56 protein-coding genes and 3 pseudogenes (1 of these 59 running past the window's edge) are annotated in these 57,671 nt (G+C 40.7%); 39 read left to right on the top strand and 20 right to left on the bottom strand.

Annotation, left to right across the window (positions count from 1 at the left end; all coding sequences use genetic code 11):
- Positions 1 to 1,032: the beginning of a ribonuclease E gene (gene rne / locus ACLPIE_RS19265; RefSeq protein ID WP_430263333.1), read on the bottom strand. 2,268 nt of this gene lie to the left of the window's left edge; the window shows 1,032 of its 3,300 coding nt (coding positions 1–1,032); its start codon is at positions 1,030 to 1,032; the stop codon falls past the left edge of the window.
- 541 nt (positions 1,033 to 1,573) lie between these two features.
- On the opposite strand from rne, the gene rluC reads away from it, so the two are divergent.
- Complete coding sequence (rluC, locus tag ACLPIE_RS19260) at positions 1,574 to 2,533, top strand: 23S rRNA pseudouridine(955/2504/2580) synthase RluC (protein WP_430263332.1); 960 nt, start codon at positions 1,574 to 1,576, stop codon at positions 2,531 to 2,533.
- A gap of 51 nt (positions 2,534 to 2,584) precedes the next feature.
- Here rluC and ACLPIE_RS19255 read toward each other — a convergent pair whose 3' ends face one another.
- The gene (locus ACLPIE_RS19255; RefSeq protein ID WP_430263331.1) at positions 2,585 to 3,169 is read right to left on the bottom strand and encodes a Maf family protein; all 585 of its coding nucleotides are present in this window, start codon (positions 3,167 to 3,169) and stop codon (positions 2,585 to 2,587) included.
- Positions 3,170 to 3,312: 143 nt separating this feature from the next.
- On the opposite strand from ACLPIE_RS19255, the gene yceD reads away from it, so the two are divergent.
- The 22 genes from yceD (at position 3,313) to umoD (ending at position 24,601) form a co-directional block, all read left to right on the top strand.
- On the top strand, positions 3,313 to 3,837 hold the full coding sequence (gene yceD / locus ACLPIE_RS19250) for a 23S rRNA accumulation protein YceD (RefSeq protein ID WP_430263330.1): 525 nt from the start codon (positions 3,313 to 3,315) through the stop codon (positions 3,835 to 3,837).
- A 12-nt stretch (positions 3,838 to 3,849) separates the two neighbouring features.
- Complete coding sequence (rpmF, locus tag ACLPIE_RS19245) at positions 3,850 to 4,020, top strand: 50S ribosomal protein L32 (RefSeq protein WP_004253223.1); 171 nt, start codon at positions 3,850 to 3,852, stop codon at positions 4,018 to 4,020.
- Positions 4,021 to 4,032: 12 nt separating this feature from the next.
- The gene (gene plsX / locus ACLPIE_RS19240) at positions 4,033 to 5,073 is read left to right on the top strand and encodes a phosphate acyltransferase PlsX (protein WP_430263329.1); all 1,041 of its coding nucleotides are present in this window, start codon (positions 4,033 to 4,035) and stop codon (positions 5,071 to 5,073) included.
- 9 nt (positions 5,074 to 5,082) lie between these two features.
- Positions 5,083 to 6,033: a beta-ketoacyl-ACP synthase III gene (locus ACLPIE_RS19235; RefSeq protein WP_430263337.1), complete on the top strand. Its 951-nt coding sequence runs from the start codon at positions 5,083 to 5,085 to the stop codon at positions 6,031 to 6,033.
- A gap of 18 nt (positions 6,034 to 6,051) precedes the next feature.
- Complete coding sequence (gene fabD / locus ACLPIE_RS19230; protein ID WP_430263328.1) at positions 6,052 to 6,984, top strand: ACP S-malonyltransferase; 933 nt, start codon at positions 6,052 to 6,054, stop codon at positions 6,982 to 6,984.
- 7 nt (positions 6,985 to 6,991) lie between these two features.
- Positions 6,992 to 7,726: a 3-oxoacyl-ACP reductase FabG gene (gene fabG, locus ACLPIE_RS19225; protein ID WP_430263327.1), complete on the top strand. Its 735-nt coding sequence runs from the start codon at positions 6,992 to 6,994 to the stop codon at positions 7,724 to 7,726.
- A 155-nt stretch (positions 7,727 to 7,881) separates the two neighbouring features.
- Complete coding sequence (gene acpP, locus ACLPIE_RS19220) at positions 7,882 to 8,118, top strand: acyl carrier protein (protein WP_004253236.1); 237 nt, start codon at positions 7,882 to 7,884, stop codon at positions 8,116 to 8,118.
- A gap of 78 nt (positions 8,119 to 8,196) precedes the next feature.
- Positions 8,197 to 9,453: a beta-ketoacyl-ACP synthase II gene (gene fabF, locus ACLPIE_RS19215; protein WP_430263326.1), complete on the top strand. Its 1,257-nt coding sequence runs from the start codon at positions 8,197 to 8,199 to the stop codon at positions 9,451 to 9,453.
- Between the two features lie 150 nt (positions 9,454 to 9,603).
- Positions 9,604 to 10,434 carry an aminodeoxychorismate lyase gene (gene pabC / locus ACLPIE_RS19210; RefSeq protein ID WP_430263325.1) on the top strand — a complete coding sequence of 277 codons (831 nt, stop codon included), beginning with the start codon at positions 9,604 to 9,606 and terminating at the stop codon, positions 10,432 to 10,434.
- A gap of 45 nt (positions 10,435 to 10,479) precedes the next feature.
- On the top strand, positions 10,480 to 11,502 hold the full coding sequence (gene mltG / locus ACLPIE_RS19205; RefSeq protein ID WP_430263324.1) for an endolytic transglycosylase MltG: 1,023 nt from the start codon (positions 10,480 to 10,482) through the stop codon (positions 11,500 to 11,502).
- Between the two features lie 5 nt (positions 11,503 to 11,507).
- Positions 11,508 to 12,137 (top strand): dTMP kinase, encoded by a 630-nt coding sequence (tmk, locus tag ACLPIE_RS19200; RefSeq protein ID WP_430263323.1) that lies wholly within the window; start codon positions 11,508 to 11,510, stop codon positions 12,135 to 12,137.
- A 38-nt stretch (positions 12,138 to 12,175) separates the two neighbouring features.
- Positions 12,176 to 13,171 (top strand): DNA polymerase III subunit delta', encoded by a 996-nt coding sequence (gene holB / locus ACLPIE_RS19195; protein WP_430263322.1) that lies wholly within the window; start codon positions 12,176 to 12,178, stop codon positions 13,169 to 13,171.
- A gap of 12 nt (positions 13,172 to 13,183) precedes the next feature.
- Positions 13,184 to 13,975, top strand: a complete 792-nt coding sequence (locus ACLPIE_RS19190) for a metal-dependent hydrolase (RefSeq protein WP_430263321.1) — start codon at positions 13,184 to 13,186, stop codon at positions 13,973 to 13,975.
- 44 nt (positions 13,976 to 14,019) lie between these two features.
- Positions 14,020 to 14,370 carry a purine nucleoside phosphoramidase gene (hinT, locus tag ACLPIE_RS19185; protein ID WP_430263320.1) on the top strand — a complete coding sequence of 117 codons (351 nt, stop codon included), beginning with the start codon at positions 14,020 to 14,022 and terminating at the stop codon, positions 14,368 to 14,370.
- A 19-nt stretch (positions 14,371 to 14,389) separates the two neighbouring features.
- On the top strand, positions 14,390 to 14,782 hold the full coding sequence (locus tag ACLPIE_RS19180) for a YcfL family protein (RefSeq protein ID WP_430263319.1): 393 nt from the start codon (positions 14,390 to 14,392) through the stop codon (positions 14,780 to 14,782).
- A gap of 2 nt (positions 14,783 to 14,784) precedes the next feature.
- Positions 14,785 to 15,354, top strand: a complete 570-nt coding sequence (gene lpoB / locus ACLPIE_RS19175; RefSeq protein ID WP_430263318.1) for a penicillin-binding protein activator LpoB — start codon at positions 14,785 to 14,787, stop codon at positions 15,352 to 15,354.
- Positions 15,317 to 16,219, top strand: coding sequence for a phosphotransferase (locus tag ACLPIE_RS19170; protein ID WP_430263317.1), 903 nt, complete (start codon positions 15,317 to 15,319; stop codon positions 16,217 to 16,219). The genes lpoB and ACLPIE_RS19170 overlap by 38 nt, the downstream gene beginning before the upstream one ends.
- 64 nt (positions 16,220 to 16,283) lie before the next feature.
- The gene (gene nagZ / locus ACLPIE_RS19165) at positions 16,284 to 17,306 is read left to right on the top strand and encodes a beta-N-acetylhexosaminidase (RefSeq protein ID WP_430263316.1); all 1,023 of its coding nucleotides are present in this window, start codon (positions 16,284 to 16,286) and stop codon (positions 17,304 to 17,306) included.
- A gap of 1,375 nt (positions 17,307 to 18,681) precedes the next feature.
- Positions 18,682 to 20,034, top strand: a complete 1,353-nt coding sequence (locus tag ACLPIE_RS19160; protein WP_430263315.1) for an OprD family outer membrane porin — start codon at positions 18,682 to 18,684, stop codon at positions 20,032 to 20,034.
- 38 nt (positions 20,035 to 20,072) lie between these two features.
- The gene (locus tag ACLPIE_RS19155; protein ID WP_430263314.1) at positions 20,073 to 21,692 is read left to right on the top strand and encodes a bifunctional metallophosphatase/5'-nucleotidase; all 1,620 of its coding nucleotides are present in this window, start codon (positions 20,073 to 20,075) and stop codon (positions 21,690 to 21,692) included.
- A gap of 420 nt (positions 21,693 to 22,112) precedes the next feature.
- Positions 22,113 to 23,417 (top strand): NAD(P)/FAD-dependent oxidoreductase, encoded by a 1,305-nt coding sequence (locus ACLPIE_RS19150; RefSeq protein ID WP_430263313.1) that lies wholly within the window; start codon positions 22,113 to 22,115, stop codon positions 23,415 to 23,417.
- Between the two features lie 587 nt (positions 23,418 to 24,004).
- A complete protein-coding gene (gene umoD, locus ACLPIE_RS19145; RefSeq protein ID WP_430263312.1) occupies positions 24,005 to 24,601 on the top strand; it encodes a UmoD family flagellar biogenesis regulator in 597 nt (198 codons plus the stop codon).
- Between the two features lie 64 nt (positions 24,602 to 24,665).
- Here the strand turns inward: umoD and mfd are convergent, their stop codons facing one another.
- Positions 24,666 to 28,109, bottom strand: coding sequence for a transcription-repair coupling factor (gene mfd, locus ACLPIE_RS19140; RefSeq protein ID WP_430263311.1), 3,444 nt, complete (start codon positions 28,107 to 28,109; stop codon positions 24,666 to 24,668).
- 276 nt (positions 28,110 to 28,385) lie between these two features.
- Here mfd and lolC point away from each other — a divergent pair, with 276 nt between their 5' ends.
- The 3 genes from lolC to lolE are packed head-to-tail and all read left to right on the top strand — an operon-like array spanning position 28,386 to position 31,529.
- Positions 28,386 to 29,588 (top strand): lipoprotein-releasing ABC transporter permease subunit LolC, encoded by a 1,203-nt coding sequence (gene lolC / locus ACLPIE_RS19135; protein ID WP_430263310.1) that lies wholly within the window; start codon positions 28,386 to 28,388, stop codon positions 29,586 to 29,588.
- Positions 29,581 to 30,282, top strand: a complete 702-nt coding sequence (lolD, locus tag ACLPIE_RS19130; protein WP_430263309.1) for a lipoprotein-releasing ABC transporter ATP-binding protein LolD — start codon at positions 29,581 to 29,583, stop codon at positions 30,280 to 30,282. Before lolC ends, lolD begins: the two co-directional genes overlap by 8 nt.
- Complete coding sequence (lolE, locus tag ACLPIE_RS19125; RefSeq protein WP_430263308.1) at positions 30,282 to 31,529, top strand: lipoprotein-releasing ABC transporter permease subunit LolE; 1,248 nt, start codon at positions 30,282 to 30,284, stop codon at positions 31,527 to 31,529. The genes lolD and lolE overlap by 1 nt, the downstream gene beginning before the upstream one ends.
- 74 nt (positions 31,530 to 31,603) lie before the next feature.
- On the opposite strand, the gene ACLPIE_RS19120 is transcribed toward lolE, so the two are convergent.
- Positions 31,604 to 32,152 carry a class IV adenylate cyclase gene (locus ACLPIE_RS19120; protein ID WP_430263307.1) on the bottom strand — a complete coding sequence of 183 codons (549 nt, stop codon included), beginning with the start codon at positions 32,150 to 32,152 and terminating at the stop codon, positions 31,604 to 31,606.
- Between the two features lie 126 nt (positions 32,153 to 32,278).
- A complete protein-coding gene (locus tag ACLPIE_RS19115; RefSeq protein WP_430263306.1) occupies positions 32,279 to 32,767 on the bottom strand; it encodes a TIGR00645 family protein in 489 nt (162 codons plus the stop codon).
- Positions 32,768 to 33,108: 341 nt separating this feature from the next.
- On the opposite strand from ACLPIE_RS19115, the gene cobB reads away from it, so the two are divergent.
- Positions 33,109 to 33,939: a Sir2 family NAD+-dependent deacetylase gene (cobB, locus tag ACLPIE_RS19110; protein WP_430263336.1), complete on the top strand. Its 831-nt coding sequence runs from the start codon at positions 33,109 to 33,111 to the stop codon at positions 33,937 to 33,939.
- Positions 33,940 to 34,003: 64 nt separating this feature from the next.
- Here cobB and ACLPIE_RS19105 read toward each other — a convergent pair whose 3' ends face one another.
- Complete coding sequence (locus ACLPIE_RS19105; protein ID WP_430263304.1) at positions 34,004 to 34,714, bottom strand: SDR family oxidoreductase; 711 nt, start codon at positions 34,712 to 34,714, stop codon at positions 34,004 to 34,006.
- A gap of 400 nt (positions 34,715 to 35,114) precedes the next feature.
- Between ACLPIE_RS19105 and pepT the strand changes: the two genes are divergently transcribed.
- Entirely contained in the window at positions 35,115 to 36,353 is a 1,239-nt protein-coding gene (gene pepT, locus ACLPIE_RS19100; protein ID WP_430263303.1) for a peptidase T, read from the top strand.
- A 116-nt stretch (positions 36,354 to 36,469) separates the two neighbouring features.
- On the opposite strand, the gene ACLPIE_RS19095 is transcribed toward pepT, so the two are convergent.
- The 8 genes from ACLPIE_RS19095 to rluE form a co-directional block, all read right to left on the bottom strand.
- Positions 36,470 to 37,594: a ribosomal protein uL16 3-hydroxylase gene (locus tag ACLPIE_RS19095; RefSeq protein WP_430263301.1), complete on the bottom strand. Its 1,125-nt coding sequence runs from the start codon at positions 37,592 to 37,594 to the stop codon at positions 36,470 to 36,472.
- Positions 37,595 to 37,842: 248 nt separating this feature from the next.
- Complete coding sequence (gene phoQ / locus ACLPIE_RS19090; RefSeq protein WP_430263299.1) at positions 37,843 to 39,300, bottom strand: two-component system sensor histidine kinase PhoQ; 1,458 nt, start codon at positions 39,298 to 39,300, stop codon at positions 37,843 to 37,845.
- A gap of 1 nt (position 39,301) precedes the next feature.
- Complete coding sequence (gene phoP, locus ACLPIE_RS19085; RefSeq protein ID WP_430263298.1) at positions 39,302 to 39,976, bottom strand: two-component system response regulator PhoP; 675 nt, start codon at positions 39,974 to 39,976, stop codon at positions 39,302 to 39,304.
- 240 nt (positions 39,977 to 40,216) lie between these two features.
- Positions 40,217 to 41,587, bottom strand: a complete 1,371-nt coding sequence (purB, locus tag ACLPIE_RS19080) for an adenylosuccinate lyase (RefSeq protein ID WP_430263296.1) — start codon at positions 41,585 to 41,587, stop codon at positions 40,217 to 40,219.
- 17 nt (positions 41,588 to 41,604) lie between these two features.
- Positions 41,605 to 42,231 carry a high frequency lysogenization protein HflD gene (hflD, locus tag ACLPIE_RS19075; RefSeq protein WP_430263294.1) on the bottom strand — a complete coding sequence of 209 codons (627 nt, stop codon included), beginning with the start codon at positions 42,229 to 42,231 and terminating at the stop codon, positions 41,605 to 41,607.
- 2 nt (positions 42,232 to 42,233) lie between these two features.
- Positions 42,234 to 43,337 carry a tRNA 2-thiouridine(34) synthase MnmA gene (mnmA, locus tag ACLPIE_RS19070; RefSeq protein ID WP_430263335.1) on the bottom strand — a complete coding sequence of 368 codons (1,104 nt, stop codon included), beginning with the start codon at positions 43,335 to 43,337 and terminating at the stop codon, positions 42,234 to 42,236.
- A gap of 142 nt (positions 43,338 to 43,479) precedes the next feature.
- Entirely contained in the window at positions 43,480 to 43,929 is a 450-nt protein-coding gene (locus tag ACLPIE_RS19065; RefSeq protein ID WP_430263334.1) for an NUDIX hydrolase, read from the bottom strand.
- A complete protein-coding gene (rluE, locus tag ACLPIE_RS19060; protein ID WP_430263292.1) occupies positions 43,922 to 44,581 on the bottom strand; it encodes a 23S rRNA pseudouridine(2457) synthase RluE in 660 nt (219 codons plus the stop codon). Before rluE ends, ACLPIE_RS19065 begins: the two co-directional genes overlap by 8 nt.
- 540 nt (positions 44,582 to 45,121) lie before the next feature.
- Between rluE and icd the strand changes: the two genes are divergently transcribed.
- Positions 45,122 to 46,375 carry an NADP-dependent isocitrate dehydrogenase gene (icd, locus tag ACLPIE_RS19055; RefSeq protein WP_430263291.1) on the top strand — a complete coding sequence of 418 codons (1,254 nt, stop codon included), beginning with the start codon at positions 45,122 to 45,124 and terminating at the stop codon, positions 46,373 to 46,375.
- 121 nt (positions 46,376 to 46,496) lie between these two features.
- On the opposite strand, the pseudogene ACLPIE_RS19050 reads toward icd, so the two are convergent.
- Positions 46,497 to 47,219, bottom strand: a pseudogene (locus ACLPIE_RS19050) (tyrosine-type recombinase/integrase); the annotation flags it as partial.
- Positions 47,220 to 47,285: 66 nt separating this feature from the next.
- On the opposite strand from ACLPIE_RS19050, the gene ACLPIE_RS19045 reads away from it, so the two are divergent.
- Positions 47,286 to 47,639 (top strand): antitermination protein Q, encoded by a 354-nt coding sequence (locus tag ACLPIE_RS19045; RefSeq protein ID WP_430263290.1) that lies wholly within the window; start codon positions 47,286 to 47,288, stop codon positions 47,637 to 47,639.
- Between the two features lie 78 nt (positions 47,640 to 47,717).
- On the opposite strand, the gene ACLPIE_RS19040 is transcribed toward ACLPIE_RS19045, so the two are convergent.
- Positions 47,718 to 48,281 (bottom strand): hypothetical protein, encoded by a 564-nt coding sequence (locus ACLPIE_RS19040; protein WP_430263288.1) that lies wholly within the window; start codon positions 48,279 to 48,281, stop codon positions 47,718 to 47,720.
- Positions 48,282 to 48,626: 345 nt separating this feature from the next.
- Here ACLPIE_RS19040 and ACLPIE_RS19035 point away from each other — a divergent pair, with 345 nt between their 5' ends.
- Together ACLPIE_RS19035 and ACLPIE_RS19030 are read left to right on the top strand one after the other, a co-directional pair.
- Positions 48,627 to 48,989 (top strand): DUF2628 domain-containing protein, encoded by a 363-nt coding sequence (locus tag ACLPIE_RS19035; RefSeq protein WP_430263287.1) that lies wholly within the window; start codon positions 48,627 to 48,629, stop codon positions 48,987 to 48,989.
- A gap of 144 nt (positions 48,990 to 49,133) precedes the next feature.
- Complete coding sequence (locus tag ACLPIE_RS19030; RefSeq protein ID WP_430263286.1) at positions 49,134 to 49,346, top strand: hypothetical protein; 213 nt, start codon at positions 49,134 to 49,136, stop codon at positions 49,344 to 49,346.
- Here ACLPIE_RS19030 and ACLPIE_RS19025 read toward each other — a convergent pair.
- Complete coding sequence (locus ACLPIE_RS19025; RefSeq protein WP_430263284.1) at positions 49,343 to 49,882, bottom strand: hypothetical protein; 540 nt, start codon at positions 49,880 to 49,882, stop codon at positions 49,343 to 49,345. The two genes, ACLPIE_RS19030 and ACLPIE_RS19025, sit on opposite strands and share 4 nt — an antisense overlap.
- A 280-nt stretch (positions 49,883 to 50,162) precedes the next feature.
- On the opposite strand from ACLPIE_RS19025, the gene ACLPIE_RS19020 reads away from it, so the two are divergent.
- From ACLPIE_RS19020 to ACLPIE_RS19000, 5 genes are all read left to right on the top strand, one after another.
- Entirely contained in the window at positions 50,163 to 50,522 is a 360-nt protein-coding gene (locus ACLPIE_RS19020) for a phage holin family protein (RefSeq protein ID WP_430263283.1), read from the top strand.
- A complete protein-coding gene (locus ACLPIE_RS19015; RefSeq protein ID WP_430263282.1) occupies positions 50,515 to 50,907 on the top strand; it encodes a M15 family metallopeptidase in 393 nt (130 codons plus the stop codon). Before ACLPIE_RS19020 ends, ACLPIE_RS19015 begins: the two co-directional genes overlap by 8 nt.
- A 194-nt stretch (positions 50,908 to 51,101) precedes the next feature.
- Positions 51,102 to 51,671 carry a phage antirepressor N-terminal domain-containing protein gene (locus ACLPIE_RS19010; RefSeq protein WP_430263281.1) on the top strand — a complete coding sequence of 190 codons (570 nt, stop codon included), beginning with the start codon at positions 51,102 to 51,104 and terminating at the stop codon, positions 51,669 to 51,671.
- Between the two features lie 207 nt (positions 51,672 to 51,878).
- Positions 51,879 to 52,184, top strand: coding sequence for an Rz1-like lysis system protein LysC (gene lysC, locus ACLPIE_RS19005; protein WP_430263279.1), 306 nt, complete (start codon positions 51,879 to 51,881; stop codon positions 52,182 to 52,184).
- Positions 52,174 to 52,455 carry a hypothetical protein gene (locus ACLPIE_RS19000; protein ID WP_430263278.1) on the top strand — a complete coding sequence of 94 codons (282 nt, stop codon included), beginning with the start codon at positions 52,174 to 52,176 and terminating at the stop codon, positions 52,453 to 52,455. The genes lysC and ACLPIE_RS19000 overlap by 11 nt, the downstream gene beginning before the upstream one ends.
- A 296-nt stretch (positions 52,456 to 52,751) precedes the next feature.
- On the opposite strand, the gene ACLPIE_RS18995 is transcribed toward ACLPIE_RS19000, so the two are convergent.
- On the bottom strand, positions 52,752 to 52,973 hold the full coding sequence (locus tag ACLPIE_RS18995) for a hypothetical protein (RefSeq protein WP_430263277.1): 222 nt from the start codon (positions 52,971 to 52,973) through the stop codon (positions 52,752 to 52,754).
- 212 nt (positions 52,974 to 53,185) lie between these two features.
- Here ACLPIE_RS18995 and ACLPIE_RS18990 point away from each other — a divergent pair.
- A pseudogene (locus ACLPIE_RS18990) lies at positions 53,186 to 53,830 on the top strand (transposase); the annotation flags it as partial.
- Between the two features lie 63 nt (positions 53,831 to 53,893).
- Positions 53,894 to 54,611 (top strand): annotated as a pseudogene (locus ACLPIE_RS18985) (helix-turn-helix domain-containing protein).
- A gap of 181 nt (positions 54,612 to 54,792) precedes the next feature.
- Here the strand turns inward: ACLPIE_RS18985 and cobO are convergent.
- Both cobO and ACLPIE_RS18975 read right to left on the bottom strand, forming a co-directional pair.
- Positions 54,793 to 55,383, bottom strand: coding sequence for a cob(I)yrinic acid a,c-diamide adenosyltransferase (cobO, locus tag ACLPIE_RS18980; RefSeq protein ID WP_430263276.1), 591 nt, complete (start codon positions 55,381 to 55,383; stop codon positions 54,793 to 54,795).
- Between the two features lie 26 nt (positions 55,384 to 55,409).
- Positions 55,410 to 57,068: a fumarate hydratase gene (locus tag ACLPIE_RS18975; protein ID WP_430263275.1), complete on the bottom strand. Its 1,659-nt coding sequence runs from the start codon at positions 57,066 to 57,068 to the stop codon at positions 55,410 to 55,412.
- Positions 57,069 to 57,671: the final 603 nt, after the last annotated feature.

The following is a 57,671-nucleotide window of genomic DNA, read 5'->3' as shown; positions in this document are numbered from 1 at the left end:
GACAATCAAACCACCAAGGTCACGCAGGCGCAATTGGCGTGCAATCTCATCCGCCGCTTCTAAGTTGGTGTTGAAAGCCGTTTCTTCGATGTCTCCACCACGAGTTGAGCGCGATGAGTTGATATCGATAGCGGTTAGTGCTTCAGTCGTATCAATAACTAACGCTCCACCTGAAGGTAAACGCACTTCACGTTGGAATGCAGACTCGATTTGTGACTCAATTTGATAATGGCTAAACAGTGGAACATCACCACTGTAATGTTTTATCTTGCTTGCAAAATCACCACGGCCGATAGCTTCGATATGGTTCCGTGCCATTTCGACAATTTTCGGGTTATCGATAAGGATTTCACCGATATCTGGACGCAAATAGTCACGAAATGCACGCACAATAACGTTACTTTCCTGATGGATAAGAAACGGTGCAGGGCGGTTTTCGGCCGCTTTTTGAATCGCTTCCCAATGGCGCAGGCGATACAGTAAATCTTGTTGCAGTGATTCCGCTGATTTACCTACACCCGCAGTGCGGACGATAAGCCCCATACCATCAGGGATTTCTAAAGAAGACAGCGCTTCTTTGAGTTCAGTTCGGTCTTCCCCTTCGATACGGCGAGAAATACCACCTGCGCGAGGATTATTCGGCATTAATACTAAATAGCTACCCGCTAAACTAATGAAAGTAGTGAGTGCCGCGCCTTTATTACCACGTTCTTCTTTGTCAACTTGAACAATAACTTCTTGGCCTTCTTTTAAGACATCTTTGATGTTAGGACGACCTTGAGAGTGATAGTTGCTTGGGAAGTATTCGCGGGCGATTTCTTTGATAGGAAGGAAACCATGTCTTTCAGCACCATAGTCAACAAAAGCGGCTTCAAGACTGGGTTCGATACGAGTGATTTTACCTTTATAAATATTTGCTTTTTTTTGCTCATGACCTGGGCTTTCAATATCCAAATCATAGAGACGTTGCCCGTCAACTAGGGCAACACGCAACTCTTCCTGTTGAGTTGCGTTTATTAACATTCTTTTCATGTTGTTACTTACTCATTATTTTCTTTTAAATAAAGAGCAGCGAAAGAAAGAGCTACTGTAAACCGATGGCCTCGTGATTTTTACAAAACCGTCTGCCTCGCGGCAGTCGTTCGTATAGAGACGCGCAATATTCGGTGAACCTGATTTTTAGATTAAAAATTCAGCGTTCTTAATCAGGATACCGTAAGTTTTTAAATAAAACGGAAGTTCCTAACCCAATAAGCTAAAATTCGTTGCTCGCTAATTTATTTGATGTTGCTTAATGTCTTACGCCATTGCTGCATTGTGCGCCATCAAATAAGAAATCCTATAAACACCAATTTTTGTTTTTTAAACATCTCGGCAACTTCATATTATTCCATTGCCATAGGCATTATAGCAAGTCGATACAGAAGTTATATGGAAATTTTATTTAGAAATAGAATAAATCATGCAGAAATTAACCAATTTAAAAAAAAAGATAAAAAAAATCGTGGAGTCGGTATGATAGTGAGAGTCGACAAGAGTATATTTTAATCAATTAGAGTTAACGCATTTTCGAATGAATACACAAAACCAAGTTCAATTTATTGAGATTAGCGATGACGAAGCTGGGCAGCGCATCGATAATTTTTTGCTCACCAAACTTAAAGGTGTGCCTAAAAGCATGATTTATCGCATTATCCGTAAAGGGGAAGTGCGTGTTAACAAAGGACGGATCAAACCAGAGTACAAACTCGCTCAGGGAGATCTCGTTCGAGTACCTCCTGTTAGAGTCGCTGAACGTGAAACGGCTCCTGTTTCTGCCAAACTAGGCAAAGTCGCTGCGCTTGCCGATTGTATTTTATTTGAGGATGACTCAATTTTAGTACTGAACAAGCCGTCGGGTACTGCGGTACATGGTGGGAGTGGGCTCAGCTTTGGTGTCATTGAAGGATTACGAGCTTTGCGTCCAGAGGCGCGTTTCCTAGAATTAGTTCACCGCCTAGACCGAGATACCTCTGGTATTTTGCTGGTTGCAAAAAAACGTTCAGCACTGAGGGCGTTACATGAACAGTTACGTTTAAAGCAAATGCAAAAAGATTACTTAGCACTAGTGCGTGGTAGTTGGCAGTCGCATACGAAAGTGGTGCAAGCTCCGTTGTTAAAAAATATGCTACAAAGTGGTGAACGGGTTGTGAAAGTGAGTAGCGAAGGCAAACCCTCAGAAACGCACTTTAAAGTTGAAGAGCGCTTTGCGAATGCGACATTGGTTAAAGCGAGCCCAGTTACAGGGCGTACTCACCAAATTCGTGTGCATACGTTATATGCAGGGCATCCAATTGCATTTGATAATCGCTATGGCGATCAGCAATTTGACAGTCAGTTAGCAGGAACAGGGTTAAATAGGTTATTTTTACACGCCAGTGCACTGAAATTTACGCATCCCAAAACGGGGGAAGAAATGCGTTTACATGCCCCTATGGATACACAGCTAAATCAGTGCTTGAAAATACTACGTAGCCGTAAAGACCATCCATAATCTTTAAGTTAATGACGGGGTATTTGCCCACCCGTCATTAGCGAATCGCCATTAATCCAACAATGGGTTAACACCATGATGGCGTAGCATTTCTAGTAGTAAAATAATGGGTAAGCCAATTAATGTATTGGGGTCTCGGCCTGAAAGTTTTTCAAACAACGAAATACCCAGCCCTTCAGATTTAAAACTTCCGGCACATTGGTATGGTTCTTCTTTGTGCAAATAGTTGGTAATTTCATTATCACTTAACTGACGAAAGTAAACATCGAACAACTCACATTGCACATTAAATTTGCCAGTTTCTGTATCTAGCAAACATAAGCCAGTGTAAAAAGTAATCTTATTCCCCGACGCTGCCTTTAATTGTTTGAAGGCATTATCGAAATGATGAGGTTTACCAACAATTTTCCCGTCGATTACGCAGACTTGGTCTGAACCAATAATTAAATGCTGTGGGTACTGATTGGCTAGCGCTTGTGCTTTTTCATGGGATAGTCGCATAACCAACGCTTGTGCTGACTCTTGTAAAATAGAGGACTCATCAATGTTAGGAGGAACAGCCAAAAAAGGTAAACCTAATTTTTTTAGCAGTGTTTGTCTGAATGCTGAAGTTGATGCCAAAATAATCGATTTCATGATTTTTCTCGAAACTCGTAGCCAAAAGGGTTAACTCATTTTAAACTATAAAACGTAAAACCTACGGTTTTTTGGTGAAAAGGCGAGTTTACCCCGCCTTTTTCTTTGACTATAGCTCATTACAAAGTTAATATGCGCGCCTTATGCAAAAGGTAAAATTACCCCTGACTATCGATGCGCAGCGTGCAGCTCAGAAAAACCTCGACTATGTCGGGAGTTATACACCTGAGCAAGTTACACGAATTGCCGAATCAGTAGTCAGTGTAGATAGTGATGTAGAAAGCGAATTATCATTTAAAATTGATAATCAGCGTTTGACGGTCATAGAGGGACATTCTGAAGTTGATGTCACCCTACAATGCCAACGTTGCAGAAATGATTTCAAGCATCATGTCTACGTATCGTATTGTTTTAGTCCTGTCGTCAATGACGAAAAGGCCGAAGCATTACCGGAACTCTACGAACCCGTTCAAATTGATGAATTTGGTGAAATAGATTTGCTGGGATTGATAGAAGATGAAATAATTCTTTCCTTACCAGTGGTTCCGGTTCATGATTCTGAACACTGTGAAGTGTCCGAAGCGGACATGGTGTATGGTGAACTACCTCCTGAGGCAGAAAAACCAAACCCATTTGCCGTATTAGCCAGTTTAAAGAAAAGTACTTAAGGAGTAAGGTCAATGGCCGTACAACAGAATAAACCAACTCGTTCAAAACGCGGTATGCGTCGTTCACATGATGCACTGACTGCTACCCTAGTTTCTGTAGATAAAACCTCAGGTGAAACTCACCTGCGTCACCACGTGACAGCAGATGGTTACTACCGTGGCCGTAAGGTTATCAACAAGTAATTTGTTGTCACCTTGGCTAATCTAACCATTGCGTTAGATGCTATGGGCGGGGATGTTGGTCCCCGCATCACGGTGCCTGCTGCTTTGCAGGCACTAGCATCTAATCCAGCGCTTAAATTATTGCTAGTCGGTCAACCCGACGCCATTCAACCTTTGCTTGCACATCTAAGTGCCGAGCAAATTTCGCGTATCGAAATTATCCCTGCGGATGGTGTTATTGCAAACGATGCTAAACCATCAAATGCGATAAGGCAAAGCAAAGGGACATCGATGCGAGTGGCCTTGGAGTTAGTGAAGACAGGGCAAGCTCAAGCGTGCGTGAGCGCGGGAAATACGGGTGCCTTGATGGGATTAGCAAAGTTGATGTTAAAGTCGATAGATGGCATTGAGCGCCCAGCGTTGATGACTATCTTGCCTAATCAGCAAAAAAGCCAAACGGTCGTGCTGGATTTAGGTGCAAACGTCAACTGTAGTAGTGAAATGTTAGTGCAATTTGCCGTAATGGGTTCGGTGATGGCTGAAGAAGTAGTCAATATCACAAAACCAAAAGTTGCTTTGCTTAATATCGGTGAAGAAGAGAGCAAAGGGCTGGATAATATCCGCGAAGCCGCCGCAGTATTAAAAGAAACGGCGTCTATTAATTATATTGGTTATGTTGAAGGTAATGAATTACTGACAGGTAAAACCGATGTATTAGTCTGTGACGGCTTCGCAGGTAATGTCTCATTAAAAACAATGGAAGGAGTTATCCGCGTTATTCTTTCCTTGTTAAAATCGGCGGGCGACGAAAAGAAAAAAAGCAGTTGGTTGATGCAACTGGCGAAAAAGTGGCTTAAAAAACGTTTAATGAAGCGTTTTGGGGACATGAACCCCGACCAGTATAACGGTGCGACTCTGTTAGGATTAAAAGGTATTGTGATCAAGAGTCATGGAGCAGCTAACGAAAATGCATTTAAAGCTGCTATTGACCGTGCAGTGCAAGCTGTTGAAAGACAAGTCCCAGAAAGAATAACAGCGCGATTAAATATTGTTTTACCCAGGAGCGATCAATAACCTATGGCTATGTACAGTAAAATCTTAGGGACAGGCAGCTACTTGCCAGCGCAAGTACGTACCAATGCTGATCTGGAAAAAATGGTTGATACTTCTGATGAATGGATAGTGACACGCACTGGCATACATGAAAGAAGAATCGCAAATGAAGATGAAAATGTATCAGTGATGGGATTTCATGCGGCAGAGAAAGCCCTTGAAATGGCAGAAGTGGATGCAAAGGATATTGGCCTTATTATTGTTGCAACCACATCTGCAAGTCACGCGTTTCCAAGTGCCGCTTGCCAGATCCAACAGATGTTAGGTATTAATGATTGCGCTGCATTTGATGTCGCGGCAGCCTGTGCAGGCTTTACATACGCAATTAGCATAGCGGATCAGTTTGTTAAAACGGGTATGACGAAAAAAGCCCTCGTCATTGGCGCTGATGCATTATCAAAAACGTTAGACCCGAATGATCGTGGAACTATCATCTTATTTGGTGATGCTGCTGGGGCTGTTGTCATTGGTGAATCAAATGAGCCAGGAATTATTTCTACTCACTTACATGCCGATGGGCGTTATGGCGATTTATTAACATTACCTAACCGCAGTCGTTGCTCTGATGATTCTGCATATTTAACGATGACAGGTAATGAAGTATTTAAAGTTGCAGTGCGTGAACTTGCCCATATTGTTGATGAAACATTGACGCAAACAGGCATTGCTAAAGAAGAACTTGATTGGTTAGTACCACACCAAGCGAATTTGAGAATCATTTCTGCGACAGCAAAAAAATTAGATATGACAATGGATAAAGTTGTTGTCACACTTGATCGCCACGGAAATACTTCTGCGGCATCAGTTCCAACAGCATTGGATGAAGCGGTGCGTGATGGCCGTATTCAACGTGGCCAACTTGTCCTTTTAGAAGCTTTTGGTGGTGGTTTTACTTGGGGCTCTGCATTGGTTCGTTTTTAATTAACTGAGAAAATAGACATGACACAATTTGCTATGGTATTTCCCGGCCAGGGTTCTCAGTCTTTAGGTATGTTAGCGGCATTAGCAGAAGAAAATAAGCTAGTTGAGCAAACATTCGCTGAAGCATCGGAAGCATTGGGTTACGATCTCTGGGCATTAACTCAAAATGGGCCAGAAGAAGAATTAAATAAAACATGGCAAACACAGCCTGCATTATTAGCAGCATCTGTGGCTATTTTCCGTGTTTGGCAAGAAAAAAATGGTGCGATGCCTTCAATAATGGCGGGGCACAGTCTCGGTGAGTACTCGGCTTTAGTTTGTGCAGGGGTTATTGACTTTAAACAAGCTATTAAACTGGTTGAGTTACGCGGTAAGTTAATGCAAGAAGCGGTTCCTGAAGGAACTGGCGCAATGTATGCGATTATCGGTTTAGATAATGACTCGATTGAAAAAGCCTGCCAAGAAGCGGCTCAAGGCCAAGTGGTTTCTCCTGTTAATTTTAACTCTCCAGGTCAGGTGGTTATTGCTGGTGAGAAAGCGGCTGTTGAGCGAGCAGGTGCTGCATGTAAAGAAGCTGGTGCAAAACGTGCATTGCCTTTATCTGTAAGTGTTCCGTCACACTGTGCATTAATGAAACCAGCTGCTGATAAATTAGCCGAAGCATTACAGAAAATTGATTTTTGTGAGCCAGTCTATCCAGTTATTAACAATGTTGATGTTAAAATTGAGAAATCGGCGCAAAATATTCGTGATGCTTTAGTCCGTCAACTGTATAATCCAGTGCGCTGGACGGAAACAGTAGAATTAATGGCAGATCAAGGTGTTGAACACCTTATCGAAGTAGGCCCAGGTAAAGTATTGACTGGTCTTACCAAGCGAATTGTCTCTAATTTAACTGCCGTAGCAGTCAATGATCCTGTATCATTAAGCACTGCTTTAGAAAATAGCTGAGGACGACATGAGCTTTGAAGGAAAAATTGCACTGGTAACCGGTGCTAGCCGCGGAATAGGTAAAGCAATTGCTTTAACGCTAATAGCACGTGGCGCAACAGTTATCGGAACAGCAACAAGCGAAAAAGGCGCGGAAGCCATTACTGCTTATCTAGAGGGTAAAGGTAAAGGTTTAGCGTTAAATGTGACTGATGCGGCATCAATCGAAGAAACGTTGACCCAAATCCGTGAAGAATTTGGCGAAATTGATATTTTGATTAATAATGCAGGTATCACTCGCGATAACTTATTGATGCGAATGAAAGAAGAAGAGTGGCAAGATATTATTGACACCAACCTTTCATCCGTTTACCGTTTGTCTAAATCTGTTTTGCGTGCCATGATGAAAAAACGTTGTGGGCGTATTATTTCTATTGCATCTGTTGTGGGTGTGATGGGAAATGCGGGGCAAGCGAACTATGCAGCAGCGAAAGCAGGGTTGATTGGTTTTAGTAAATCATTAGCTCGTGAAGTCGCTTCTCGAGGCATCACTGTTAACGTCGTTGCGCCAGGTTTTATCGAAACGGATATGACTAAAGCATTGACAGACGAACAGCGTGCAGGCATTTTATCTCAGGTTCCTGCTGATAGACTGGGTGATGCACAAGAAATTGCCAGTGCTGTAGCGTTTTTAGCTTCTGACGAAGCTGCTTACATCACAGGTGAAACATTGCATGTCAATGGTGGCATGTACATGATCTAAAGAAATGATGGAACTATTTGTATTATTAGTGTTATCTAGCACCAAATAATGCAAAATAATGGTTCCAACAGCCGGGATTGGGTTGTATCTTTTCCTGTATTTCATAAACTACGAAAACCATCGCGAAAGCGAGTTTTGATAGGAATTTTAATAGTATGAGCACTATCGAAGAACGCGTTAAGAAAATCATCGTTGAACAACTGGGTGTTAAAGAGGAAGAAGTTGTAAACACAGCTTCATTTGTTGATGACTTGGGCGCTGATTCTCTTGACACAGTTGAGCTGGTTATGGCTCTGGAAGAAGAGTTCGATTGCGAAATCCCTGACGAAGAAGCTGAAAAGATCACAACAGTACAGGCTGCGATTGACTACGTCGAGAACGCATCTAAATAATTGTACGAAAAACTTATCTAGGCGATCACTCGATCGCCTATGTTTTTTTGGTAACTTTTCCCTCCTTGGAGGAATTACGTGTCTAAACGTCGTGTAGTCGTAACCGGTCTAGGCATGTTATCTCCTGTCGGCAACACAGTTGAGTCATCATGGAAAGCTGTTTGTGACGGACAGAGTGGTATCAGCCTAATCGATCATTTTGATACTACTAACCACGCAACGAAATTTGCTGGCTTAGTAAAAGATTTCAACTACGAAGATTTTGGCATCTCTCGCAAAGATGCAAAGAAGATGGACCCATTCATCCAATACGGTATTGCAGCAGGCTTCCAAGCCTTTAAAGATGCCGGATTGGAAGTAACAGAAGCCAATGCTACTCGAATTGGTGCAGCGATTGGTTCTGGTATTGGTGGGTTAGGGTTAATTCAGGATAACTGTGAGTCATTATTAAGCGGTGGACCTCGTAAAGTTAGCCCATTCTTCGTACCGTCAACCATTATTAATATGGTTGCTGGTCATTTGAGCATTATGTACGGTTTACGTGGACCAAGTATTTCAATTGCTACGGCATGTACTTCTGGTGTGCATAACATTGGGCAGGCAGCACGTATGATTGCTTATGGTGACGCAGATGTCATGGTCGCTGGTGGGGCAGAAAAAGCAACAACACCACTAGGTGTTGCTGGTTTTGGTGCTGCGCGTGCACTATCGACACGTAATGATGAGCCTCAAAAAGCAAGCCGCCCTTGGGATAAAGACCGTGATGGTTTTGTTTTAGGTGACGGGGCAGGTATTATCATTCTTGAAGAGTATGAACATGCTAAAGCCCGTGGCGCAAAAATTTATGCAGAAATTGCAGGGTTTGGTATGAGCAGTGATGCTTATCATATGACATCGCCACCAGAAAATGGTGAGGGTGCAGCTTTAGCAATGGAAAATGCAATAAAAGATGCTGGGATTGAGGCTAAAGATATTGGTTATATCAATGCTCATGGTACATCAACACCAGCAGGTGACCTTGCAGAAGCGCATGCTGTACTTTCTGTATTTGGGCAAAATACGAATGTTTTAGTTAGCTCAACCAAGTCGATGACCGGTCACCTATTAGGTGCCGCAGGTTCTGTAGAGTCTATTTTTACCATTTTAGCTCTGTGCGATCAGGTCATTCCACCAACCATCAATTTAGATAACCGTGATGAGGCTATCCCTACTGGTCTTGATTTCGTTCCAAACGAAGCACGTAAAGTAGATAACATGGAGTATGCTCTGTGTAACTCATTTGGTTTTGGTGGCACTAATGGTTCATTGATTTTCCGCCGTTATACTGGCGAATAATAAATAGATTGCCGTTACTGATTAGCCCTAGTTGCATTTGGCAACTAGGGCTTTATTTTGACCATCTCTTTGCACCTCTGGTTGGTTTAGTTTATGATAACGCCACCTGATTACTGTCTGATTTATCAGCTTTTATTATAAGTGTTATCGATGTCATATTGGGTTAATGGGCTCGCTTGCCAGCAAATAAGTGTTACTGATCGCGCAGTCTCTTTTGGGGACGGCTGCTTTACGACCATACATGGGGTTAATCAACAGGCGAAAATGCTTAATGAGCATGTTGCACGTTTAATTAATGATAGCCAGCGGTTAAAAATCAGTCAGCCGGATTGGGTGGCGTTAAAGCAACATATACAGCAAGTTTGTTCACTGCAAACGGAAGATGAGTTTGTAGTAAAAGTTATCATTAGTCGTGGTGTCGGCGGTCGTGGTTATAGTTCACACGGTTTTACTTCACCAACAGTGATTGTCAGTGTTTCTCCCTTTCCTAATAACTATGCTCAGTTGCAGTGCAAAGGTGCTCGGCTTATTGTAAGTGATATTCCATTGGCTCGAAGTCCATTACTAGCAGGCATGAAGCATTTAAATCGATTAGAGCAGGTTTTGATCAAGCAAGGGATTGATGAATGCGCAGCCGATGAAGCCATTGTATTAGATACTGACGGCATTATTGTTGAATGTTGCAGTGCGAACGTTTTTTGGCGTGTCGGGCAAACAGTGTATACCCCTGATGTGTCTCATAGTGGTGTGAACGGATTAATGAGACAAAAGATCATAGCGCTGTTAGCTGATAGCCAGTACCATCTTCAAGTGGTTGAGCGCTTTGCCACTGTTTTGAAACATTGCGACGAGGTTATTATTTGTAATGCATTGATGCCTGTATTGCCAGTTCAGAGTATTCAAATAAGTCAGCAGCAGCCACCATTACAATTTGTCTCTCGCGAGTTGTTTGAGTATTTGTTTTTGCGTTGCAAAATTTAAATATTATAAATGACATCGAATATACGCATTTGATATGGTCAATAAATGAAATTAGCTAAAAAAATCATTCTGATTACTGTTGCCCTGACTGCTATTGTGGCGGTGGCAGTTTATTTGCAATATCAACAAGTATTGAATTATGCAAAAACGCCAATCAACCTTTCCCAAGAAAAAATCTTTACTGTACCAGCTGGGACTGGCCGTGTTGCATTCGAAACATTACTCGTTAATGAAAAAATAATTGAGCAAGGAAATGAATTTCAGTGGTTATTGAAATTACGTCCTGAACTTGCCCAGTTAAAGGCCGGGACTTATCGATTACAGCCGGGTATGGATGTTGAACAGTTATTACGGTTAGTGGTCAGTGGTAAAGAAGCGCAGTTTTCTATCCGATTTATTGAAGGTAACCGGTTGAATGATTGGAGTAACATATTACGTGATGCGCCATATTTAGCGCACAAATCCGCGGATATGACTCCAGCAGAGCTCAATGCACAGATTGGTTTTAGTGGTGAAGGGTCTTTGGAAGGGTGGCTATATCCAGATACTTACTTGTATACCGCAGGGACAACTGATGTTGAAATCCTAAAACGTGCTTATAAACGTATGCAAAATAGCCTAGATGAACAGTGGAAAGGGCGAGATAGGGACTTACCTTATAAAAATGCATATGAAATGTTAATCATGGCATCGATCATAGAGAAAGAAACGGGTATTGAAAGCGAAAGGTCACAAGTGTCTTCAGTGTTCGTAAATCGCTTAAAGAGAAATATGCGTCTGCAAACCGACCCTACCGTGATCTATGGTTTGGGTGATAAATACAGTGGTAAAATCTATCGTAGTGATTTAGATACTCATACCGCCTATAACACCTATAAAATTGATGGTTTGCCACCCACGCCAATTGCAATGCCAAGTCTTGCATCATTGAAAGCGGCAGCGCACCCTGCTAAAACCGAGTATCTATTTTTCGTTGCAGATGGTAAGGGTGGACATACTTTTAGCCGGAACTTGAGCGAGCACAATCGTGCCGTCAAAGTTTATCGCCAATTAGAACAGCAAAACTGATAAAAATGAAAAACCAATTTATTGTTATAGAAGGTCTTGAGGGGGCAGGTAAAACCACCGCAATTAATACCGTCGTGGAAACACTGAACCAAGCGGGAGTTTTTGACATTGTTTTCACTCGCGAACCTGGTGGAACGCCGCTTGCTGAAAAGTTACGCGAGTTAATAAAACAAGGTATTGAAGGTGATAAGGTCACCGACAAAGCGGAGCTATTGATGCTATATGCTGCCCGTGTGCAGTTAGTCGAAACTGTGATTAAACCTGCATTAGCCGCGGGGAAATGGGTCGTCGGTGACCGCCATGACTTGTCATCACAAGCCTACCAAGGTGGTGGTAGAGGGATTGACCGGCAGCTAATGAAGTCATTACGTGACCTCGTATTAGGTGAATTCAAACCATCATTAACATTATACCTTGATTTACCTCCTGAACTGGGGCTGCAACGTGCTAGGTCACGCGGCGAGCTGGATAGAATAGAAAAAGAGTCATTAGTTTTTTTTGAAAAAACACGCTGCCGATATTTAGCGCTAGCAAAGGACGATGAAACTATTCTAACTATCGATGCAAGCCAAAATATCGAACAAGTTCAAGATGATATTCGACAAACCCTCGGGCGATGGCTGGCGCAATCATGATTGTGGAAATCCGAGGAGTATAGTGTGAGGAGTATAGCGTGAATTGGTATCCTTGGTTAAATGAACCGTATCGGCAAATTATTGCGACTTACCAATGTGGCCGTGGTCATCATGCTTTATTACTTCACTCTCTGCCGGGAAATGGGGCGCAGGCTCTGTGCTATGGCATTAGCCGTTGGTTAGTTTGCCAAAAGCGCGATGGAATAAAAAGTTGTGGTGAGTGTCATAGCTGCCGCTTGATGTTAGCAGCAACGCATCCTGACTATCATGTTATTGATGTAGAGAAAGGTAAATCAACAGTCAGTGTTGATACGGTCAGAAAATTGATTGAAACCTTAAGTAGTCATGCACAGCAAGGTGGTAGCAAGGTGGTGTATCTCCCTCAGGTTGAGGCACTAACGGATGCTGCCGCTAATGCTTTATTAAAAACGTTGGAAGAGCCCGCTAAGGATACCTATTTTTTATTAGGTAGTGAAAAACCTGAGAATTTGCTTGCGACAATTCGTAGTCGTTGCTTAAACCATTTTTTACCTGCTCCTGACCCGAAAATCGCGCTATATTGGCTGCAAAAGCAAAAACCAAGTGTCAGGGTGGATGATGCAACGACGGCACTAAAAATTAGCCAAGGGGCTCCAGTTGCTGCACTGGCATTGTTAGATGACGGCATCTGGCAAAAACGTAGTGCACTGTGTTATGGCATTGCAACTGCATTGCAAACACGAGATTTATTGAGTTTGTTGCCAAGTTTAAATATTGATGAAGTATCTGATGCATTAAATTGGTTACTGACCTTACTAGCCGATGCGATTAAAGTACAACAAGGTGCGGTGGCTTTTTGTATTAACCAAGACCATTTAGCGCAAGTGATGCAGTTGTCGAGCACCATGAATCGTTCACAACTGTTAAATGCCTATGACAGTTGGTTACAGTGTCGCCACCAGTTGTTGACGGTTCCAGCCCTTAATCAGGAATTAATCCTGACAAATCAATTATTACAATGGGAAGCCTCTCTGGCGGCTATTCCCTCATTTTAAAAAGAGTTAAATATGTTTGTTGTTGATTCACACTGTCATCTTGACTGTTTAGATTATGAAAAACTGCATACCAATGTGGATGATGTTATCGCAAAGGCATCTGCGCGTGATGTGCGCTTTATGTTAGCCGTTGCGACTACGCTACATGGTTTTGAAAAAATGAAAGAACTGATTGGTATGCGTGACAACATTGCCTTCTCGTGTGGGATTCATCCACTTAATTTGGATGAGGGCTATGATTTTGCGCGTTTAGCTCAACTTGCCGCAGGCCAAGAGGTTGTTGCGTTGGGTGAAACTGGGCTAGATTATTATTATCAAAAAGAAAATGCAGCGCTGCAACAGGAATCCTTTCGTCAACATATCCGTATTGGCCGAGAAGTGAATAAACCTGTTATTGTGCATACTCGTGCGGCACAAAAAGATACACTGGATATTCTGCGTGATGAAAAAGTGATGGATTGTGGCGGCGTATTACATTGTTTTACTGAAGATAAAGACATCGCTGTCGAATTGCTCGACTTAGGGATGTATATTTCATTTTCGGGTATTGTGACTTTCCGTAATGCAGAACAAATCCGAGAAGCTGCACGTATTGTGCCACTCGACCGTATTTTAGTTGAAACGGATTCGCCATACTTAGCGCCAGTACCGCATCGTGGTAAAGAAAATCAACCTGCATATGTCCGTGACGTTGCAGAGTATATGGCGGTACTTAAAGGGATAAGTATTGAACAAATGGCTGAAATAACAACAGAAAACTTTAATCGTTTGTTCCATTTAAATGTTGGAACTCATAAAGCGTAGTTAGCTAACAATAAAATTACTATTGAATTATTAAGGAAATTGAAATGGCAGAAGAAACAATTTTTAGTAAAATCATCCGTCGTGAAATCCCTGCGGATGTGGTTTACCAAGATGAGCTTGTCACTGCATTTCGTGATATTTCTCCTCAAGCACCATCACACATATTAATCATCCCTAATAAACTTATTCCAACGGTGAATGATATTACTGAGGATGATGAATTAGTATTAGGCCGCTTGTTTACGGTAGCTGCAAAAATTGCTAAAGAAGAAGGCATTGCACAAAGCGGTTATCGGTTGATTATGAATTGTAACGAACACTCTGGCCAAGAAGTTTTTCATATCCACATGCATTTGGTGGGTGGTCGTCCATTAGGCCCATTATTAGCGAAGTAATGATAAGCAGGGGCTAGTAATGAAGCGTATTGTATTGCTTGGGCTGATGGTAATGTCTGTAACTGGCTGTTTAAGTCAGAAACCACAAGGATTGGTATTTAATCAACGGCAAAGTATCATTATGGAACCTTCAGTGCTGGCTCAAGGGGTTATTGTTGAAAAACCCGTTGTTAATGTGGAAAACCATCGAACAGTAGCCTCTGTCAGTATGAGTAATGTACAGGCTGAGGCTGTTAATATTGCTTATCGCCTGTATTGGTATGATGAGCAGGGGCTAAAAATTGATACTTCAGGTATTTTACAACAGACAATCCCCGCAAATTCAGTTGTGACTGTTCAAGGTATGACTTCATCGCCTCGAGCAAGTCATGTACGTGTACATGTTTTTTTATCCCCTAAGGCTGGAGAATAGTCATGAAGCGGATCTTAATGGTTGCAGCCGCAACTTTAATTTTGGCAGGGTGCCCATCATACCCACCACAGACGCCACCTCCGATTGTTCCTATTGAACCTGAACAACCGCCTGAGGTCACGCCACCACCAATAGATGTGGTACCTACACCACCAAAACAACAAACGACAGATTGGTCAGCATCAATTAGTCCGCTTGTCAGCCAGATGGTGAGCGAAGATGGTGTCGAAAGCGGCAAAGTGTTGTTAGTTGATTCAGTAAAAAATAATACTAACGGTACATTGCCTGTACAAGCGGTGACATCTGCCATGACAACGATTGTCGAAAATACGCAGCGTTTCAAAGTGGTTCCACCAAGTGTCGTGAGCTCGGCTCGTAAAACATTAGGGTTATCGCAAGAAGATAGCTTGGTTACTCGTAGTAAGGCTATTGGATTAGGTCGCTATGTACAGGCTGACTATGTGATTTACAGTGTAATTTCAGGCTCAAATAAAGACCGAACTCTTGAAATGCAGCTAATGGAAGTACAAAACGGTGAAATCGTTTGGTCTGGAAAACACAGTATTGAGTAATACGCATTCTCTTTTTTTATTACTCAAACAGCATTTCCCTTTGATTTTAACTCAAAACTGGGAAATGTTACCGCTTTCAGGGTTATCCGGTGGCAGTTATTTACTACAAAGCCAGCAAATGGATAATCCTATCAGGTTAATAGCGCGAACTGAGGGTAAAACGCAGTCTGCACTGTATGTTGACCGCCGTAAAGAGGCGAGTATTTTACGGCAACTTCATAACTGCCCATTTGTACCTAAGGTGATAGGACATAATTCACAATGGTTACTATTAGATTGGTGTGATGGGCAACATCCCGATCCGACAACGTTTGTGTCTGAAAATTTCCAAAGCCATCTTGCAAAAACCATTGCACAATTGCACTGTTCTCCATTGTTGGGCTACCGTTTGCAGCTACGTGATGAAATAGCGCATTATGGCGGTTTTATTGATGTAAAACGCTTCTCACCACGTTGGAAAAGGCTGCATCATCATTTTCTTTTTGCGACAATGCCAAAAACATTAAAGTTGGCACCAGCCCATATGGACATCCATGCAAAGAATATCGTTTCTTCAAAAACAGGGACATTAATGCTTTTAGATTGGGAATATGCGGCGAATACGGATATTGCCTTTTCGTTAGAAACCTATTTTCAATTTAATCACCTGACAGATAAGCAACGACAGTTTTTTCTCACTCAATATTGTGATATTGCAGGTGCATATCGAAACAAACAACAATTAAATCATCACTGCAAATTATGGGCTCCTTGGGTAAAATATATGACATTAATGTGGTACGAAGTGCAGTGGAATGAAAGTCACTTGCCACATTTTTTGTTAAGCTCGCAGTCACTGCGACAATATTTTGGGTTGTTGGCTTGATAGTGAAAAGCTATCGGTGAACAATATCTAATTTAGATACTTAGTTAAGTAAGTGAGGTATGTTATGGGCCCGATAATGCTAGATGTTCAGAGTTATGAACTAGACAGCGAGGAGCGAGAAATATTAGCACACCCATTAGTGGGGGGGGTGATTTTATTTACCCGTAACTTTCATGATGTAGCTCAATTACGAGAGTTAGTGCGTCAAATACGCGATGCATCAAGACACCGCTTGCTTATTGCCGTGGATCAAGAAGGAGGACGCGTACAGCGTTTTCGTGATGGTTTCACTGCACTACCTTCTGCGCAAGCCTTCGCCGCATTAAATAGTTCAATGGATGGGGCAAAGCTGGCACAGGAAGCTGGGTGGTTAATGGCATCTGAAATGATTGCAATGGATATAGATATTAGCTTTGCTCCAGTACTGGATCTTGGTCATCAAAGCATTGCCATAGGTGAGCGTTCATTTCATGAGGACCCAGAAATAGCCATGGTGATGGCGGAGCGTTTTATTAAAGGCATGCATAGTGCTGGGATGAAAACGACAGGTAAGCACTTTCCAGGGCATGGTGCAGTTAAAGCGGATTCACATAAGGAAACGCCTCGGGATGACCGTTCGTTAGACATCATCCGTGGTCAGGATATGTCAATATTTAAGGATTTTATCCAGCGTGAATTATTAGATGCCATTATGCCAGCCCATGTAATTTATACACAAGCGGATGAACGCCCTGCCAGCGGGTCGCCATTTTGGTTAAAATCAGTATTACGAGAGCAACTTGGTTTTAATGGTGTAATTTTCTCGGATGATTTGTCAATGGAAGGGGCGGCTATTATGGGGAGTTATCCTGAAAGGGCTAAAGCGTCTTTGAATGCAGGTTGTGACATGATCCTCGTGTGTAATAACCGTGAAGGGGCGGTGAGTGTATTGGATAATTTACCAAAACAGTCTGATAGCCAAGCATCCAAGTTGTATCATAGTGGCCGTCAATATAGTCTAACTGAGTTACAAAGTGTGGCTCGTTGGCAAAATAGCCATCGCCAGCTAGTCGATTTACACCAAAGGTGGCAAGAGCATCACCAATAGTGCCAACTCAAGCTCAATAACAATAAGGCCAGTAGATAAATATGCTACTGGCTTTTTTATGTCGCTTTTATTAATTGAAAGTTGAGTTTATTTTGCGGTAGAGATTCAGGGCTTTTATGGAGAAAGTTACCCGTAACGTAATTTAGATGGTTTGTATGATAATAGCTAAATTGTGAATTTAAATATAGGAGGTAAAATTTTTTCAAGAAAAATAACTAATGATTTGTGTTTTTAAATTAAAATATAAAAAAACATTAGAAATTAATATCAAAAAACTAGCTAAGTCATATTTGTTATCATCTCATATCGGAATAAACGCTTTTTTGGCGTAATGCACCATGTATTTGGCTTAGTAATTAATTTTTATTGTGGGTTTGTAGGTTGATTCTGATTGAATGTACAGATAAATGAAAAAAATAAGAGTAAAGGTTAAGAAAAATTTAAATCAATAAACATGAAAGAAGCAGGTGAAGTTTAGCTACTAAATAATTTTTATATTTTTCCTTCAATTTTAAGTAGCACTAAATCGAATAAAATTTAATCTTTTACACTGTAACATTTATAATGCATAAGAAAGTTAGATTATAATAGAATATATAATTTATGCTGGCCATATAGGATTATCCGAGATTAAATAAGGTATATTAAAATCTATATTTAACTAATTGGTTATTTTAACTTTAAATTTTTAAAGCAATTAATTAATGGTTGCATTGTAAGCAGTAATTTTCACATAATTTAACTGCTCCAATAGGCATAGCCTATAAAGTGTGATTGACATCACTAATGATAGGTAGCCTAATGCAACTTATGTAACATGTTGTGACAGTGATCGTTTTAATTGACATAAAATTACGATAGCATACGCTTCATGATGTATTCATGACAGTAATGAGTGGTAATCAAAAGTTTGAAAAGTAACAAATAAATAATTCTGTTTTTAAGTCAAATAATAAATCTTAGATTGAGATGGTTATTTATCATGCAATTGTTTTATTTTCCGTATATCAAATGACGGAGGTAATACTGAATAAATGGATATTTTCAATATAATTTTGTTATTTACTAAAAGAAATTTTCTTATCACAAAAAATATAAATTTTGAGCAAGGTGAGAGTGACAAATAATTAAAATCTATCACATCGTGCTATAGGAAAAACGCCTTAGTTACAGTAATAAGTAAACACTATGCAGTAAATTTACTGTATGAATTTTTTATTTTAAAAATTGACTTTTGTGTTTGAAATGGATGTATACAGTTTGTATTTAAGTTAAATTTTTCGATTAAGCTAAAAATAAAAATGGTGTTTGTTGTCCTTGGAAACAAGGTTCAATACAAAATTAATTCAAATAATCATTAACTAGGTTAATTTCAATGAAAGTTAAAAATATTGCGCTATTAATGCTTTCTCCTTGCTGTTTAGCGGTAGCAATGGCAAATGCCAGCAACTGGGAAAACACAATCAAAGAAAATTCATTTGTTGCAGATTCTGAGTTAGAGCTATCAACTCGCAATATGTGGAAATACTTAAAAACAGAAAACCGTTTTGATAAAGATGAACAGCGTTACCGTAAACAAGTTGCTAATGCTTGGGGACAAAACTTTCAGGCTGATTTTAAATCAGGTTATTTCGCGGATGTGATAGGCTTTGATGCTTCCTACTATGGTGGTATTAAATTAGGCGCGAGTAAAGACTTCGCCTCCCGTGCAATTTTATATAACGACGATGGTCATGCAAAAGGTTATAACAAAATTGGTCAACGTTATGCAAAAGTAAAATTGGATCTTGAACCTGTAAAATTCAATGCAAAAGCAGGTTGGTTTACGCTGAAAAATAAAGGTATTTTCACTAACTCACAACGTTTATCACTAAATAGCTACAGCGGTTATTACACCAATACTGCACTTGGTGATTGGAACTTGGATTTAATGTATCTCGACAAAAAAGTGATGCGTCGTGATAGCCCGAATATTGATGCTATGTATTTCACTGATGCGAATGGTGTGCGTCACAATGTTAACCACGTGATCACGGGGGGTATCAATTACGATACTAAACCACTTCAAGTACATTATTTCTATGGTCAAGCGGATGATTTATTCCGTCAACAAGGTCTTGAAGCTAAATATAGACTAACTTCCGATGTGACTCTTGGTACGCAGATTTATAACCATGAGTACGGTAGTGACGGTAAGCGTACTGAAAAAAATGATGCAAAAGGTAGACGTAACTTTGATAAACATGCATGGCACTATGCAGGAACTGCTGAATGGCGTGTTCCTGAGACGCCATGGAAACTGAGTGGTGGTTTAACTTATACCCAAGCGAAAAAAGCAAATGGTGTTGGTCAATTTGCGCGTAACCCAATCGGTAATACCCGTGGTCGTTTTAATTCACCTGCATACGCAGATATCGACTATGTTCGTGATGGTGAAACCATGCTTGCGTTAGCGGCAGAATACCGAGTGAGTAGAGAGCTGTCTGTAGGGGCACGTACCAACTATTCAGAATTTAAATATGAAGGTGAAAGACTGAAACAAGGGCAATTAGGTCTGTTTAGCTACTGGAAACCAACTGAAAACTTGTCTGTTTCGTTAAGTGGCGGGCTGGGTTGGCACCATCGTCAAGAAAATGACTACACAACGCCAAAATTGTATGACGGTCACTCACGTCGTGCCCATTCATTATCTGGTTCTATGACAACGACTTATCGCTTCAAAATGTAATCAATAGCAAAGCGCGGTTTATAAAAAAGGTAAGATAAATGAAACACAAAATTGGATTACTCACCCTAATGATCTCAGGGGCTCTACTGGCGGGTTGTGCACATAAAACAACGGATACCGTTAAAGTTCAAGTGATTGGTATCAATGATTTTCATGGAGCATTGCAGGCACCAGGCGATGGTAAGTTAGGTGGAATTGAGTCAATCGCGACATTAGTTGGCCAACTAAGAGCGCAAAATGATAATACAATTGTAGTCGGAGCAGGGGATTTAGTGGGAGCAAGCCCATTATTATCATCTATGTTTTACGATGAGCCAACGATTGAAGCGTTAAGCGCTATTGGCATGGAAACCAGTGCGGTTGGTAACCATGAGTTTGATAAAGGTAAAGAAGAGCTGTTAAGAAAGCAAAATGGTGGATGCCATCCAACGGCGGGTTGTGTTGGTAAAGATTCATTTGCCGGTGCAGATTTTAACTACTTAGCAGCTAACGTTATTGTGAAAGAAACAGGCGAAACACTGTTCCCGTCTTACTTTATTAAGGAGTTTGATGGTATTCCAATGGCATTTATCGGTCTGACCTTGGAAGGTACGCCAGCAATCGTTACGCCAAGTGGAACGGCGGGTTTAGAGTTCAAAAATGAAGTTGAAACGATTAATAACCAAGTTAAGTTATTAAAAGCGCAAGGCATCAATAGTATTGGTGTGTTGATCCATGAAGGTGCTACCCAACAAGTTGATACTAAAGTTAAAGATATTAACCGTTGTGACAATATCAAGGGGCCAATTGTTGATATCGTCAATCAATTAGATGGTGCTGTTGATTTTGTGGTTAGCGGCCATACTCATCAGGCCTATAATTGTGAAATTAATGGTAAAACGGTCATTTCCGCTCAATCTAACGGAACTTTACTTTCTCAATTAAATATTGAGATAGATAAAAATACTAAAGATATTGTTAGCATTAAAGCGAAAAATATCCCAGTAGAAACGAGTCGTTATGAGAAAAACCCTGAGTTAACCACTTTCGTACAAAAATACGAAAAAATTGCGTTACCTATTTCACAAGAAGTGATGGGAACATTGAGTGCCAACGCAGATAAAAAATTATTGTCAGGTGGTGATTCTACGCTGGGTAAAATTATTGCCGATGGACAATTATATGTGGCTTCAAATAAAGAGGCTGGTGGCGCTCAAATTGCATTTATGAACAGTGGCGGTATTCGTGCTGACATGAAAGCAGGGCAACAAACATATGGCGATATCTTTACCGTTCAGCCATTCTCTAACGTGGTTGTGACGCAGTCATTGACGGGGGCTCAAATTAAGCAAGCATTGGAACAGCAATGGGATCGTGCTCGCCCACAAGTGATGCCTGTTTCTAAAGGTTTCTATTATGAGTGGGATGACAGTCGTCCAGTTGGCGATAAAGTTATTCCAAACTCAATAAAATTAAATGGTAAACCGTTAGATATGAATAAAACTTATCGCGTGGCTGCTAATGAATTCTTAGCAACGGGAGGAAGCCGTTTCTCTGCATTTAACCAAGGTAAAGACCGTATTTATAGCGTGCCAGATAACGAAGCGTTAATGCAATACTTTAAAGATAACTCACCAGTTGCAGTACCTACTGATGTGCGTATCAAAAAAATCAAATAACTCAAGCTATTAGCTTAAACATCAACCCCGAAAGTGGCATCATTTTTGGGGTTTTTTATCCCCTTTCATGCGCATTTCCCTCTTTGTCATTAACTCCAGTGAACCATTGTGTGTAAATACAATAATGATATAATAATGATTCTCATTATCACATATTATATTTGTGGTTTTTCACTAATAAATACATCAATAGTTGTTAGCTGACTCGATTCGTTTATTGGTGAAAAATGATTTGACGCAGTCTGATGCTGTCATAATAATCAATCAAATTGACATGGATCAATATTTGGTATTACCAATAGACCAAGCATGATATTCTTCAGCAACATTTTGGTATATGGCATGACTTCTTATTGTTATCTAAGGTTTTTATGATGAGAAATCTTAAATAACATTAATATATTTTGTTTCGAGGAATTTATGACCTTATCTCAACCCAAAATTATCGTTGTGGGGGGCGGAGCTGGTGGATTGGAGCTAGCAACGCGTTTAGGCCGCAAATTAGGGCGTAAAAAACGAGCACAGGTAACATTGGTGGATCGCAACCCTAGCCATTTATGGAAACCGCTGTTACATGAAGTGGCAACAGGTTCATTAGATGATGGTGTTGATGCGATAAGTTATTTGGCTCATGCACGTCATAATGCATTTAGTTTTCAATTAGGTTCATTAACCAATATCGATCGTGAAAATAAAAAAGTGGTGCTTGGTGAACTTTATGATAAGCAGGGTGAATTATTAGTTCCACTACGTGAGTTGGAATACGATATTTTAGTCATGGCGTTAGGAAGTGCTTCGAATGATTTCGGTACACTAGGCGTTAAAGAACACTGCATATTCTTGGATAATCCTCATCAAGCACATCGATTCCACGATGAAATGCTAAATTTATTCCTACGTTATTCGGTCCGTGATAACGCAGAAGAAAAAGTGAATATTGCGATAGTCGGCGGTGGCGCAACAGGGGTTGAATTATCAGCTGAGCTGTATAATGCCGTTGAACAACTTACTAGTTACGGTTTTAAAGGGTTAGATACCGATGCGTTAAATGTGACTTTAGTTGAAGCTGGAGAACGTATTTTGCCTGCTTTACCTCCCCGCATTTCTAGTGCTGCTCATCAAGAATTAAATAAGCTTGGTGTCCATGTATTGACAAAAACAATGGTGGTTAGTGCGGATGCGGATGGTTTAAATACTAAAGAAGATGGCAAAATCCATGCAGACCTAATGGTATGGGCAGCTGGGATCAAAGCACCTGATTTTATGAAAGATATCGCAGGGCTCGAAACTAATCGAATCAATCAGCTTGTTGTAAAATCCACCTTGCAAACCACGCGAGACGATATGATTTTTGCCATTGGTGATTGTGCGTCATGTGCTAAACCGGAAGGCGGTTTTGTGCCACCACGTGCTCAATCAGCCCACCAAATGGCGAGTCGTTGTTATGATAACATTTTGGCAATGATGAAAGATAAGCCGTTAAAAGACTATATTTATAAAGATCACGGTTCACTTGTTTCTTTATCTCGTTTTAGTACGGTAGGTAGTTTGATGGGTAACTTAATGCGTGGTGATATGATGGTTGAAGGGCGGATTGCTCGTTTCGTTTATATTTCCTTGTACCGAATGCACCAGATTGCTTTACATGGGTACATTAAAACGGGTCTTATGATGTTAGTCGGGAGTATTAACCGAATTATTCGACCAAAATTAAAACTGCACTAGTGGCAAGCTATTAATTACTTAATCCTACTTTATTGAAATAGATGCACCTAATGTTATTCATTAGGTGCATATTTTTTTATTTCTATAGTTATAGTAACTATGGTTATTAAAAAAACAAAGGCTGAAATTATTTTTTATTTAGTAATGCCAATACATGTAATAAAAAACTATTTAGACTAATTTTTCTTGGCAGTGATTCGATAAGTATTACGAAAATAGATTATAGGGAGAGAAGTTGGATTAAACACATTTTATAAGCTAATGAAATAAATTTATAGAGAGTAATATAATATATTATTTAATTTTATAAATAACGAACAATAGAATATATATGTGCTACAAAAAAACACACCCTTCAAATTACAATATGTTGATATTGAAGTATTTTTTCAATTCATTCATCAGTCATGAAAATGCATTAAATTAATTAATGATAAAATAGACTTTAGTGAATACTGGAACGAGTAAAAATCACCAACAAGAATTTAGGATAATTCTAAAAAACCATATATTATGTATGTAATTATCGAATTATATTAAACAGTAGTTACAATAGATAAAGTTTATTTTTAATAAGGGGCAGCACTATGAAGCTAAAATTTAAGTTGTTATTAGCGATTATAGTGGCTTTCTTTATTGCTTTTTTATTCATGCTTTTTACCCCTAAACCTAATGAAAGTTTAGCAACGGTACTATCCGTCGAACCCATTAAATCTAACCGTCTTGTTGAATACCAAAATTGTAGCGTGACAGGGGTTCTCGGTACTTTCAATCAACAGTCTCTTTCTCGTTTTCACCCTGCACAAAATGAATGTAAAATGTTTTTTATGCTTGAGGCATTGCAAGGCAAAAGCTTCCCTTCATTATTTGATGATCATAACAAAACATGTGTCAGCACACAAAAAATGGAGCTAGTCACTGTAGGCTATGATGTCATATACCAAATTGGTAAAACGGTCGGAAAAGTCAGAACCTCTTATGCACCTTCTATGTTTATTCCATTAAACGAAAAGGGGCAGTTAGTTTTAACATCCTCTAATTCTGTCTGTGAAACAATCCGTCGTGATGTTAAGGAGTTACTTCCTTTTTATTGCTTGCAGCAAAATGATTTACCGCTTTCTGGGAGAAGTTCTGGCATATTAGAAGTACAAGCAAGTCAAAATACATTTGGTTTTATGGAATAGTCATGCTTGGTTGTAGGAAACGGAGAAAGGCTACCTTAATCGATAGCCTTTTATGGTTTAAACTCTAGGCGAGTTGATGCTCTTCAAAGCTTGCCAATAGTTGTTTAATGAACTCAAGACGAGTTGCTCGGTCATTTAAATCATGGAAAAACTTCAAACGAACAGGCCCATCTAAACGATAAGTTTGCGGTTGGTTTTGTAGCAAACTAATTAAGTAATTCGGGTCGACCTTGTTTTTCTCTCCAAATTCAATAAACCCGCCTTTTTCATGAGCTTCAATACGTTTCACGCCTAAAGCCTGTGCGTGCAAACGAATTGCGGCGGAAGCTAACAGGAATTTACCTGCATCAGGTAAGGTTCCAAAGCGATCGATTAACTCTGTCCGTAGTTCATCTAATTCTTGATTATCTTTCGCACTAGCGATTCGTTTATAAAAAGATAGTCGCATATTTACATCATGAATATAATCGTCCGGTAATAGAACCGGCATGCGAAGTTCAACTTCAGTTTGTTGACTGGTTAAGTCTTCTAACGAAGGTTCGCGCCCCTCTTTTAGGGCATCAACTGCGCTTTCTAATAGCTCCATATATAAGGTAAAGCCAATCGTCGTCATTTGGCCACTTTGGTCTTCACCAAGCAATTCACCTGCGCCGCGTATTTCTAGATCGTGGGTAGCAAGTGCAAAACCTGCGCCGAGATCTTCAAGGGAAGATATTGCCTCTAAACGTTTTTGCGCATCCGTTGTCATGGCTTTTGGGTGTGGAGTGAGTAAATATGCATAGGCTTGATGATGGGAGCGTCCTACACGACCACGTAACTGGTGCAATTGTGCAAGCCCAAAATGGTCAGCTCGCTCGATAATAATGGTATTTGCGGTAGGTATATCAATACCTGTTTCGATAATGGTCGTGCATATTAAGACATTGAAACGCTGATGATGAAAATCAGTCATTACCCGTTCAAGCTCACGCTCACGCATTTGACCATGACCAATGACAAAGCGTGCTTCAGGTACTAATTCCTCAAGGCGTGCTTTGGCTTTCTCAATATTTTCAACATCATTATAAAGATAATAAACTTGTCCACCACGCAAGGTTTCACGCAAAATAGCCTCACGGACAACTAAATCATCATACTGACGAACAAAGGTTTTGACCGCTAACCTACGTGCTGGTGGCGTCGCAATAATCGAAAGATCTCGCATTCCACTCATTGCCATATTGAGTGTTCGAGGGATTGGGGTTGCTGTGAGCGTTAAAATATCCACATCGGCACGCATGGCTTTAATGCGTTCTTTATGGCGGACTCCAAAGCGGTGCTCTTCATCCACCACCAATAAGCCTAAATCCCTCCAAACTAAATCACTTTGGAGCAATTTGTGGGTACCAATTAAAATATCTACTTTACCGTCAGCAGCCTCTGTAATGATCTGTTGTTGCTCTTTTGCGGTTTTAAAGCGAGAAAGCATTTCAATACGAACAGGCCAATTGGCGAATCTATCCCTAAAATTATCATAGTGTTGCTGTGCAAGCAGGGTTGTTGGCACTAATACAGCGACTTGCTTGTTATTGCTAATAGCGAGGAAAGCGGCGCGCATAGCCACTTCAGTTTTACCGAAGCCAACATCACCGCACACCAGTCTATCCATAGCTAATGGCTGGCACATATCACTGAGAACGGCGTTGATAGCCATTTCTTGGTCGGGGGTGGTTTCAAATGGGAAACCTTGGCAAAACGATTGATATTGTTCTTTGTCGTGTTTGAAAGCGAAGCCTGCTTTGGCTGCACGTTGAGCATAGATATCAAGTAATTCTGCTGCGACATCCCGCACTTTTTCCGCTGCTTTTTGGCGAGCCCGTCCCCAACTATCACTGCCTAACTTATGGAGTGGTGCATTTTCATCAGCTCCACCCGCATAGCGACTGATTAGGTGTAGTGATGAAACAGGGACGTACAGTTTGTCGTCTCCTGCATAAGTTAAAATTAAATACTCAGCTTTAATACCACCGGCTTCTAGCGTGATTAAACCTTGGTAACGGCCTACACCATGTTCAATATGAACAACGGGTTGTCCAGGTCGTAACTCTGCTAAGTTACGAATGAGTGTATCCGTGTTAATGGCACGACGGTTGTCGGTACGACGACGTACAACACGCTCTCCGAGCAGATCGCTTTCGCAAACTAATGCTTTATGTGCATCTAGTTGAATAAAACCATGCTCAGCAGCACCGATAGTGATACCAAATCGGTTATTTGGCGTGCTCATATAACTGTCAATAATTTCAGGACGAATTTTTAATCGCGCTAATAATTCAGTGACAGTTTCACGGCGACCTTCACTTTCAACGGAAAAGGTAATCGTCCCGTCAAATTGTTCAGTGAATTGGCGCAATTTTTCTAAGGGGTTTTTGCTTTGCCCTTGTATGCTGATATCGGGTAGTGGCTGATAATCTAAATTGGTATTAGCGGCTTTTTCTGCTAATGCTTCAGAGGAAAGCTGAATACGCGGCCATTTTTTTAATGACTGATTAAGCTGCTCAACCGTTAACCATAAATCAGCTGGCGGCAGTAATGGACGCATCGGGTCGACACAACGGCTGTCATAACGTTGTTGTGTATCGACCTGAAAGCGTTCTGCCGCGTCTTGCAGGTTTTGTGAAACAATTAGGCTTGATGATGGTAAATAATCAAATAAAGAGGGCAATGGTTGATCAAAAAATAGCGGCTGCCAATATTCTATCCCGGCAGGTAAAGTATTTTTGCTAACTTGCTGATAAATATGTTCAGGGTCACGACGAACTTCAAAACGTTCGCGCCATTGGCTACGAAAGCGCTCAATAGCGTCTTTATCGGTCGGGAACTCATGAGCAGGGAGTAAATTAATTTGGCTAACTTCTTCAAGAGTGCGTTGCGAGTCAACATCAAATGTTCGCAAACTGTCAATCTCATCATCAAAAAAATCAATACGATAGGGTAATGAACTCCCCATTGGAAACAAATCGAGTAGTGCACCACGTGTTGCATACTCGCCATGCTCTAAGACTTGTTCAACATGGCGATAACCCGCTTTGTCTAATTCATCGCGTAGCTTGTCTCGTGATAACTTATCACCTTTAGCCATTACTAAAGCATGACTAGTTAAAAAATCAGGCGGACAAACTTTCTGCATTAGTGTATTAACAGGAAGAATTAACGCGCCTTTTTGCAAGGTGGGTAAACGATAAAGGGTTGATAAACGATGAGAAATGATTTCTTGGTGAGGGGAGAAATTGTCATATGGCAAAGTTTCCCAATCAGAAAGCGTCTCAATAGGGTGATGTGTAAACTGTTGAATTTCATCCCTTAAGCGTAATGCATTTTGCATATCACGCGTCACAATGACAACCGGCCCATGGTGACGTTGTATCATTTCTCCACATTCAAGCGCACTAGCAGCCCCAATAAGGCAACCTAAATGGCGGACATCGCCACTACGACTAGGGAGTTCATAACGAAATTTTGACGACATAGAAATCTTCGGTATCTCACAGCGATTAGTAAGCAGTTAAACAAGAGTCAGTACAATAATAGACAGTCTTTACATTATTAACACTTAAATAAATTAATGAATAGTTAAACAGTAAAATTAGCAATAATACAATCTGTTTTAACTCGTAATTTGTCTGAAAGACAAACAAAAGGGCAGTCAAGTAAGAAAAAAAACCGCCGAGTGGTTCCATTCATCTATCGTACCCTTTATTATCGCTGAACACTTCGCTTTGGCAACAGGGGCATCATAGATTTCATGCACCAATCTGTCTCTTTATTTATAGGTCTACGCTATTTGCGTGGACGTGCAGTTGATAAGTTCGGACGCTTTGTGTCCAGTTTATCGGCTATTGGTATCACATTAGGCGTCGCAGCGTTAATCACAGTGACGTCAGTGATGAATGGGTTCGAGCGATCGCTACAAGATAGCATACTTGCTTATATGCCGCAGGTAATTTTAACCTCGCCATCGGGGAATATCGACCCGAATAAATACCCCATAACGGGTCTACAGCACCTTAAAGGTGTTAACCGTATTGCACCAATTGTACAGTCTGATGTGGTATTACAAAGCCGTACTAACGTCGGTGTTGGCGTTATGGCGGGGGGAGAACCTTCAGCGCCGTCTTTACTATTAGACAACTTAGTCAGCGGTCAGCGCGATGATCTTAAAGAAGGCAGTTATAATGTATTCTTAGGCAGTAAACTTGCAGAAATACTGGGGGTAAAGCGGGGGGATGATGTCAGGTTGATTATCCCAGGTGTTAGCCAACTTACGCCAATGGGGCGGATTCCGAGCCAACGGTTATTTACTGTCGCTGGTATTTTCCAAACAAATGGTGAAGCTGATACCAGTGAACTGGTTGTGGCTCAACAAGATGCCGCACGAATGCTGCGTTATCCTGCTGGGCATATTACAGGCTGGCGTTTATATCTCGATGAACCTTTGCAAGTCGATGTGTTAAGCAAACAGGAATTACCTGATGGTTTGGTATGGACTGACTGGCGTGAACGTAAAGGGGAATTTTTCCAAGCGGTTCGTATGGAAAAAAATATGATGGGTCTGCTACTTAGCTTAATTATTGCCGTCGCTGCTTTTAATATCATCACGTCGCTATCTTTACTCGTCATGGAAAAACAAGGTGAGGTGGCTATTTTAAAAACACTCGGCTTAAAGCGTGGTCGTATCCTCGCTATCTTTATGATCCAAGGGGCAGGAGCAGGGGTTATTGGCTCATTAGTTGGGACATTATTGGGGACGTTGCTCTCAAGTCAATTAAATGTCTTAATGCCGCTTATTGGTTTATTACCAAAAGGTGTTTCTCTACCCATTGTACTTGACTATTCAGGTATTTTAATTATTGCACTAAGTGCAATGCTGATTTCACTGCTTGCGACGCTATATCCTTCTTGGCGTGCGGCAGCGGTTCAACCTGCAGAGGCTTTACGTTATGAATAAACAACCACTTCTTGTTTGTGAACATTTAAGCAAAACGTATCAAGAAGGGACACTGTCGACGCAAGTGTTGAAAAATGTCAGCTTTTCTATGGGGCTAGGCGAAATGATGGCTATCGTGGGTAGTTCAGGCTCAGGTAAAAGCACCTTGTTACACTTACTGGGTGGGCTAGATACGCCATCTGAAGGTAATGTGATTTTCCGAGGCCAGCATATTAACCAGCTCTCTTCTGATGAGCGCGCGGCTATCCGTAATAAAGATCTCGGTTTTATTTATCAGTTTCACCACCTTTTACCCGACTTCACGGCGTTAGAAAATGTCGCAATGCCTTTATTGATAGGTGGGGTGGCTAAGGAAACAGCTTTTACTAAAGGGACAGCAATATTAGAAGCGGTCGGTTTAGCGCATCGTGCTAGTCATCGTCCTTCTGAGCTATCCGGTGGTGAGCGCCAGCGTGTGGCAATTGCAAGAGCATTGGTGAATGAGCCTGCTCTTGTGTTGGCGGATGAGCCAACTGGTAACCTTGACTTACGTAATGCAAATGCCATTTTTGAGTTGTTAGGAGAACTAAATCGCACACAACGAACGGCTTTTTTAGTGGTCACGCATGATATGGCACTAGCTCGTCGTCTATCCCGTCAATTGGAAATGCGCGATGGGCATTTGCAGCAGGAAATTACCTTGGGGGCGCGGTAATGTCTAAATTGCCACTAACCTTATTAACAGCATTGCGTTTTAGTCGAGGCCGCCGCCGAACTGGGATGGTCTCGTTAGTCTCGATAGTTTCAACATTAGGCATTGTTCTTGGTGTGGCGGTGTTGATTATCGGTTTGAGTGCCATGAATGGATTTGAGCGAGAGCTTAATAATCGTGTCCTATCAGTGGTTCCTCATGGGCAAATATATGCGGTAAAACCGCCGTATAAAGACCTTGAGTTTGCAGAACAAGTGATTCGAAAAACACCCGGTGTCGAAGGGGTTAGCCCATATATCAGTTTTACTGGGTTATTGGAACGTGGAGCGAATTTAAAAGCCATTCAGGTGATGGGGGTTTCCCATGAAACTCAACCGCAAGTCAGTGCATTGCCTCAGTATATCCTTAATGATGCTTGGCAACACTTTGAGGCTGGAAAACAGTCAATCATTTTAGGACAAGGTGTTGCGGATGCGCTCAATGTAGAGGTTGGGGATTGGGTTACTATTATGATCCCCAATACCGATGCTAGTATGAAAATTCAGCAACCTAAACGTATTCGTGTTCAAGTTACAGGGATTTTTAAACTCAGTGGTTTGTTAGATCACCAACTTGCTTTGGTACCGCTGGCGGATGCTCAGGAATACCTTGATTATGGCGATGGGGTCACGGGTTTTGAAATCAAAGCAACTGACCCTTTTATTGCTGATCAGGTGGTTTATGATGCGGGCTTGAAAACCATGCATCATGTCATTGTAAAGAGCTGGATCGGTGATTATGGCTATATGTACAATGATATTCAAATGGTTAGAAGTATCATGTATTTAGCAATGATTTTAGTCATAGGGGTTGCTTGTTTTAATATCGTTTCGACCCTTGTGATGGCAGTGAAAGATAAAAGCAATGATATTGCAGTATTGAGAACATTAGGGGCAAAAGACCGTCAAATCCGTGCGATTTTCTTATGGTATGGGTTATTAGGTGGTTTAGTGGGTTCTTTAATTGGCGTGGTATTAGGGGTAGTTGTATCACTCAATCTAACCACAATAATCAAAGGGTTGGAAGCGATTGTTGGGCACCCAATTTTATCTGGAGATGTTTATTTTATTGACTTCTTACCTTCTGAATTGCATGCAATGGATGTGGTTTATGTGTTAATCACAACAATTATTTTAAGCTTACTTGCCAGCTGGTATCCTGCTCGTCGGGCAAGCAAATTAGACCCCGCACGCATTCTTAGCGGGCAGTAATAAATAGTATTGTAATTAGTATTGATTGAGCCAATCACTTTTGAATATATTAATGTAAAATGTGTTGGCTCTTTTTACTCTTTAGCCTCTAAAAACATTTGTTTATAGCTGCGAGTCTCTATCATTTCCTCAGTAAAACCATAGTATTTAGCTGTATCCATGAGTTGGTTATATAAGCTATCGAGCAATTGTTTCTCGTTGGTCATTATTGCGAACTCAGCGAACCAGCCGATCCCTACAAGATGGTCAATAGTAATGTGGATATCATTTAAAAAGTAAATGCTACGTGTTTTAGTGGTGACTAAATGACAGTGATAGCCTAATGTCACTAGCATGTTTTGTACATGCTGGCAGTCATCAATATTAATGGCTTTGCATTCAGAAGAGGTAGGCCCTTTAACTATCCATAGCTTTATTCCTGATGGTACCATTTCTCTTACACTCATACTGACTTGGTTATTGGCAAGTGGCGAATTTGCGTTTTCGTAGAAATAATCTGTTTCTACATTATTTTCAGTAAATGGTTCTGCGTGATCAGCTTTGATTTTTTGTAAAAAGCGTTCTGGATTGGGCAATTGAAACTTAATTTCAGCTTCATACTTCCCTACAAAGTGTTGGCTCATATAAAATCCCTTATTATCGCCATTTTTAAAGAACGGATATGGTAGCACAAAAAGGATTGCTAACGCTGTATTCAAGAGCCTATTAGTGTTAAATAGGCTCTAATGAATTAATAGTTAAGCCAAAACCTATTTTTTTGTCATTTTATCCAGATAACCCATAACGAACGCAGATAATACAAAGGTTAAATGGATGATGACATACCACATCAGCTTATCATTTTCGACGCTTCTTAAATCCATAAAAATCTTTAGTAAGTGAATGGATGATATTGCAACTATCGAAGCTGCCACCTTATTTTTAAGTGATGAGGCATCCATTTTGCCTAGCCAGCCTAACTTTTCACTGTTTTCAGGAATATCCATTTGCGAGACAAAGTTTTCATAGCCTGAAAACATCACCATAACTAATAATCCACCAACTAATGCCATATCAATTAATGATAATAGCGCTAGGATCAAGTCAGCTTCAGGGATAGCTAAGATATTGGGTAAGATATGGTAGAGTTCTTGGAAGAACTTAATCGTTAAAGCCAATAGTGTCAGTGAAAGTCCAAAATAAATAGGCGCTAATATCCAACGTGAAGCATACATTGCTCTTTCGAAAAACTTTTCCATGAAACCCCTTTAAGTGATGAACAGTCTTTTGCAGTTAAATCTGCGAGGCGTATTCTAACGGTAGGAAGCACCATCAAGAAAGGTTTTTTTCTTGTTTTATAGTTGTGCGATTTTTGCATTGATTGCATGAAAAAATAATGAAATATGTATGATAAAAAGGTGATAAATTCGATACCCTCGATATTTTTATTTGCATTCATCAGAGTGATACGCTCTAGTATATTAATGTTTAAACAATATATGAAAATTAGACAGCAAAAAATTTACTGAGTCTTAAGGGGCTTAGCATGAAATCGTGTTGCCAATGATTCAGAGACATGGATGAAAGGAAGTTTTTGATGTTGCGATATCGTCATAGATTAAAAAAGGCTCGTAAAAATAAGTGTGTACGCCGTCAGCGGCTTCGCAACCGGTCTTTTTATATAGATAACAGACAAACTGATATGAAAAAAGTAAATGTTGTTGTATTAACTGGAGCAGGAATTTCTGCGGAATCAGGTATTCAAACATTTCGCTCCGCAGATGGATTGTGGGAGGAACACCGTGTAGAGGATGTTGCTACCCCTGAAGGCTTTGAACGTAACCCTAAACTTGTGCAGCGTTTTTATAATGAGCGCCGCAGGCAGCTACAACAAGAAAATATTAAGCCAAATGCTGCACATTTTGCCTTGGCTCAACTTGAGGAGTTATTAGGTGATCGCTTTTTGTTGGTCACACAAAATATAGATAACTTACATGAAAGAGCCGGAAGTAAGCGTATTATCCATATGCATGGTGAACTATTAAAAGTGCGGTGTAATTGGTCTAATCAGGTACTCGAGTGGAAAGGAGATCTTACTGTTGAGGAACGTTGTCACTGCTGCCAATTCCCTCAGCCATTGCGCCCACATATTGTTTGGTTTGGTGAAATGCCGATTGGGATGGATTATATTTATCAATCGATTGAGTCAGCGACGATATTTATTTCAATTGGAACGTCAGGACATGTTTATCCGGCGGCGGGTTTTGTCCATGAAGCTAAACTTCATGGTGCTCATACAGTTGAATTAAATTTAGAGCCTAGCCAAGTTGAAAGTGAATTTGATGAAAAACATTATGGCTTAGCGAGTAAAGTAGTCGTTGAATATATTAATAAGCTTATTGCGGAATTACGGGTTGAAAACACCGTATAATAATCATAATTGGATGTCTCAAGAAATCTCATAAAGGGAAAACGAGCCGTTTTCCCTATTGACGTTATACGTTTTCATCCATCATCGCAGGCATAGTGATTTCTTTAACACAGGTTGCATCGCTAGTACTTAAGATAAAACGTACTGCATTGATGACGTCTTGTAGTGGAATTAATTGGCCATCACTTTTTTCGATGACGTCACTTACAGGAACAGATAAAGGGAACTCAGTGGCAAGATAGCCCAAGTTAAGAATAGAAATACCAATTTTATCTTTACGCAGAGTTTCTCTTAATGATTGAACGATGCCTCTTAATGCATATTTTGTTGCAGAGAATGTCACTTCTTTCCCGTTATGATTGTCTAATCCCCAAGTCGAACCAATTAAAATAATTTTACTATTTTGGGCTAGGCGTAAATTGGGTAACAATGCTTTTAAATTTAATAAACAAGCACTAATATTGGTTTGGATGATATTGAGCAGTTCAATATCATCGGTTGTTTCAAATTGATATTCATCGTTAAAAGCCAGTTTTTCCCAGATACCAACATTATAAATTAACGTATTAATTGGTTGCTGCTTAATGATACTTTTAATTGTATTTGCACATTGAACATCATTTAAATCAGCTTGGAGCCAATGGAAGTTGGTTTGCTCAAAAGGGGGTTTAGAGCGAGAAACACCATAAACCGTGTCTTCGTTTGTTGAGATGCCGTCAACAAGCGCCTTTCCTAGACCTTTGCTGACACCGTAAATTAAATATGTTTTTGACATAACAACCCTTATGGCTCAGATAAAAATTAGTGCTAATTAAGAAAAAAGGTAAATAAAATAATGCATCATATATAGCACATCATGACGAAAGGATAATTGTCGTTTAATGCAGTCCGTGAACATTGCTTAACGTAATTCACTGTTTTGATTTAAAAGTAAATAATTACTTAGTATGCCTACTATATAATACGTTTTGATTAATAACCTTATTAATAATTGGTATTAAGCTATATTTAAAAGAGTAAAAGTATCAATTCGTTAGAATATTAGGAAAAAAATAAATTTTGTTAAAGATTTATAGAGAAAACTTGCAATGATTAACAGCAAAGCTGATTTGAAACAATAATTGAATCTGTGATCTTTTCCATAATATGAACATTGACATTTTAAGGGGAAGGGTATGGACAAACTCTTGGAGCGGTTCTTTGAATATACTGCTTTTGATACACAATCAAAACTGAATGCAAAAACAGTACCGAGTAGCACAGGTCAGCTAAAGTTTGCCCGCGCACTGGTTAATGAACTGATTGAATTAGGATTTGAACAAGTCACACTTAGCGATCAAGGTTGCTTGATGGCGCATTTGTCATCAAACGTTGATTGGGATGTTCCCACAATAGGTTTTATTTCACACTTAGACACTGCGCCAGATTTTTCGGGTAAAAATGTTTGCCCGCAAGTACTTGAAAATTATCGAGGTGGTGATATAGCGCTGGGTATTGGTGATGAAGTACTATCTCCAGTTATGTTTCCTGTATTACATGAAATGATTGGTAAGACACTGATCATGACGGATGGTAAAACCTTATTAGGGGCAGATGATAAGGCGGGAATTGCTGAAATTATTACTGCGTTAGTGCGCTTAAAAGGAAATAATATTCCTCATGGCAAAATTTGTCTTGCATTTACCCCCGATGAAGAAATCGGGCGCGGGGCTCGTCATATTGATTTTAAACAGTTTGATGCGTTGTGGGCCTACACTGTAGATGGTGGTGGTGTGGGGGAGTTGGAGTATGAGAACTTTAACGCAGCTAACGTCGGAATTAAAATTGTAGGCAACAATACACACCCAGGCACAGCAAAAGGGGTGATGGTTAATGCTCTTAGCCTTGCTAATCGAATTCATTCCATGTTACCACCAGATGAAACCCCTGAAAAAACAGATGGATATGAAGGTTTCTATCATCTGACGTCCATGAAGGGTACGGTAGAAAAAGCTGAACTGAATTATATTATTCGCGACTTTGACTTAGCTAGCTTTGAGGCAAGAAAGAAAAATATTATTCGTATAGCGGAAAAAGTGGGTGAAGGTTTACATCCTAGTTGCTACATCGAATTGACGTTAGATGATACTTATTACAATATGCACAAAGAGGTTATGAAATATCCGCATGTTGTTGAATTAGCTAAACAAGCGATGCTTGATTGTGGTATTGAACCGATTGTTCAGCCAGTACGTGGTGGAACCGATGGTGCACAGCTTTCCCATCGCGGCCTACCATGCCCAAATATTTTCACTGGGGGATATAATTTTCATAGTAAACATGAGTTTATTACGCAAGAAGGGATGGAACAGGCTGTCAGTGTGATTATGCGTATTGCCGAATTAACGGCAATTCATGCACGTCAGTCATCGTGATATTTAGCTAAATTAAAACGCTCAGCCTGATACCATTTTGAGCGTTTTTGTCTGTATGCATAGAATGAGTAAAAGGCCCCAATAATGAGCCTTTTGTCAGTTAATGATGACTTATACTAGTCGTCGAAGTACCAATAACCATTATTGACTAATGCAGTGAGTAGAGCGATAAAATTCACATCATCAATTGCATCACCTAAAACTTGGCTATTTACTGCATCGTAGCGACACAAGCTATCAGCGGCTTCATAACACTGAGTATCTAAGGATTCACCATTAACGAAAAACTGATCGCCAACTCGTAATGCTCTGAGCCCATTCAACTTATATAAAGTTTCTTGTTGGCTTTTCAGTAGATCATAAATTTCATCATGTTCAAATGGCGGCTCAGGTGGTGCAATATCTAATTCATGGCGTGATTGAGAGATAAACTCGCCGAGCCACTTACGGAATAGTTCAGGATCGTTAATTAACGACTCCATCATTTCTCGTAATTTAATTTGCTCACCTTGCAAAATTTCAGCGGGATTGTCACGGAATGATAAATCAGGGTCGCTATAACGATAACTTCCTAAATCGTTTGAAATTAAGTGATCTGCAAAGCTGCTGATCAGCTCCCGGGTATTAGGGGCTCGAAAACCGACAGAGTAATTTAGTGATGGCTCAATCGCATAACCTTCATGTGGGAATCCGGGTGGAATATATAGGATATCACCAGGTTCCATTTCTTCATCAATGATGGCATCGAATGGTTGCACCTGTAACAAATCTGGATGAGGGCAGTGCTGTTTCATAGGAATTTTTTCCCCAACACGCCAACGTCGGCGACCTTCACCTTGAATAATAAATACATCGTATTGATCGAGATGTGGGCCGACACCACCACCTGGAACTGAATAGGAGATCATCAAGTCATCCATCCGCCAGTCGGAAAGGACCCTAAATGGTTTCATCAGTGCTGAACTCGGATGATGCCAATGGTCAACGGCTTGCACTAAAATAGTCCAGTTTTCCTCGCCGAGATGGTCATAACTTTCAAATGGGCCATGACCAACCTGCCAAATCCCTTCCTTGTGGCTGACTAAACGGCTATCAACCTCATCTTCCATCGCTAAACCTGCAAGTTCATCAGGTGAGATAGGATCAATAAAATTTGCAAACCCTTGTTTAATAAGGAGTGGGCGCTTTTGCCAATGACTGTCTAGAAAACTCTGCCAGTCTAGATTTAGTTTGTAATCCATCTTATTGTCCTTTGGAGCTGTTGAATATTGACGACTATTTGGCGGCAATATTTCAGGCCGACTAAATGGTGCGAAATGGCTTTTTAGTAAGGTAAGCCAACAAAGGTCTTTTTTATCCAGCCATATAGCCGCTGGTTTCACCTATACGAAAGCCAGTGATAGCATGACTCCCTCCTAAAAAAGCGCTTTATAAATAGTATACCGGAAACAGTTTGTAAAATAGGAGAAAAATGGATTCATATCACAGATTAACCATCCGTAAACATAGATTGCTGCCGAAATGTGACGGATAAACGCGCTCCACCGAGAGGGCTATCCTCAATCGTGATTTCACCGTCATATTGGTCAATAATATCAACGGCAATGGATAAACCTAAACCTTGGCCGGGGCGCAGTGTATCTGCGCGTTGTCCGCGAACAAATATTAGACTGCGTTTACTTTCTGGTACACCGGGGCCATCATCATCAACAATTAAGGTAAGGCTATCAGCCCCTGTAACTGCTGTCACTTCGACAAACTCTAAGCAGTACTTACAGGCATTTTCCATGATATTGCCCATAACTTCCATAAAGTCATTAGGTTGTCCAAGCCAAGTTATTTCAGGGGAAATATCAACAGTGATTGACACCCCTTTGTGTTGATAGACTTTATGCAGCGCACTAGCCAAGCCGTCAAGTATTGATGGAACAGAGGATATTTCGCGTAATATCATATTTTCATCGCCTTGGGTTGAGGCGCGGTGCAAATAATAACCAACTTGTTGAGAAATACGACCAATCTGCTCAAGCATAATAGGCTCGGCTTGATCAATATTCATTTGCTTGCCTGAACGCAGTAAACGTAAGGTTGATTGTAATACTGCTAAAGGTGTTTTTAGGCTATGGGTTAGGTCGGAAAGTGTGGTTCGATATTTGCTATAGCGTTTGCGCTCGTTAGTGAGCAAAATATTAAGATTACGCACTAGACCACGCAATTCCGCTGGTGGGTTTTCATCTAATGAGTCCCGTTCACCTTTTTCGAGACTACTGAGCTGTGAAACTAATGACTTTATTGGTCGTAAGCTCCAATAAGCGGCAAGCCATAACAGTGGGATAACTAAGATTAAGTTAGCGAGTAGTACATAGCCAAACCATTCCCACACTAAGCCCGTATTTTGTAGATCTTGGGGTAGAGTATCGACCACAACAATCGTTAAGTTTGGCAAGTTTTCACTGGCGGCATATTGGTTGACTGAGACGGAGTGAGTAAGCGGCTCATCGTCATTATTCATGTTATCCAACTTGGTGTTAAATTCTGGATTATCATCAAGAAGTTGGCGAGTCTCACGAATATCCGTATCTATTTCATATAAGCCTTCTTTTTTTAGCCAATCATTGCGGATTAACCGTTCAACGCTAGGCACATCGCGCTGGCGCCATAAAACTTGTCCTTCATCATCATAAATAATAACGAGAGTGGGGTTATTTAACGTAAAATTAGGGGGAACACGGATATCAATTTTGTTGTTTTGCCATTGAGCCAAGCTGTATATTAAATTACTTTGGCTACGCAAAAGGGTGTAAGTGGTTTTATCAAAACTAATTAGATAACCGAGTATGGCTACAATACCATATGATAAGCTCAGCGCTAATATTACTGCGGACGTTGCGCATAGAAAACGTGCTCGTAGTGACAGGGGCTTAAACTTAAATTTACTTAACCACATATTAGGCATTCACATCAAAACGATAGCCCTGACCACGAACAGTCACAATGACATCATCGTTATGAAACTGTTGAATTTTCTTTCTTAGCCTTCCCATTAATACATCGATAGTATGGCTTTCGCGCAGCTCTGCATCGGGGTACAGTTGTCGCATTAATGAGTCTTTGCTGACGACTTTGCCATTATTACGCAGCAATGTTTCAATAATGGTGTATTCGAAAGCAGTGAGCTTGACCGCTTCACCATTAACAGTGAATTCCTTACGCGATAGGTCAATTACGAAATGACCTAATTCAAGAACTTGTGAAGCGAGACCACTGTTTCTGCGCATTAAAGCTTGCATTCGTGCAACCAACTCCTCAAGTTGGAAGGGCTTAGTAACATAGTCATCAGCCCCGCTATTTAGCGCTTGGACTTTTTCTTGCCAGCTTTCGCGTGCGGTAAGCACAAGAATGGGGATATTTACATGGTTGCCACGCCAACGTTTAATCATTGATAAGCCATCTTCATCAGGTAAGCCTAAATCAACAACAGCAATATCAGGGCTGCTTTCATGTAAAAAGTAGTCAGCTTCTTTTGCGTCTTCAGCTGAATCAACTTGGTGACCAAGCTCTTTTAACTGAACGGTTAAATGGTGGCGAAGTAATGCATTGTCTTCGACGATAAGTATACGCATCTGAAACCCTCATGGTAGATAAGAGATAGTCACTATTAAGATGATAGTAGCACTAGAAACGCTATGGTAAAAACAGTTCTCTATTACGACAAGGGATTAAGTAAATATAAATCAAACAAACCGTAAAAATAACAGTGAATGGTTAAAATTAGTGGGGGGAATAAAACATGGCAGTCACGGATAGAGTAAAAGAAAGGTAAAAGGCGGCTTTGAGGCCGCCTTCGCTAGAATATATTAATATTATTTTAATTCATCAATAAACGTGACAGCGTAACCAATGTAGTTAGCAGGAGTCATGGCTTTCAAACGTGTTTTTTCATGCTCAGGCAGTTCTAAGCCATCAATGAACTGTTTCATGCCTTCTGCGGTGACTCGTTTACCTCGGGTTAACTCTTTGAGTTTCTCATAGGGTTTTTCAATGCCATAACGGCGCATAACCGTTTGAATAGGTTCTGCTAAAACTTCCCAGTTTTGATCTAACTCATCCAGTAAGTGCTGTTCATTAACTTCTAATTTGTTCAAACCTTTCATGGTCGATTGATAAGCAATCAACGCATAGCCTAACCCAACACCTAAGTTCCGTAACACTGTGGAGTCAGTTAAATCACGCTGCCAGCGGGAAACAGGGAGCTTACTCGCTAAGTGGCCAAGAACTGCATTTGCTAAACCTAAGTTGCCCTCAGAATTTTCAAAATCGATAGGGTTAACTTTATGAGGCATGGTTGATGAACCAATTTCACCTGCAATTGTTTTTTGTTTGAAGTGATTTAATGCAATGTAGCCCCAAATATCGCGATCAAAGTCTAATACGATAGTGTTGAAGCGTGCGATGCAATCAAATAGCTCAGCAATATAATCATGAGGTTCAATTTGGGTGGTGAATGGGTTCCATTGGACGCCTAATGAAGTCACAAAAGTTTCGCTAAACTCATGCCAGTTAACTTCAGGGTAAGCGACCATGTGTGCATTGTAGTTACCTACTGCACCATTAATTTTTCCTAAAATTTCAATCTGTTGCAGCTGGCGGTACTGACGCTCTAAACGATAAGCAACGTTAGCAAATTCTTTACCAATGGTTGATGGGGTCGCAGGCTGACCATGAGTACGTGATAGCAATGGTAAGTGGCGATATTCATGAGCCATCGATTTGATTTTGTCAATAATTTGACGCCACTGTGGTAGCAATACTTCTTCACGAGCTGTTTTAAGCATGAGTGCGTGAGATAGGTTATTGATATCTTCAGAAGTACAAGCAAAATGAATGAATTCAGATACTGCATGGAGAGCAGGAATACCGGCTACTTTTTCTTTTAAGAAATATTCGACAGCTTTAACATCGTGGTTTGTTGTGCGTTCAATTTCTTTGATGCGCATTGCATCTTTTTCGCAGAAGTTAGTGACGATTTCATCTAAGTAAGCGATTGCGTCAATATCAAATGAAGGAACTTCTTTAATTTGAGCAGTTGCAGCCAGTTTTTGTAGCCAACGAACTTCAACTTGCACACGAAATTTCAGTAAGCCAAACTCACTAAAAATAGTGCGTAAAGCGCTGACTTTATCACCGTAACGGCCGTCAATCGGGGATACAGCGGTCAGTGAGGATAATTCCATTGGTAGCAACTCCAGATTTAAAGGTGAGACAAAATTTCTTTCGCCTGATTAGCCAGACGATTTCGAGAAAACATCAATTGTGTGCGACTTCCACCAACTTGTTGCCAAAGCACCGCACTGCGAATACCGGCTAGTAAAGTGGCTCTCACTTTGGCTTGAACTAAGGTGTTTTTCAGGATGTCAGGGGAGCCGGTGACTTGAATTCTTGGGCCAGCGGGGCTTACAACGTCCACATAAATACCAGCAAGGGCATTAAAAACCCCTTCAGAAAAAGGCTCAAAATAACTGGCTTGTCGTTCAAACTGCTCAATTCGTTGGCCTAACTGGTTCATAGCTTCTTGATTTTTATTTAAACGACGTTCAAGCGCCATAATACTTAGCATATAACGAGTCATTTCAGCGGATAAGCCACTGTTACCGCCCGTTAGCATCCCCAACATTGCGCCTAAACCGGTTTTTAAATTAGCCGTATCATTGCCAAACACATCTAATGTTGATTTTGGGTTCATGTTAGTTAGGCTATTGACCATTGTTTCAATATCTTGCTCTTGGCAATGGCCTTCGTGTGCCAACTTTTGAACCATAGCGCTTGCTTGGCAGATACCCGCGAGCGCTAGCGTGATATCGTAGTAATTTTTAGCCACATTTACTCCTGAATACGGGCTTCAATGATGCCGCCACCGAGGCAGACTTCGTTAATATAGAATACCGCTGATTGTCCTGGCGTGACAGCCGCAACTGGGTAATCGAAAGCAACTTCAATACGGTCTTCGCTCAATGGTGTAATAGTACAAGGGATATCCGCTTGACGATAACGCGTTTTGACTACGCAACGTAGTGGCTGAGTGAGCGTTTGTCTATCCACCCAATGCAATTGTTGTGCAATGAGCCCAACAGACATTAAGCGAGGATGTTCATGACCCTGTGCAACAATTAAAATATTATTTTCAACATCTTTATCAACGACATACCAAGGTTCTTCTGAACCTTCCTTTGTGCCTCCGATACCTAAACCTTTGCGTTGTCCCAGAGTGTGATACATTAACCCTTCGTGTTGACCTATGGTTTCACCATCGACTGTGACGATTGGGCCGGGTTGAGCCGGTAAATAACGGCCTAAGAAATCGCGAAATTTGCGTTCGCCAATAAAGCAAATACCCGTTGAGTCTTTTTTCTTCGCAGTGATCAGGCCTATTTCCTCTGCGATGCGACGAACTTCTGGTTTTTCCAGCTCACCGACAGGAAAAAGGCTTTTAGCGACTTGTTCGTGGCTTAATGTATATAAAAAGTAGCTTTGATCTTTATTGCCATCTAAACCACGCAATAACTGACTTTTCCCGTCAATATCACGGCGACGTACATAGTGACCTGTTGCGATGTAATCTGCCCCTAAATCTTCAGCCGCAAACTCTAGAAATGCTTTGAATTTGATTTCTTTGTTACACAGAATATCAGGATTTGGTGTACGGCCTGCTTTGTATTCTGTTAGGAAGTGCTCGAAAACATTGTCCCAATATTCCGCAGCAAAGTTAATGGTATGTAGTTCAATGCCTAATTTATCACAAACGGCTTGTGCGTCAGCGAGATCAGTCGCGGCAGAGCAATATTCCGTATCGTCATCTTCTTCCCAGTTCTTCATAAACAGCCCAGCAACCTGATACCCCTGCTGTTGCAGTAAGTATGCGGATACGGAGGAGTCAACACCACCGGACATACCGACGATGACTTTTTTTTGGCTGTTATCTGACATGGTACTGTTATTTGACATGGAAATAGTCTCAATGCGGAAAAATCAAGCCCCATACTTTAGCATGTTGTTCCCTTATTGCACCAGAGCTAGAGGGGAATATTATTGCTTGGTGATAATTTCACCAAGCAAGGCAGGGGGATGATCAGCGGTAGTGATCGCCATATGCTGCAAGTATATCTAGCGGGTAATGTTTTCCTGTTTGAAAGCAGCGTAGGCTTTGTGCAACTAATGGAGAGCGTAGGCATTGGCTTTCGAGTATTTCTTGAGCACTGAGCCAATGGCAACGGGTAATATCACTATCTTGCGGGTAGGTTTCACAAGGCGTATCCAGTTCAACTGCAAACAAAAAACGGATAAATTGAGTGTTATCCGGGGCAATCCATTGATGAACTTTGATTAACTGGGTGGGCGTGGCGCAAATACCTGTTTCCTCTAAAAGTTCACGTTCTGCGGCTTGCAAAATGGTTTCATTGGCTTCTAAATGCCCCGCAGGTTGGTTCCATGTCGGTTTATTGTTAATCCACTCTTCGACAACTAAAAATTTATCTTTGGCATGTACAATGGTAGCCACAGTTACATTAGGTTTAAACAACATTTACCTCCTTCCATTCACCAACTGAAAGATTTCCTAAACTAAACTCGCCCATCTGATAACGGATAAGGCGCAAGGTAGGGAAACCAATATTTGCCGTCATTCGACGAACTTGTCGATTGCGTCCTTCATATAAGGTAATTTTCAGCCAACTTGTGGGAATATTTTTTCGCTCGCGAATTGGCGGGTTGCGAGGCCATATCCACTCTGGCTCACTCACCAATTCAGCCCCAGCGGGCAGTGTTGGCCCATCATTTAAGGTAAGCCCAGTGCGAAATTTTACTAGTGCAGCTTCATCGGGTACACCTTCTACTTGAGCATAGTAGATTTTCCCCGTTTTTTTCTGAGGCTGAGTTAAACGTGCTTGCAGTTTCCCATCATTGGTTAAAATTAATAAGCCTTCACTGTCCCTATCTAAACGTCCAGCAGCATAAATATCTGTAATAGGGATATAGTTTTTTAAGGTGTCACGTCCTTGTTCATCCGTAAATTGAGGAAGAACATCGAACGGTTTATTGAATAAGATGACTTTACGTGGTGTTTGGCGTTTTACTGAGCCGCCTAAGACACGTTTAGTTTTATGCCTAAAATCAGCAGGGCGCTGGGCGTGACTATTTTTTTTTGTGGCTGATTTGGTATTTGGCTTATTCATAGTATTTCAATAATAATTGTTTATATTGATTTAATTAATATTTAAATAACGCTTAGTTTAGGTGATTTGGTCCTTAGATCCTAGGCTATATTTATTGATAACAATGTAATAATCAATTAACAACTTTAAAAACATTTAAATCAATAAGTTCAATTTTTCATTTAAAAATAAGTACATATGATATAATTTTGTTCTTGGTTGTGTGAGCAGGCGCGTTTTTCTATTAGGCAATACTTGTTAGTATTAATGTGACATTAAAAATGTCAGTCAGAATAATATAATTAATTAAATGAGACCCTTGGTAGCTCTTTATGATTGTTAATTTACCTACAGATAGTGGAGTGCTTAAATCAATTTATTGATTTAAAAGTAGTTATAAATAAGTATTCCCTCAATTCTTAGGATAGAGTAGCACGTTAAATGCGATCGGCATTGAAGCTTAGATGACTAATCATTGGCGTTCGGCGCAGATTGAAGTAGTATTGACACGTCTCTTACAAAAAATTAACAAGCAAAATACGCAAGTGAAAGGAGAGGTTAATGGAAAGCAAAGTAGTAGTTCCGGCAGAAGGCGCTAAAATTACCATTGATGCAAAAGGCAAACTGAACGTTCCGAACAACCCTATTATCCCTTATATCGAAGGTGACGGTATTGGTGTTGATGTCACTCCAGCAATGTTAAAAGTGGTCGATGCTGCAGTTAAAAAAGCCTACAACGGTGAGCGCAAAATTTCTTGGATGGAAATTTACACCGGTGAAAAATCTACACAAGTTTATGGTAAAGATGTTTGGTTACCAGAAGAAACTCTCGATTTAATCCGTGATTACCGTGTTTCAATTAAAGGCCCTTTAACAACTCCAGTTGGTGGTGGTATTCGTTCTCTGAACGTTGCACTGCGTCAACAACTTGACCTGTATATCTGCTTACGTCCTGTTCGTTACTACAAAGGAACGCCAAGCCCGGTTAAGCAACCTGAACTGACTGATATGGTTATCTTCCGTGAAAACTCCGAAGATATCTATGCGGGTATTGAGTGGAAAGCAGGTAGCGCGGAAGCTGACAAAGTGATCAAGTTCCTGAAAGATGAAATGGGCGTAACCAAAATCCGTTTCCCACAAGACTGCGGTATCGGTATTAAGCCTTGTTCAGAAGAAGGGACAAAACGTTTAGTTCGTGCTGCGATTGAATATGCAATTGATAACGGCCGTGATTCAGTGACATTAGTTCATAAAGGTAACATTATGAAATTCACTGAAGGTGCATTTAAAGACTGGGGTTATCAATTAGCGTTAGAAGAATTTGGTGGCGAATTATTAGATGGCGGCCCATGGGTTAAAATCAAAAACCCCAAAAATGGTAAAGATATCATTGTTAAAGATGTTATCGCGGATGCTTTCTTACAACAAATCCTATTACGCCCAGCTGAATACGATGTCATTGCTTGTATGAACCTAAATGGTGACTACATTTCGGACGCATTAGCTGCACAAGTGGGTGGTATTGGTATCGCCCCAGGTGCAAACATTGGTTCTGAGTGTGCATTATTTGAAGCAACTCACGGTACTGCGCCAAAATATGCAGGCCAAGATAAAGTAAACCCAGGTTCTATTATTCTTTCTGCTGAAATGATGTTACGCCATATGGGCTGGACTGAAGCGGCTGACCTAATCGTTAAAGGTATGGAAGGCGCAATCGAAGCTAAGACTGTAACCTATGACTTCGAACGTCAATTAGAAGGCGCTAAATTATTGAAATGTAGCGAATTCGGTGACGCAATCATTAAACACATGTAATTTATTACGTGGTGTGATTAATAACGGGAGCTTAATAGTTCCCGTTTTTTATTATCACTTCTGAAACGGTTATCAAAAAGTTATCAAAACGAATTATCAAAACCTATCTATATTCCGACGATTAAATAACAACTCTCACCCAATCCTTACCCCGATCATCATTATATTTATCGGTCATTTTTTGCGATTTATGGCCTAGTAAATTTTTTGTATTAATTCCCTGATCCCGATACAGTCTTTCAGATAAAGATCGTTGCTCATGGAATGATGCCGGCGTTCCTTCACCCCAATCAATATCAGTTTTATTTCGCGCCTTCTTGAAGTTTGTTGTTATTGTATTTGCTGTAACTTGCTCACCTCTATTTGCTTGAGATGTTGTTCTAAAATAATGAATCAGATACGGACTGAGAACACGGTCACGGCATCTAGAAACAACATCTCTCAGCGACATGTTTAATGCATCAGATCTTAACGCCAGTGGAATAGCCAGTTTACTTCCTGTTTTTTCTTGCGTTACATGTAAATGGTCATCCCAAATATCACTAAATTTCATTGCTGAAATATCGCCAAGTCGTTGTCCTGTAATGACAGCTAATAACATCGCATTGCCTAAGTACTTATGTTGTTTATCTGCGACATCAAATATTTTTTGCCATTCTTCTAAATTAAGGCGCTGGCGGGTAATTCGTCTTTTTGGTTGTTTAGTTGCGAGTGCAGGGTTATATCCTGGTGGAACTTCACCGGCATGCTGCGCTTCTTTGAATACGTCAATTAACACAGAGCGAATAACTTGAGCCATACGATGTTGGCCATTGGATTTATACTCATCGAGTATTGATGCGATAAAGGTCTTATTTATAAGCGCAAGGACGTAGTCAAACATCCTGGTATAACGAGACTAGACGGAACAGTGGTTATTGAGCCATGGATTGAAAATGAAAAGGTGGATGAGTTATGTGTTTCTTGCAATGGAAAAGGGCAAATGGCACACCGTTGTCGCTGTAAAGGGCGTGGTAAAGTATTAGATGAAGCACAAACTAAGCAGCAGGGCGTTCCTGTATTTAAAGATTGTCCTCGTTGTGCTGGTAAGGGGTTCAACCGTGTACCGTCGTCTTTGGCATATAATGCAATAAGACATTTAGTGCCAGACCTTAACGAAAGAACATGGCGTAGAAATTGGAAGCCGTTCTATGAAAAATTAACAAGTAAGTGCTTTATTGAAGAAAGCATAGCGGAACAATCATTTAGTAAAGTGATTAAATAGAAAAGCGTTAAATGTAGCCAAGCAAGAAAAAAATTTAACATTTTGCTTGGCTAATGATTTAAATTATAGCTAGCTGAGTTATTTGTAATTCTTACCCCCAGTAAACCAGCTTTTTTCAAATTCACATTCTTTATCTCCATCCCAAGTATCAGGTGCCGCTTTTTGCGTGGTAAGGTCGAACACTCCTACACCATACCCCGAATTAAGCGGATACAGGTCATAATCATGGCCTTCTTTTGGTATAAAATCATATTTATAGGTTGTATATTCTGTCGTTGACTGATTTCTAAATGTCTCCTTGGTAAGAGTTACTCTTAGTCGTTGGTTAGCCTTTATCCTATACTCAAGCGCATCACGATCTTTTAACTCTTCTGAAGGAGGAAGCATATCAGGTAGCCTTTTGTTGAATGTAGATTTAATTCCAGCAATGTTAAAACCAGGACCTAAGCTTCTACTGTCAACTTTTTTATAACAATCTCCTGATTTTTCGTATACTTCAAGTGCTAAGGTTGATAGATAATTTTTTGCTCTTATTTTAGCAGCATCAGGACCAGTATAATCCTCAGGGGCTTTACTTAGACTCACAGAACAGGCGGATAAGGAGCTTGCTACAAGGCAAGCAAAAATATACCTTTTAATCATGATGTTTACCTCTAAACCATTTTTTAATTGTTGAATATTATAAGCTGATTAAATCAGATTTATTAGTTTAGCTAGTTTTAATAATAGTACATATTACTTAAGTGTAACTAAGTATGAGTTTTGTACGGTATATTATTAAATTTACAGTATGTTTGCATTTTGTCCGAAACTGGATTATTATCTTCTAATAATGGACATTCTATACCTAGTCACATTAAACCAATTCAAGACCTCGCAATAGCGGGGTTTTTTTATACCTAAAATAAACATAAGACTTGCTGTTACGTTTGGTCAGAGTTACATGTGTAGTTATGTACATAGAGTTGTTTTTGTTGTACATTGCAAATGAAATTTAACTTATGTGATGAAAGAATTATGGATAATTCAATAAACGATAATCTTAAATATATAACCTTTACTAAAGGCGATAGCACCGTTACAGTTAAAAATGGCTTTTCATGGACTGCATTTTTCTTCGGATTTTGGGTTTATCTTAATAGAAAAATGTGGGGTGCTTTTATACTGTGGTTAGTTGTTGGTCTGGTGTTCATTACTTTGTCTCTCGGTGCGAATGGAATTGCAGAAAGCACCGGTGATACTAGACTTGCGTCGGTAATCTTTTTAATTAGACTTCTATACTCTGTGTATCAAGGTGGCACAATTAACAAAAACCACATGCTTAGATTAAAAAAGCAAGGGTACGTATAATGATGGTGTTATATGCAGCTATCACGAACCCACACTTAGCCTGATAACAATCAGCCACAACACCATCTCGAACCACAAAATATTCCAAAAATTATTCCAAGGGCTGCGCATTGCGTGGCCTTTTTCTATTTAAGAGAGGTCGTTATGGAAGATAAAATCAAACCAGCAGTTATCGAAAAAGTCATAATAACAAACAGCAAACCAAGCCTAGAAGAACGAGTAACAGCATTAGAAAAACAGCTCACTGACATGCAAGCGGCAATGAGCTGTGAATCACTATCTTATGTTGAATCTGATGCCCTGAAAGAAGTCAAAAAAGCTGATGGAACTATCGCTTACCGGATAGGAATGTTTTAATTTATGGAAAATATAATCTTCTTATATAAAACAACATAACAAATAAATAGCTTAATACGATTTGGGGTGCCTTTATCGAGTATGGAGTAATTGCCTGAGATCGTTCCGTCTTCATTATAGGTTTCCAGCGGGCTATCAATAGAGAGGTCGTCGGAAGGATTATCGGCTTTATATTCTCTTAATATCTTAATTAAGCTATCTATTGATTCGTTAGGTATTAATTCCCTTCCGATTTGGTGAGCAGCATTATTTCTTATTTTGTTAATTATCCTTAGACAAGAACATAACTGTTCAGGAAGTCCCAAATTCTTAACCAGTTTGAACTTATCACTACAATTCATACGAATAGTGTAATTACCTTCACCAAAAAAATTATTAGCGTCACATGCAGCACAGATCCAGGCTTCTGAAAGTTGTTCACAGAGCAAATGGATACGTAGCACAGCCCCGATATCATCTTCAGTAAAAATAGATTGAATCATCAATTCCACGGAGTCTGTTTCAGCTAATTTGTCTATAAATATTTGTTTATTCATCAGTGTTCCTCTGGAGGTGGGTATGGATTTAACAAGCATAATGAGCATAACTATATCAGATAAGGGGGTGGCATTGACCTTTAATGGTGTGGTAGCTAGTTACAATAAAAATGGTCGCCTAAAGGCGTGTTTGGGAGATAAATCAAAAACCCCAACTCAGCTAACCTTTACGGACAAGCGATCTAGTTCAAAGTAATCAATCACCTTACATAAAATGTAAACCTAGCTGCTATTGCTGGTGGCTTTCTATTAACTAAATTCCTCCGGTAAGGGGGTGGGTATGAAACGTATGCCAGATAAAATTGAATGGTGGGAGCAACTACTGCGCTGGCTGCAAAACATTCTCCCACTCCTCGGTGGTTTTTCTTTCGCTACAGCGATTGCTTATATTCGGGAACGGAGGGAAGGGTCTCACTGGAAGCAATCATTGGGTGAAGCCATTATGTGCGGCTTACTCAGCGTAGGAACAATAAGACTGATTGATTGGTGGCTTTCTCGAAGCGGTGATGCCGAAGCATGGTCAGTCTTGGCTGAATTTTGCGGTGTTATGATTGGTTTTCTCGGCACCAAGAAGCTATACGCGCTGTTTGAAGCAGTTATACAGATCATTAAAAATCGTTTTGGAGCAAAAAATGAATAATTTCAAATTCAGCCAGCGAAGCGAAAGCAATCTCAAGGGTGTTAACCCTGATTTAGTTAAAGTTATTCGCCGCACTCTGGAAATAACACCTGTCGACTTCATTGTTATTGAAGGTCTGCGAACTCAAGAGCGACAAAAGCAACTGGTTGTAGAAAAGAAATCACAAACGATGAGTAGCCGTCATTTAACAGGGCATGCAGTAGATATCATCCCCGTGAATACAAAGTGGCAGGTTGACGAGTTTAAGCCGCTATTGAAAGCAGTTAAGCAAGCCGCTGATGAGTTGGGTATTAAGTTGCGCTTTGGTATTAACTGGAAGAATGACCCATTACTGCCAATTGAAACTAAGTTTATTGATTGCCCACATGTTGAGATCCCCGCTTAAACAAATTATTTAACCGACAGGCTTCGCAATCGTGAGGCCTTTTTATATCTGCGTTTTATGCACACCGAAAGTGCAAATCACATCGAGCCAATATTTAGGTAATGAGCCTTTGAGGGGATCAGCTATAGCTGGTGTCGCTTCGATGGGCTGATTTCCTATTTCGGCAAGGGTTCATTACTAAATAGGTAGACACTATGACAAATACTATTACTGTTCCATTTTACGATCATGAGCTTTATGTTGTTGAGCATAACAACGAGCCGTATGTCCCCATGAAGCCGATTGTTGAAGGTATGGGGCTGGACTGGAAAAGTCAGCTTAATAAGATTAAGTCCAGATTTCGTAAAGGTATGGTGGAAATCACCATACCTTCAAAAGGTGGTGAGCAATCAATGGTTTGCTTACAACTTAGAAAGTTGTCGGCTTGGATGCTGACCATTTACCCCAATAAGGTAAAGCCTGAAATCCGCGACAAAGTGATCCAGTATCAAGAAGAGTGCGACGATGTACTTTATCAATATTGGACTACAGGGCAAGCTATTAACCCTCGCAAGCTTAGCGTCATGGAGCAACTTAATGAGGCCTGTGCGGATTATAAACGGGATGAAGCCATTGCAAGTAAATTCGGCAAGGGACTGAATACATGGAAAGACGTTAAACCTCAACATGAAAGCAAAATTCAGAGTCTAAAAGAGCTGGCTGGTGAATTGGTACTTGATTTTATTCTGATGGAAACTGGTAAAGGTAAAATAATGAGGAGCTAGCCGTGATCTGGAAAGTATCAGCTATCTATGTTGCTGGCATTGCTATGTTTATTTGCACTCTTGGTTGGCAGACTTCGCAAGTTACTGAGTTGAGAAGTCAATTATCAGCATATGAAGCAATCAACAAAGTAACCCAATCCGCTATCTCTCTTCACTATCAAGTATCACTCGACAACATCAAATCAAAGCAATTAGAGGACTCAGAACATGTCAAAGTTAAGACTGTTATCAAAACAGTGCTCAAAGACAATGAGTGCGCTAATACTGCTGTGCCTGACGATGTTGTTAGTGAGTTGCGAAAGTACAAAAGCGGTATTGATTCCCGTTCAGTCGCCACCGATACCAGCACAACTAACCGCTGATTGTCCTCAGCCTGATGTACCAGAGCAGATGGATTGGAAAGATATGCCGCAACTGCTAGTAGACGCGATGAATACAATAGCCAAGTGCAACTTAGACAAGAAAGCAATACGGGAAATTGAACAACAACGACAGGTGAATAATGGCATCTAAAAGGTCTGTTTTAGAGGATTTATTTCTTTTCAGAAGAAAGGCTGATGTTATGTATGATGATGCTTACAAGGTATCATCACTTGCTTTGAAAATAGCCGCTGGAATTACCCCAATCTTAACGGAAAGAGGAGCAGAAAAAGATATGGAGCTTCTCGCTAAAATATATCGTTTAGTTGATCTTGTTAATGATACAACAGCACATTCAAATGAGTATGCCGATTCACTCATCAATGAATATAAACGAGTGATGAAAGGTATAAATAAGCTATAGGTTATTTTATTTAATTCTACAAATGCTATTCATTGAGTAGCATTGATAGAGTTTTATATATGTTTTGAATGCTGGTGCGTCATGAAATAAGAGATCCTAAAAATAGCAAACTAAGTGAGGAGCTATATAACAGAACTAGACCACAAAAAGCTGCTAGGGTGAGCCTGATAAGCAGAGTTGAAAAGTTAAAACTTCTACACCCTTTGAAGCAATAGAAAATCAAATATATTAAAATAATATCAATGACAATAGTTAAAGTAAGTCCAATTAATGGTGTCAGCATTTTCAATCCCAAGCTATTCAACAGGGTTATTTAGCTTTCTTTTTTTGCTCATAAATCGCCAAATCTCGGGGGAATACAAAATTAAAGTGATGAAAAAGAAACTAAGGATAAATAATTTATGGAAGCCACTAATCAACACTATGATTAAAAAGATAATCATTACTGCTGTACGCCATTTAAAATTCGACAGGAAGTCTGCAACGATATCAGAAACTTTATCTAGCGGGTCTAGCATGAAGCACTCCTATATCTGTTTTTAATCAGTCTACAGAATTAAGTCAAATATACCAATAGCCATCAGCTAATCACTGGTGGCTTTTTCATTTATGGAGACAGTCATGTCAGATAAAAAAGAAATAGCCACCCTATTGTAAGTATCCCGGAAAAAAGTCCCATTCACTTTCAGAGATCTTCATCCATACTGATATGTATCCTGAGGAGATCGCTATGCGTAAAGCCCGATTTACTGAACATCAGATTATCGCCGTTCTGAAATCCGTCGAAGCCGGACGGACAGTCAAAGATGTCTGCCGTGAAGCCGGTATATCCGAAGCCAGCTACTATAACTGGAAAGCCAAATACGGCGGAATGGAAGCGTCTGATATTAAAAAATTAAAAGACCTTGAAGAGGAAAACCGGCGTTTAAAACAGATGTTTGCTGATCTGAGTCTTGAGTGCCGGGCACTGAAGGATGTTATCGAAAAAAGCTTTAAAAACAGCGGTAAAGCGGGAGCTTGTCAGTTACCTTATCGAACGGTATTCGATGAGCATCCGTCACGCCTGCCGGGCCTTATCGCTGAGCAGAACGGTGTATTTTTACAAACCGGTACCCGGCGGGATGAACCGGTGATACAGGCGCTGACAGAGGCGGCAGAACGTTATCCCCGTTACGGGTTTAAAAAGCTGTTTCAGATCCTGCGCAGGCAGGGCAACGGGTGGAATCATAAGCGCGTTCACCGGATCTATTGTCTGCTGAAGCTGAACTTTCGCCGTAAAGGCAAACAACGTCTGCCTGTGCGCAATCCGGCACCACTGGCAAAGCCGGAGGCACTGAATCAGAGCTGGTCGGTTGATTTTATGCATGATGCGTTGATCTATGAAAGTCTGGACTTCGGTTGACAATTAGTTTTTTCTAATTGTAGCCGGAGGTCAGATATGATGAACATTAAAGCTAAACGAGATATTGCACATAAAACAAAAATCTTAAATCATGCCCGTGAGAGCAAAAATATTGCTAAAACTTGTCGTCATTTTGGGATCAGTAGAGAAACTTTTTATACTTGGAAAAGAGCTTATGAACGAGATGGTGAGAAAGGATTAATTAATAATAAACCTTGCCCTGAAAATCCAACCAGAAGAGTTGCAAAACACATCGAAGAACTGGTTATTTATCTGCGTACGACTTACCATTTTGGCCCCCAACGTATCGCTTGGTATCTTCTACGGTTTTTTCATAACATCAAAATATCACGCACTGGCTGCTATTATGTATTGCTAAAAAACAAATTAAACCAACTTCCCCAAAATCAACGAAGTCGCTCTAAATCACTATTTAAACGTTATCAGAAACAAGTGCCAGGGCACCATGTTCAGGTTGATGTGAAGTTTTTATTTTTTAATACGCCTGATGGACAACGAATTAAACGTTTTCAATATACGCAATTGATGATGCAACACGGATCAGAGCACTTAAAATTTATGAGAGGCACAAATTCCAATCGAAATTTAATTGGCATATTCATGATCTAGGGATGATGTTGATTTACACGAAAAATTAGCTGAATGGGAGGCATTTTATAATTGTCATCGCCCTCACTCAGCTCATGCTGGTAAAATACCGTATGAAGTGTTAAAAAATAAGCTTGGTCTTTAAGACTAAACATCAGCCGAGGTTCTGAGTGACACAATCTCCTCCCTTTGAAAATATCAATACAGGTTTATCCGGCACCCGCAGTCTATTCTGAAAAACCGCTATAATACCGCTTTACCGGCAAATAAAATCGCCCCGTATCAATGGAGCGATTGTGATTGCAGGATTGTATTTACGAAATGAATTACCAGTCGATACCTTTCTGTGCCTGAATACCGCTGTCAAATGCGTGTTTAACCGGGCGCAGTTCACTGACGGTGTCTGCCAGATCGGTGATATCGCGGTGACATCCCCGGCCGGTAATAATTACGCTCTGGTTTTCAGGACGGTTTTTCAGGTAACTGATAATCTCATCCAGATCAATATAGCCATAGCGTACCATGTAAGTCAGTTCATCCAGCACCACGAGGTCATAAGACTGATCCTGTAACATTGCTTTACCGAACTGCCACACTTCCTGTGCCGCTTTGGTATCACCTTCTTTATCCTGTGTATTCCAGGTAAAACCGGTGCCCATAATGTGGAACTCAACCCCCAGCTTTTCCAGCACGTTGCGTTCACCGCATTCCCACTGGCCCTTGATAAACTGCACCACGCCCACTTTCATGCCGTGCCCGGCGGCGCGGGTCGCCGTACCAAAGGCTGCTGTGGATTTCCCTTTCCCGTTACCGGTGAAGACCATCAGGACTCCGCCGGTCTTCTGAGCCGCGGCAACGCGCCCGTCGACATGCTCTTTCAGTTTCTGTTGCCGTTGTTGATAACGTTCGTCGCTCATGCAAACTCCTCAGGGAAAGTGTTGTCTCAGGCTGGCTGGCCTGCCATGCATTTATCACATTTTTTCGTCTGAACCTGTTCGAAGAAGTTATTCCCTTTATCATCCACTAGGATAAAGGCCGGGAGCCCTTCCACTTCCATTTTCCAGACCGCTTCCATACCCAGTTCAGGGTATTCCAGAATATCCAGGCTCTTCACATATTCCTGTGCCAGAATCGCCGCCGAACCGCCGATGCTGCCCAGATAGAAGCCGCCGTGTGCTTTACAGGAATCGGTCACCGCCTGACTGCGGTTACCTTTTGCCAGCATCAGCATACTGCCGCCCTGCGACTGGAACAAGTCCACATACGGGTCCATCCGGTTACCGGTGGTCGGGCCGAGAGATCCAGAGACCAGGTCTTCCGGTTTTTTCGCCGGACCTGCATAGTACACCATATGATCTTTAAAATACTGCGGTAATCCCTGTCCGCTGTCCAGACGCTCTTTCAGTTTCATGTGCGCGATATCACGGGCAATGATAAGCGGACCACTGAGAGAGATACGGGTGGAGACCGGATATTTGCTCAGCTCTTTCAGAATTTCCGCCATCGGCCGGTTCAGGTCGATGCTGACCATGTCACTTTCATTCTCTTTGCGCATGGATTCTGGAATATAACTTGCCGGATTGTATTCCAGTTTTTCCAGCCAGATCCCGTCTTTGGTGATCTTCCCTTTAATATTACGGTCAGACGAACAGGACAGAGCCAGACCAATCGGACAGGAGCCGCCGTGACGAGGCAGGCGGATCACTCGGATATCGTGGGCGAAATATTTACCGCCGAACTGTGCACCGAAGCCGAATTCACGTGTCGCTTCCAGCAGTTCCTGCTCAAGCTCACGGTCGCGGAAAGCGCGGCCCAGCTCGTTGCCGGTATCCGGCAGGTTGTCATAATATTTGGCGGAGGCCAGTTTCACTGTTTTCAGGTTCATTTCCGGTGACGTACCGCCGATACAGAACGCAATATGGTACGGCGGGCAGGCCGTGGTGCCGAGATACTTCATTTTGTCGATCAGGAATGCTTTCAGGCGCTCATGTTCCAGAATCGCTTTGGTTTCCTGATACAGCGCGGTTTTGTTGGCAGAACCGCCGCCTTTGTTGATAAACAGGAAGTGATATTCTGCGCCTTCAGTCGCCAGAATATCAATCTGTGCCGGTAAGTTGGTACCGGTATTCACTTCCGTGTACATATCCAGTGCCGCGTTCTGTGAATAACGCAGGTTTTCGCGCTGGAATGTGTTGTAAATACTACGGGATAAGCATTCTGCGTCATTGACGCCGGTCCACACCTGCTGACCTTTTTTCGCCACGATAGTCGCGGTGCCGGTATCCTGGCAGTTCGGCAGAACACCTTTGGCTGAGATTTCCGCATTACGCAGCAGTTGCAGCGCAACATATTTGTCGTTTTCGCTGGCCTCAGGATCGCTTAAAATCTGGGCGACCTGCTTCTGATGTGCTGGACGGAGGAAATAGGAGGCATCATGCACGGCCTGCCGGGCAATCAGTGTCAGCGCTTCAGGTTCAACCTTAAGCATCTCACGGCCCTCAAATGTCGCCGTGGAAACGTGCTCCCTGCTCAGCAAATAATAGTCTGTTTTATCTTCCGATAACGGGAATGGCTCCTGATACTCAAAAGTTTTATTTGTCATTATATTCACTCGTATTAAATCAGAAAAATGAAGAACGTATTGACACACAATTTAAAAATAAATTTACCTGCCACGATTATGGTGGCTTATTACATACGAAAACAAATGATTAAAATGAAGAAGTTGGTGAATTTTATGAAGGAACAGACACGTATCACACCATTTTAATATCGTTATTAAATCTATTTAAAAACAAGGCAATAAACCATAAATTAACGATTTAAAAATGAGAAAATAACATATTAATATTACATTTGATGATTGAATTAAATTTATAAAATAAAAAACCAAAGTTTATTTTAATAAAAATGAGATCTTAATACGGAAATACAGAACAATGAAAATGTAAAAGTGTTAAGCGGGTAGTAAGATGCAGACTGCGAATATAAAAAAACACAGGTAAAAATCCGTACCTGTGTCTTTTTCATACCTGAAATAGATTCGTCAGCCTGCTTTTTCAGCAACTCCGGCTCTGCGTAAGCGCTTAATGAACCAGTAAAGCTTTACTCAACCTCACTGATTTCTACGTTCCATGGCATGAGATCCGACACATCATCTTTCGGACTTCGTTTTGGTAACTCGGTAAACAGGTGTTGGAAGTAA

Source organism: Providencia sp. Me31A, assembly GCF_050487165.1.
Classification (GTDB): domain Bacteria; phylum Pseudomonadota; class Gammaproteobacteria; order Enterobacterales; family Enterobacteriaceae; genus Providencia.
Note: the sequence above shows the minus strand (reverse complement) of the source record. Positions and strands in the feature narration are given on the sequence as shown.

What these genes read in the sequence shown, in the direction of transcription:
- rluC (WP_430263332.1), top strand. Translation starts at nt 1,574, where the DNA reads ATGAATACACAAAACCAAGTTCAATTTATTGAGATTAGCGATGACGAA.
- ACLPIE_RS19255 (WP_430263331.1), bottom strand. Translation starts at nt 3,169, where the DNA reads ATGAAATCGATTATTTTGGCATCAACTTCAGCATTCAGACAAACACTG.
- yceD (WP_430263330.1), top strand. Translation starts at nt 3,313, where the DNA reads ATGCAAAAGGTAAAATTACCCCTGACTATCGATGCGCAGCGTGCAGCT.
- rpmF (WP_004253223.1), top strand. Translation starts at nt 3,850, where the DNA reads ATGGCCGTACAACAGAATAAACCAACTCGTTCAAAACGCGGTATGCGT.
- ACLPIE_RS19235 (WP_430263337.1), top strand. Translation starts at nt 5,083, where the DNA reads ATGTACAGTAAAATCTTAGGGACAGGCAGCTACTTGCCAGCGCAAGTA.
- fabD (WP_430263328.1), top strand. Translation starts at nt 6,052, where the DNA reads ATGACACAATTTGCTATGGTATTTCCCGGCCAGGGTTCTCAGTCTTTA.
- fabG (WP_430263327.1), top strand. Translation starts at nt 6,992, where the DNA reads ATGAGCTTTGAAGGAAAAATTGCACTGGTAACCGGTGCTAGCCGCGGA.
- acpP (WP_004253236.1), top strand. Translation starts at nt 7,882, where the DNA reads ATGAGCACTATCGAAGAACGCGTTAAGAAAATCATCGTTGAACAACTG.
- pabC (WP_430263325.1), top strand. Translation starts at nt 9,604, where the DNA reads ATGTCATATTGGGTTAATGGGCTCGCTTGCCAGCAAATAAGTGTTACT.
- mltG (WP_430263324.1), top strand. Translation starts at nt 10,480, where the DNA reads ATGAAATTAGCTAAAAAAATCATTCTGATTACTGTTGCCCTGACTGCT.
- tmk (WP_430263323.1), top strand. Translation starts at nt 11,508, where the DNA reads ATGAAAAACCAATTTATTGTTATAGAAGGTCTTGAGGGGGCAGGTAAA.
- ACLPIE_RS19190 (WP_430263321.1), top strand. Translation starts at nt 13,184, where the DNA reads ATGTTTGTTGTTGATTCACACTGTCATCTTGACTGTTTAGATTATGAA.
- hinT (WP_430263320.1), top strand. Translation starts at nt 14,020, where the DNA reads ATGGCAGAAGAAACAATTTTTAGTAAAATCATCCGTCGTGAAATCCCT.
- ACLPIE_RS19180 (WP_430263319.1), top strand. Translation starts at nt 14,390, where the DNA reads ATGAAGCGTATTGTATTGCTTGGGCTGATGGTAATGTCTGTAACTGGC.
- lpoB (WP_430263318.1), top strand. Translation starts at nt 14,785, where the DNA reads ATGAAGCGGATCTTAATGGTTGCAGCCGCAACTTTAATTTTGGCAGGG.
- nagZ (WP_430263316.1), top strand. Translation starts at nt 16,284, where the DNA reads ATGGGCCCGATAATGCTAGATGTTCAGAGTTATGAACTAGACAGCGAG.
- ACLPIE_RS19160 (WP_430263315.1), top strand. Translation starts at nt 18,682, where the DNA reads ATGAAAGTTAAAAATATTGCGCTATTAATGCTTTCTCCTTGCTGTTTA.
- ACLPIE_RS19155 (WP_430263314.1), top strand. Translation starts at nt 20,073, where the DNA reads ATGAAACACAAAATTGGATTACTCACCCTAATGATCTCAGGGGCTCTA.
- ACLPIE_RS19150 (WP_430263313.1), top strand. Translation starts at nt 22,113, where the DNA reads ATGACCTTATCTCAACCCAAAATTATCGTTGTGGGGGGCGGAGCTGGT.
- umoD (WP_430263312.1), top strand. Translation starts at nt 24,005, where the DNA reads ATGAAGCTAAAATTTAAGTTGTTATTAGCGATTATAGTGGCTTTCTTT.
- mfd (WP_430263311.1), bottom strand. Translation starts at nt 28,109, where the DNA reads ATGTCGTCAAAATTTCGTTATGAACTCCCTAGTCGTAGTGGCGATGTC.
- lolC (WP_430263310.1), top strand. Translation starts at nt 28,386, where the DNA reads ATGCACCAATCTGTCTCTTTATTTATAGGTCTACGCTATTTGCGTGGA.
- lolD (WP_430263309.1), top strand. Translation starts at nt 29,581, where the DNA reads ATGAATAAACAACCACTTCTTGTTTGTGAACATTTAAGCAAAACGTAT.
- lolE (WP_430263308.1), top strand. Translation starts at nt 30,282, where the DNA reads ATGTCTAAATTGCCACTAACCTTATTAACAGCATTGCGTTTTAGTCGA.
- ACLPIE_RS19120 (WP_430263307.1), bottom strand. Translation starts at nt 32,152, where the DNA reads ATGAGCCAACACTTTGTAGGGAAGTATGAAGCTGAAATTAAGTTTCAA.
- ACLPIE_RS19115 (WP_430263306.1), bottom strand. Translation starts at nt 32,767, where the DNA reads ATGGAAAAGTTTTTCGAAAGAGCAATGTATGCTTCACGTTGGATATTA.
- ACLPIE_RS19105 (WP_430263304.1), bottom strand. Translation starts at nt 34,714, where the DNA reads ATGTCAAAAACATATTTAATTTACGGTGTCAGCAAAGGTCTAGGAAAG.
- pepT (WP_430263303.1), top strand. Translation starts at nt 35,115, where the DNA reads ATGGACAAACTCTTGGAGCGGTTCTTTGAATATACTGCTTTTGATACA.
- ACLPIE_RS19095 (WP_430263301.1), bottom strand. Translation starts at nt 37,594, where the DNA reads ATGGATTACAAACTAAATCTAGACTGGCAGAGTTTTCTAGACAGTCAT.
- phoQ (WP_430263299.1), bottom strand. Translation starts at nt 39,300, where the DNA reads ATGTGGTTAAGTAAATTTAAGTTTAAGCCCCTGTCACTACGAGCACGT.
- phoP (WP_430263298.1), bottom strand. Translation starts at nt 39,976, where the DNA reads ATGCGTATACTTATCGTCGAAGACAATGCATTACTTCGCCACCATTTA.
- purB (WP_430263296.1), bottom strand. Translation starts at nt 41,587, where the DNA reads ATGGAATTATCCTCACTGACCGCTGTATCCCCGATTGACGGCCGTTAC.
- mnmA (WP_430263335.1), bottom strand. Translation starts at nt 43,337, where the DNA reads ATGTCAGATAACAGCCAAAAAAAAGTCATCGTCGGTATGTCCGGTGGT.
- rluE (WP_430263292.1), bottom strand. Translation starts at nt 44,581, where the DNA reads ATGAATAAGCCAAATACCAAATCAGCCACAAAAAAAAATAGTCACGCC.
- icd (WP_430263291.1), top strand. Translation starts at nt 45,122, where the DNA reads ATGGAAAGCAAAGTAGTAGTTCCGGCAGAAGGCGCTAAAATTACCATT.
- ACLPIE_RS19040 (WP_430263288.1), bottom strand. Translation starts at nt 48,281, where the DNA reads ATGATTAAAAGGTATATTTTTGCTTGCCTTGTAGCAAGCTCCTTATCC.
- ACLPIE_RS19035 (WP_430263287.1), top strand. Translation starts at nt 48,627, where the DNA reads ATGAAATTTAACTTATGTGATGAAAGAATTATGGATAATTCAATAAAC.
- ACLPIE_RS19030 (WP_430263286.1), top strand. Translation starts at nt 49,134, where the DNA reads ATGGAAGATAAAATCAAACCAGCAGTTATCGAAAAAGTCATAATAACA.
- ACLPIE_RS19025 (WP_430263284.1), bottom strand. Translation starts at nt 49,882, where the DNA reads ATGAATAAACAAATATTTATAGACAAATTAGCTGAAACAGACTCCGTG.
- ACLPIE_RS19020 (WP_430263283.1), top strand. Translation starts at nt 50,163, where the DNA reads ATGAAACGTATGCCAGATAAAATTGAATGGTGGGAGCAACTACTGCGC.
- ACLPIE_RS19015 (WP_430263282.1), top strand. Translation starts at nt 50,515, where the DNA reads ATGAATAATTTCAAATTCAGCCAGCGAAGCGAAAGCAATCTCAAGGGT.
- ACLPIE_RS19010 (WP_430263281.1), top strand. Translation starts at nt 51,102, where the DNA reads ATGACAAATACTATTACTGTTCCATTTTACGATCATGAGCTTTATGTT.
- lysC (WP_430263279.1), top strand. Translation starts at nt 51,879, where the DNA reads ATGTCAAAGTTAAGACTGTTATCAAAACAGTGCTCAAAGACAATGAGT.
- ACLPIE_RS19000 (WP_430263278.1), top strand. Translation starts at nt 52,174, where the DNA reads ATGGCATCTAAAAGGTCTGTTTTAGAGGATTTATTTCTTTTCAGAAGA.
- ACLPIE_RS18995 (WP_430263277.1), bottom strand. Translation starts at nt 52,973, where the DNA reads ATGCTAGACCCGCTAGATAAAGTTTCTGATATCGTTGCAGACTTCCTG.
- cobO (WP_430263276.1), bottom strand. Translation starts at nt 55,383, where the DNA reads ATGAGCGACGAACGTTATCAACAACGGCAACAGAAACTGAAAGAGCAT.
- ACLPIE_RS18975 (WP_430263275.1), bottom strand. Translation starts at nt 57,068, where the DNA reads ATGACAAATAAAACTTTTGAGTATCAGGAGCCATTCCCGTTATCGGAA.